General features: G+C 71.4%; 50 protein-coding genes (1 of these 50 running past the window's edge). 24 read left to right on the plus strand and 26 right to left on the minus strand.

Annotated features, from left to right (window positions below):
• From AB0B72_RS15140 to AB0B72_RS15150, 3 genes are all read right to left on the minus strand, one after another.
• The coding region (locus AB0B72_RS15140; protein ID WP_367739330.1) for a hypothetical protein at positions 1–230 on the minus strand (230 nt) is incomplete at its 3' end.
• A 771-nt stretch (positions 231–1001) separates the two neighbouring features.
• Positions 1002–1661 carry a response regulator gene (locus AB0B72_RS15145; protein ID WP_367739331.1) on the minus strand — a complete coding sequence of 220 codons (660 nt, stop codon included), beginning with the start codon at positions 1659–1661 and terminating at the stop codon, positions 1002–1004.
• The gene (locus tag AB0B72_RS15150) at positions 1658–3277 is read right to left on the minus strand and encodes a sensor histidine kinase (RefSeq protein WP_367739332.1); all 1620 of its coding nucleotides are present in this window, start codon (positions 3275–3277) and stop codon (positions 1658–1660) included. Before AB0B72_RS15150 ends, AB0B72_RS15145 begins: the two co-directional genes overlap by 4 nt.
• Positions 3278–3485: 208 nt before the next feature.
• Here AB0B72_RS15150 and AB0B72_RS15155 point away from each other — a divergent pair, with 208 nt between their 5' ends.
• The 4 genes from AB0B72_RS15155 (at position 3486) to AB0B72_RS15170 (ending at position 5954) form a co-directional block, all read left to right on the plus strand.
• Complete coding sequence (locus AB0B72_RS15155; RefSeq protein ID WP_367739333.1) at positions 3486–4505, plus strand: carboxymuconolactone decarboxylase family protein; 1020 nt, start codon at positions 3486–3488, stop codon at positions 4503–4505.
• A 136-nt stretch (positions 4506–4641) separates the two neighbouring features.
• Positions 4642–5064 carry a hypothetical protein gene (locus AB0B72_RS15160; protein WP_367739334.1) on the plus strand — a complete coding sequence of 141 codons (423 nt, stop codon included), beginning with the start codon at positions 4642–4644 and terminating at the stop codon, positions 5062–5064.
• Positions 5061–5657 (plus strand): TetR/AcrR family transcriptional regulator, encoded by a 597-nt coding sequence (locus tag AB0B72_RS15165; RefSeq protein WP_367739335.1) that lies wholly within the window; start codon positions 5061–5063, stop codon positions 5655–5657. Before AB0B72_RS15160 ends, AB0B72_RS15165 begins: the two co-directional genes overlap by 4 nt.
• Positions 5658–5753: 96 nt before the next feature.
• Complete coding sequence (locus AB0B72_RS15170; protein ID WP_367739336.1) at positions 5754–5954, plus strand: DUF6203 family protein; 201 nt, start codon at positions 5754–5756, stop codon at positions 5952–5954.
• 153 nt (positions 5955–6107) lie between these two features.
• Here AB0B72_RS15170 and AB0B72_RS15175 read toward each other — a convergent pair whose 3' ends face one another.
• Entirely contained in the window at positions 6108–7559 is a 1452-nt protein-coding gene (locus AB0B72_RS15175) for an MFS transporter (protein ID WP_367739337.1), read from the minus strand.
• Positions 7560–7561: 2 nt separating this feature from the next.
• Between AB0B72_RS15175 and AB0B72_RS15180 the strand changes: the two genes are divergently transcribed.
• Positions 7562–8131 carry a TetR/AcrR family transcriptional regulator gene (locus AB0B72_RS15180; protein ID WP_367739338.1) on the plus strand — a complete coding sequence of 190 codons (570 nt, stop codon included), beginning with the start codon at positions 7562–7564 and terminating at the stop codon, positions 8129–8131.
• Between the two features lie 31 nt (positions 8132–8162).
• Here AB0B72_RS15180 and AB0B72_RS15185 read toward each other — a convergent pair whose 3' ends face one another.
• Both AB0B72_RS15185 and AB0B72_RS15190 read right to left on the minus strand, forming a co-directional pair.
• On the minus strand, positions 8163–9302 hold the full coding sequence (locus AB0B72_RS15185; protein WP_367739339.1) for an epoxide hydrolase family protein: 1140 nt from the start codon (positions 9300–9302) through the stop codon (positions 8163–8165).
• A 233-nt stretch (positions 9303–9535) separates the two neighbouring features.
• Entirely contained in the window at positions 9536–10525 is a 990-nt protein-coding gene (locus AB0B72_RS15190) for a GlxA family transcriptional regulator (RefSeq protein WP_367739340.1), read from the minus strand.
• Positions 10526–10595: 70 nt separating this feature from the next.
• Here AB0B72_RS15190 and AB0B72_RS15195 point away from each other — a divergent pair, with 70 nt between their 5' ends.
• From AB0B72_RS15195 to AB0B72_RS15205, 3 genes are all read left to right on the plus strand, one after another.
• Positions 10596–11858, plus strand: coding sequence for an MFS transporter (locus tag AB0B72_RS15195; protein ID WP_367739341.1), 1263 nt, complete (start codon positions 10596–10598; stop codon positions 11856–11858).
• A complete protein-coding gene (locus AB0B72_RS15200; RefSeq protein ID WP_367739342.1) occupies positions 11855–12505 on the plus strand; it encodes a peptidyl-tRNA hydrolase in 651 nt (216 codons plus the stop codon). The genes AB0B72_RS15195 and AB0B72_RS15200 overlap by 4 nt, the downstream gene beginning before the upstream one ends.
• Before the next feature lie 184 nt (positions 12506–12689).
• A complete protein-coding gene (locus AB0B72_RS15205; RefSeq protein ID WP_367739343.1) occupies positions 12690–13535 on the plus strand; it encodes a hypothetical protein in 846 nt (281 codons plus the stop codon).
• Between the two features lie 13 nt (positions 13536–13548).
• Here AB0B72_RS15205 and AB0B72_RS15210 read toward each other — a convergent pair whose 3' ends face one another.
• Positions 13549–14448, minus strand: coding sequence for an LLM class flavin-dependent oxidoreductase (locus AB0B72_RS15210; protein WP_367739344.1), 900 nt, complete (start codon positions 14446–14448; stop codon positions 13549–13551).
• 123 nt (positions 14449–14571) lie between these two features.
• Here AB0B72_RS15210 and AB0B72_RS15215 point away from each other — a divergent pair, with 123 nt between their 5' ends.
• Positions 14572–14985: a MarR family winged helix-turn-helix transcriptional regulator gene (locus tag AB0B72_RS15215; RefSeq protein WP_367739345.1), complete on the plus strand. Its 414-nt coding sequence runs from the start codon at positions 14572–14574 to the stop codon at positions 14983–14985.
• A 65-nt stretch (positions 14986–15050) separates the two neighbouring features.
• Here the strand turns inward: AB0B72_RS15215 and AB0B72_RS15220 are convergent, their stop codons facing one another.
• A complete protein-coding gene (locus AB0B72_RS15220) occupies positions 15051–16916 on the minus strand; it encodes a potassium transporter TrkA (RefSeq protein WP_367739346.1) in 1866 nt (621 codons plus the stop codon).
• A 67-nt stretch (positions 16917–16983) separates the two neighbouring features.
• Between AB0B72_RS15220 and AB0B72_RS15225 the strand changes: the two genes are divergently transcribed.
• From AB0B72_RS15225 to AB0B72_RS15235, 3 genes are all read left to right on the plus strand, one after another.
• Positions 16984–17571 carry a nucleoside triphosphate pyrophosphatase gene (locus tag AB0B72_RS15225; protein WP_367739347.1) on the plus strand — a complete coding sequence of 196 codons (588 nt, stop codon included), beginning with the start codon at positions 16984–16986 and terminating at the stop codon, positions 17569–17571.
• A gap of 10 nt (positions 17572–17581) precedes the next feature.
• Positions 17582–18349 carry an EI24 domain-containing protein gene (locus tag AB0B72_RS15230; RefSeq protein WP_367739348.1) on the plus strand — a complete coding sequence of 256 codons (768 nt, stop codon included), beginning with the start codon at positions 17582–17584 and terminating at the stop codon, positions 18347–18349.
• 109 nt (positions 18350–18458) lie between these two features.
• Positions 18459–19520: a DUF4192 domain-containing protein gene (locus AB0B72_RS15235; protein WP_367739349.1), complete on the plus strand. Its 1062-nt coding sequence runs from the start codon at positions 18459–18461 to the stop codon at positions 19518–19520.
• Positions 19521–19552: 32 nt separating this feature from the next.
• Here AB0B72_RS15235 and AB0B72_RS15240 read toward each other — a convergent pair whose 3' ends face one another.
• Positions 19553–19903 (minus strand): hypothetical protein, encoded by a 351-nt coding sequence (locus AB0B72_RS15240; protein WP_367739350.1) that lies wholly within the window; start codon positions 19901–19903, stop codon positions 19553–19555.
• 505 nt (positions 19904–20408) lie between these two features.
• On the opposite strand from AB0B72_RS15240, the gene AB0B72_RS15245 reads away from it, so the two are divergent.
• Entirely contained in the window at positions 20409–20951 is a 543-nt protein-coding gene (locus AB0B72_RS15245) for a DUF1707 and DUF4870 domain-containing protein (protein ID WP_367739351.1), read from the plus strand.
• A gap of 59 nt (positions 20952–21010) precedes the next feature.
• On the opposite strand, the gene AB0B72_RS15250 is transcribed toward AB0B72_RS15245, so the two are convergent.
• The 6 genes from AB0B72_RS15250 to AB0B72_RS15275 all read right to left on the minus strand — a co-directional run bounded on the left by AB0B72_RS15250 (position 21011) and on the right by AB0B72_RS15275 (position 28465).
• Positions 21011–22537 carry an ATP-dependent DNA ligase gene (locus tag AB0B72_RS15250; protein WP_367739352.1) on the minus strand — a complete coding sequence of 509 codons (1527 nt, stop codon included), beginning with the start codon at positions 22535–22537 and terminating at the stop codon, positions 21011–21013.
• An 84-nt stretch (positions 22538–22621) separates the two neighbouring features.
• Positions 22622–23815, minus strand: coding sequence for a cellulose binding domain-containing protein (locus AB0B72_RS15255; protein ID WP_367739353.1), 1194 nt, complete (start codon positions 23813–23815; stop codon positions 22622–22624).
• A gap of 239 nt (positions 23816–24054) precedes the next feature.
• Complete coding sequence (locus AB0B72_RS15260) at positions 24055–25524, minus strand: glycosyltransferase family 39 protein (protein WP_367739354.1); 1470 nt, start codon at positions 25522–25524, stop codon at positions 24055–24057.
• Between the two features lie 58 nt (positions 25525–25582).
• The gene (locus AB0B72_RS15265; protein WP_367739355.1) at positions 25583–25957 is read right to left on the minus strand and encodes an FKBP-type peptidyl-prolyl cis-trans isomerase; all 375 of its coding nucleotides are present in this window, start codon (positions 25955–25957) and stop codon (positions 25583–25585) included.
• A gap of 216 nt (positions 25958–26173) precedes the next feature.
• The gene (locus AB0B72_RS15270) at positions 26174–26956 is read right to left on the minus strand and encodes a general stress protein (RefSeq protein WP_367739356.1); all 783 of its coding nucleotides are present in this window, start codon (positions 26954–26956) and stop codon (positions 26174–26176) included.
• A gap of 69 nt (positions 26957–27025) precedes the next feature.
• The gene (locus AB0B72_RS15275) at positions 27026–28465 is read right to left on the minus strand and encodes a GuaB1 family IMP dehydrogenase-related protein (RefSeq protein ID WP_367739357.1); all 1440 of its coding nucleotides are present in this window, start codon (positions 28463–28465) and stop codon (positions 27026–27028) included.
• A 107-nt stretch (positions 28466–28572) separates the two neighbouring features.
• Here AB0B72_RS15275 and AB0B72_RS15280 point away from each other — a divergent pair, with 107 nt between their 5' ends.
• The gene (locus tag AB0B72_RS15280) at positions 28573–29046 is read left to right on the plus strand and encodes a GyrI-like domain-containing protein (RefSeq protein WP_367739358.1); all 474 of its coding nucleotides are present in this window, start codon (positions 28573–28575) and stop codon (positions 29044–29046) included.
• Here the strand turns inward: AB0B72_RS15280 and AB0B72_RS15285 are convergent.
• Together AB0B72_RS15285 and AB0B72_RS15290 are read right to left on the minus strand one after the other, a co-directional pair.
• A complete protein-coding gene (locus AB0B72_RS15285; RefSeq protein WP_367739359.1) occupies positions 29010–29693 on the minus strand; it encodes a nitroreductase family protein in 684 nt (227 codons plus the stop codon). The genes AB0B72_RS15280 and AB0B72_RS15285 overlap by 37 nt on opposite strands.
• A complete protein-coding gene (locus AB0B72_RS15290; protein ID WP_367739360.1) occupies positions 29693–30814 on the minus strand; it encodes a CaiB/BaiF CoA transferase family protein in 1122 nt (373 codons plus the stop codon). Before AB0B72_RS15290 ends, AB0B72_RS15285 begins: the two co-directional genes overlap by 1 nt.
• Positions 30815–30889: 75 nt before the next feature.
• Here AB0B72_RS15290 and AB0B72_RS15295 point away from each other — a divergent pair, with 75 nt between their 5' ends.
• From AB0B72_RS15295 to AB0B72_RS15305, 3 genes are all read left to right on the plus strand, one after another.
• Positions 30890–31867 (plus strand): 2-hydroxyacid dehydrogenase, encoded by a 978-nt coding sequence (locus AB0B72_RS15295; RefSeq protein ID WP_367739361.1) that lies wholly within the window; start codon positions 30890–30892, stop codon positions 31865–31867.
• A 191-nt stretch (positions 31868–32058) separates the two neighbouring features.
• Positions 32059–33429, plus strand: a complete 1371-nt coding sequence (locus tag AB0B72_RS15300; RefSeq protein WP_367739362.1) for an FAD-binding protein — start codon at positions 32059–32061, stop codon at positions 33427–33429.
• Positions 33430–33455: 26 nt separating this feature from the next.
• Positions 33456–34715, plus strand: a complete 1260-nt coding sequence (locus AB0B72_RS15305; RefSeq protein ID WP_367739363.1) for a class I SAM-dependent methyltransferase — start codon at positions 33456–33458, stop codon at positions 34713–34715.
• A gap of 48 nt (positions 34716–34763) precedes the next feature.
• Here AB0B72_RS15305 and AB0B72_RS15310 read toward each other — a convergent pair whose 3' ends face one another.
• Positions 34764–36290: a long-chain fatty acid--CoA ligase gene (locus AB0B72_RS15310; protein ID WP_367739364.1), complete on the minus strand. Its 1527-nt coding sequence runs from the start codon at positions 36288–36290 to the stop codon at positions 34764–34766.
• Between the two features lie 208 nt (positions 36291–36498).
• Between AB0B72_RS15310 and AB0B72_RS15315 the strand changes: the two genes are divergently transcribed.
• Positions 36499–37773 carry a cytochrome P450 gene (locus tag AB0B72_RS15315; RefSeq protein ID WP_367739365.1) on the plus strand — a complete coding sequence of 425 codons (1275 nt, stop codon included), beginning with the start codon at positions 36499–36501 and terminating at the stop codon, positions 37771–37773.
• Positions 37774–37797: 24 nt separating this feature from the next.
• Here the strand turns inward: AB0B72_RS15315 and AB0B72_RS15320 are convergent, their stop codons facing one another.
• The 3 genes from AB0B72_RS15320 to AB0B72_RS15330 all read right to left on the minus strand — a co-directional run bounded on the left by AB0B72_RS15320 (position 37798) and on the right by AB0B72_RS15330 (position 42024).
• Positions 37798–38445: a hypothetical protein gene (locus tag AB0B72_RS15320; RefSeq protein ID WP_367739366.1), complete on the minus strand. Its 648-nt coding sequence runs from the start codon at positions 38443–38445 to the stop codon at positions 37798–37800.
• 151 nt (positions 38446–38596) lie between these two features.
• Positions 38597–39868 carry a hypothetical protein gene (locus AB0B72_RS15325; protein WP_367739367.1) on the minus strand — a complete coding sequence of 424 codons (1272 nt, stop codon included), beginning with the start codon at positions 39866–39868 and terminating at the stop codon, positions 38597–38599.
• A 677-nt stretch (positions 39869–40545) separates the two neighbouring features.
• A complete protein-coding gene (locus AB0B72_RS15330; RefSeq protein WP_367739368.1) occupies positions 40546–42024 on the minus strand; it encodes a hypothetical protein in 1479 nt (492 codons plus the stop codon).
• A gap of 443 nt (positions 42025–42467) precedes the next feature.
• Between AB0B72_RS15330 and leuS the strand changes: the two genes are divergently transcribed.
• A complete protein-coding gene (gene leuS, locus AB0B72_RS15335; RefSeq protein ID WP_367739369.1) occupies positions 42468–44930 on the plus strand; it encodes a leucine--tRNA ligase in 2463 nt (820 codons plus the stop codon).
• A gap of 180 nt (positions 44931–45110) precedes the next feature.
• Positions 45111–46784, plus strand: coding sequence for a cellulase family glycosylhydrolase (locus AB0B72_RS15340; protein ID WP_367739370.1), 1674 nt, complete (start codon positions 45111–45113; stop codon positions 46782–46784).
• Positions 46785–46882: 98 nt separating this feature from the next.
• Here AB0B72_RS15340 and AB0B72_RS15345 read toward each other — a convergent pair whose 3' ends face one another.
• From AB0B72_RS15345 to AB0B72_RS15360, 4 genes are all read right to left on the minus strand, one after another.
• Positions 46883–47998, minus strand: a complete 1116-nt coding sequence (locus AB0B72_RS15345) for a MalY/PatB family protein (RefSeq protein WP_367739371.1) — start codon at positions 47996–47998, stop codon at positions 46883–46885.
• 82 nt (positions 47999–48080) lie between these two features.
• On the minus strand, positions 48081–48794 hold the full coding sequence (lexA, locus tag AB0B72_RS15350; protein WP_367739492.1) for a transcriptional repressor LexA: 714 nt from the start codon (positions 48792–48794) through the stop codon (positions 48081–48083).
• A gap of 338 nt (positions 48795–49132) precedes the next feature.
• Positions 49133–50014, minus strand: a complete 882-nt coding sequence (locus AB0B72_RS15355; protein ID WP_367739372.1) for an SDR family oxidoreductase — start codon at positions 50012–50014, stop codon at positions 49133–49135.
• Positions 50015–50016: 2 nt separating this feature from the next.
• Positions 50017–51276: an MFS transporter gene (locus tag AB0B72_RS15360; protein ID WP_367739373.1), complete on the minus strand. Its 1260-nt coding sequence runs from the start codon at positions 51274–51276 to the stop codon at positions 50017–50019.
• Between the two features lie 79 nt (positions 51277–51355).
• On the opposite strand from AB0B72_RS15360, the gene AB0B72_RS15365 reads away from it, so the two are divergent.
• The 4 genes from AB0B72_RS15365 to AB0B72_RS15380 all read left to right on the plus strand — a co-directional run bounded on the left by AB0B72_RS15365 (position 51356) and on the right by AB0B72_RS15380 (position 56767).
• Positions 51356–52267: a LysR substrate-binding domain-containing protein gene (locus AB0B72_RS15365; protein WP_367739374.1), complete on the plus strand. Its 912-nt coding sequence runs from the start codon at positions 51356–51358 to the stop codon at positions 52265–52267.
• A gap of 278 nt (positions 52268–52545) precedes the next feature.
• Positions 52546–53034, plus strand: coding sequence for a transcriptional regulator NrdR (gene nrdR, locus AB0B72_RS15370; protein WP_367739375.1), 489 nt, complete (start codon positions 52546–52548; stop codon positions 53032–53034).
• Positions 53035–53147: 113 nt separating this feature from the next.
• Entirely contained in the window at positions 53148–56012 is a 2865-nt protein-coding gene (locus AB0B72_RS15375) for a vitamin B12-dependent ribonucleotide reductase (RefSeq protein WP_367739376.1), read from the plus strand.
• 128 nt (positions 56013–56140) lie between these two features.
• A complete protein-coding gene (locus AB0B72_RS15380) occupies positions 56141–56767 on the plus strand; it encodes an NADPH-dependent F420 reductase (RefSeq protein ID WP_367739377.1) in 627 nt (208 codons plus the stop codon).
• On the opposite strand, the gene AB0B72_RS15385 is transcribed toward AB0B72_RS15380, so the two are convergent.
• Positions 56754–57671 carry the 3' portion of a Gfo/Idh/MocA family protein gene (locus AB0B72_RS15385; protein WP_367739378.1) on the minus strand. 201 nt of this gene lie beyond the right edge of the window, so 918 of the gene's 1119 nt are visible here — the last part of the coding sequence; its start codon lies off the right edge, out of view; its stop codon occupies positions 56754–56756. The two genes, AB0B72_RS15380 and AB0B72_RS15385, sit on opposite strands and share 14 nt — an antisense overlap.

A 57671-nucleotide genomic window follows, 5' to 3' on the forward strand; every position in this document is an offset into this window, starting at 1 on the left:
TCCTCCGGCACCGCCAGCCTGCGCACCGTGCCGGCGGAGAACTGCTCGCGCAGCCCCACCTCCAGCATCACCTGCAAGAACCACGCCCGATCATGACAGGACTGCCGGTAGGCCGCCTTCAACACCTCCACCGTGTCATACCCCGACACGGTCGCCACGTTGATGCCCGCCAGCACCTGCGCCAGCTCCGCCCCCGGCGGCAACGCGGCCAGCCCCTCAGGAATCGGCACCCCCGGCCGAGACCACCCACCCCCACCACGACAAGCCACCCACCCAGCCACCGGCTCAGCCACGCGCTCAGCCCCACAGCCGGCCACCAACCCGGCCTCGGAATCGGCCACCGGTTCATCCGCAGGCCCCACCGTTGGCCCCACCACTGGCCCCACCACTGGCTCGGTCCCAGGCGGCACCATCGGCCCGGCCACCGGCTCGGTCACGAAGGCCGCTATCGGTTCGGGTGCAGGTCCTGCCACAGGCGGGGGCACCCGGTCGACCGGGGAGCCGGCCACGGCTGCACCGCTATAAGCATCGAACCCGGGCAGGGGCACCGGCTCAGCCTCGGCTGCGCCAGCAGAGGAACCGGAGCACCGATCGGCGGCCACCGCCATACCAACAAGGGCGAAAGGACGCGCCACGGCGGGACGGCCACCAGGTGCCCAGCCAGGCGACTGAACAGACGGCGACCCCGGCAGCCGAGCCGACGAAGACGACGGCGAAGATGCGGACGAAGACGACGGCGAATTTGGACACGGAGCTGACACGGCGGGCACCCCCTGACCGGCAACGAAAGCGACAGACTGCCTCCCGATCGCCCGGACCGGGACCCTCTCACGCAGACTCAGCTACTCATCACACGGCGCATGGCCCACAACGGCCCGCCAACTAAGCTCACCTGTAACGGCTACCCCAACACTATATCGAACACACAATCGATGCAAGCCGCATCCAAGCGCGTCTGAAAGCGATACTCGGTCGACGACCTATGAAGGAGCGGATGAACTTCATGGGGCGTGCGGAACGACCAAGCCGGACTGGTAGGCGAAGACCACGAGCTGAGCACGGTCACGAGCGTGGAGCTTGGTCATGGCCCGGCTGACATGGGTCTTGGCGGTGGCAGGGCTGATCACCATGTGAGCGGCTATCTCGTCGTTCGACATGCCTTGGGCGACCAGCGCGGTCACCTCACGCTCGCGGTTGGTGAGCCCGTTCAGCCCGGCAGGGGCGGCGTGGGGACGCCGTGCGACGAACTCACCGATCAGGCGGCGTGTGATGGCCGGCGCGAGCAGCGCGTCTCCTCGTGCCGCGACGCGGATCCCGTGGAGCAGGTCGGTCGGCTCGGTGTCCTTGACCAGGAATCCGGTGGCGCCCGCGCGGAGTGCGTCGAAGACGTACTCGTCCAGGCCGAAGTTGGTCAGGATCACAACATGGACGTCGGACAGGCGCTCGTCGGCGGCGATCTGCCGCGTCGCCTCGATGCCGTCCATCACCGGCATCTGCACGTCGATGAGGGCCACGTCCGGTTTGTGCTCGCGGGCCAGCGCCACCCCCTGCCTGCCGTCCGCGGCCTCGCCCACCACCTCGATGTCGTCCTCGGCCTCCAGCAGGGCGCGGAAACCGGCCCGTATGAGGGCCTGGTCGTCGACGAGGAGCACACGGATCACGAGACGTCCCGGAGGGAAAGGTTGTTCTCCGCGGGGCCGCCGACTCGCAGGGTGACGTCGGTCGCCACGGGGGACTCGGTGCTCAGGAGACGTTCGGGTTCCCCAGTGGCCTCGGCTTCCCTGGTCGCCTTGGCTTCCCCGCCAGGCTGGGCTCCTCTGCCGGTCTCGGTTACGCGGGGAAGCCTGGCTCCCAGAGCTTGCCCGGCACCCAACATCTGCCCGGCACCCAACATCTGGCCGGTACTCAGCGTCTGGCCGGTACTCAGCGTCTGGCCGGCTTCGAGTGCCTGGTCAGTTTTCAATGACTGGTCGGCCTTCAGGGGGAGTTCGGCGCGGACGGTGAAACCCCCTCCCGGACGTGCCCCGGCGCGCAGCCGGCCGCCGAGGGCGGTGACCCGCTCCCGCATGCCGGTGAGACCCACCCCCGGCCTCGCATCTCCGTCGTGCCGCGAGGCCGGACCGCCGTTGGCGGCCGCCTCGCCGTATGCCGCGCCCGTCGGCTGGCCCCCTGCCGTACTCGCCGGTCGGCCCTCCGCCGCGTCCTTCGCCGCGCCCTGCGCCCGGCCCTCCGCGGCGCACTGTGCCGGGCTCTCCACCTGGCTCTCCGGCTCGACGTACGGCTGCCGCCCGCCGTCGTCGTCGATCTGGACGACAAGCTCTGCCGGGCCGTAGCTGATGCGAACCCGCGCCGGCGCATTCCCCGCATGACGGGCGACGTTCGTGAGCGCCTCCTGGACGATGCGGTAACCGGCGCGATCGACGGCGGGGGGCAGCTCTCGGCGCTCCCCGCTGATCTCGACGGTGGCCGGCAGGCCGGCCGCGCGAGCCCGGTCCACGAGGTCGTCGAGCCGGTCCAATCCACTGCCCGGCGGTTCGCCTTCCGAGTCGCGTAGCACTTCCAGTGTGGCGCGCAGCTCGCGCATCGCCTCACCGCTGGCCTCCTGGATGGCCAGCAACGCGCTCGGCACCTCTTCTCCGCGCTTGCGTGCGAGGTGTACGGCTACCCCGGCCTGCACCTTGATGATCGAGATGGTGTGGGTCAGCGAGTCGTGCAGCTCCCTGGCGATGCGGAGACGTTCCTCGCCGGCCCGCCGGAGCGCGGCCTCCTCGCGCGTGCGCTCCGCTTCGGCGGCCCGCTGCTCGGCCTGCTCGACGTAGGCCTGCCGGTGCCTGCTGACCGTGCCCGCGACCCCGGCCGCGAGGAACCAGCCGAGAAGCAGAGTCGTGCGCTGGCTCAGTTCCTGGGTGGACTGCCCGGTGGCCGCGGCCACGCTGGCGGCGAAGGTGCCGCCCAGGAACGCGGCGCTCGCCGCCGCCGGGAGCAGCCGGTGGCCCACCCTGACGGCGACGAAGACCATGATCAGCACGGGGAAGGCGGCCGGCGGCCCGGGATCCGTACGGACCGCGTAGAACAGCATGCAGGCCGCGGTGACGACCAGGGCCGTCGCCGGAGCCCTGCGCCAGGCCACAAGCGCCATCGAGCCGGCCACGATGGCCAGGTAGTCGAGGGGGCCGGCGCCAGGGGCCGACAGCGCGCCGGCCGCCAGCAGGACGGCGACCAACGCCGCGAGCACCACGTCCAGGGCGAGCGAGCGTCTTCCGGGTAGCGACCTCATTCCAGCACAGTAGAGCGGTCCGGGCTTCCGATCATCCCCATGTCGTCGGACCTTGGCCTACTCCCGGCGTGGTATGTCCGCCGCGCGTGCGCTCCCGGGCGTAGCGCGAGAAGTCCTCTCCGGCGCGACGACTCCGGCCCGTCACCAAGGCGACGATCGAGGCGACCCCCAGGCATCCCACCCGCTCGACCCGATCGGAGATCGACAGATGGCCGGACCCTTCCGCTACGTGACACCGGTGGCCCACGAGGCGGCGACCGGGCGGATCGCCCAGGTCTACGCGCAGCTCGCCAGTGACTTCGGCATGGCTCGCATGCCGGTGTTCATGACGCTGTCACCCGCCGAGGACGTGCTCGCCGGGACATGGGCCGCGACGCGCGAATCGCTGCTGGCCGGGCAGGCCCCCAGAACCGGCAAGGAGATCGTCGCGCTCGCCGTCTCGCTCGCCAACGGATGCCCGTTCTGCGTCGACGCGCACACGACCCTGCTGCACGCCACCGGCGACCACCGGCTCGCGGAGAGCATCGTGTCCGGGCGGGTGCCCGACGACCCGGAGCACGCCGCGCTGCTCAGCTGGGCCATGGCCACCCGCGGGCCCGCGGTGGGGGCGCCGCCCGTCCCCGCCGCCCTGGCCCCGGAGTACGTCGGCACCGCACTGGTCTTCCACTTCATCAACCGGATCGCCTCGGCCCTGCTGACCGACAACCTGCTCCCGGCCAACCTCCAGAAGTCGCGCCTGGTACGCAGCCTGGGCGGCAGGGCGATGTCCCGCGTCGCGCGCAGGCGGCTGCCCGAGGGTGCGAGCCTGCCGCTGCTCGCGGATCTGCCCGCCGGGCCGGTCCCCGCCTGGGCGGCCGGCGCTCCGATCGGTACGGCGTTCGCCGTCCTGCGGGCGGCGGCCACCGCCGGCGGCGAGCTGCTCAGCGAGCGGGCGCGCGCCGCCGTGCTGGACGCGGTGGCGGCCTGGGACGGCGAGCACCCGCCGATGGGCGGGGGGCAACTCAGCGAGCCGATCGCCGGCCTGCCTGCGGGGGACCGGCCGGCGGCCCGGCTCGCCCTGCTCACCGCGCTGGCGCCGTACCGCGTCACCGACACCGACGTGTCGACCTGGCGGGGAGCCTCCGGGACGGACGCCGAACTGGTGCGGCTGGTCGCCTTCGGCGCCATCGCCGCGACGGAACGCGCCGAATCCTCAATCACCGCCGCCCTGCGGCCAGTGAGCCGGTAGCGGCCTCCGCCGGACGACCGCTCCTGGAGATGGCGATCGCGCCTGGAGAAGCAGGAATCCGGCTCGCGAAAGGGTGGCCATGAGTTTGATTACGACGTAAGCTTACGACGTAATCAAACTTCTCCGGGAGGCCCTGATGCACACCCTCGCCCTCGTCACGCCACTGGTCCTCGTCGCCTACCTCCTCGTCATCGACTGGGTGCCGCTGTTCCCCTTCAACGACCTGGAGGTCCAATCGGTCCGGGAGCGGGTGGGAGCGGGCGCGGCGAACTATCCGGTGATCCTCGCGATCTCCGTGGCGGCCGCCCTGGACGCCGGCGTCGTGGCCCTCGTCCTCGCCTGCCTGACGATGGCCGGGCACCTCGTCAACTGGTGGCTGCCCTACTTCGGAGTCAGCTTCGCGGCCCAGCGAGAGACCTACCGCCGCGAGTACGCGCGCACGTGGAAGGTCCTCCCGACCGAGGGCAGGGCCGTGGTCATCGATGTGCAGCACATGGTGGTGGGCGTGATGACCGTGGTCATGCTGGTGGCTGTGGCCGTCACTACGCTGGGCGGATGAGCGCAGCGGGACGGTCCCGGGGCGGGCGCCCCGCCATCGTGAGCAAGGAGAAGATCACCATGGCGGCCCTGGCGGTGATCGACGCCGACGGCCTGGAGAATCTGTCCATGCGGCGGGTCGGTGAACGGCTGGGCGTCGAGGCCATGGCCCTCTACCGGCACGTGCCCAACAAGAGCGCCATGCTCGCCGCCGTGGTGGATCACCTCACGGCGGGAGCCGCGATGGAGATCCCCGGCGGCACCGCCTGGACGGACGCGCTGGCCGGCTTCGGCCGCCGGTACCGTGAGGTGCTGCTCCTCCATCCGGCGGCGGTCCCGCTGCTCGCCACGCATCCCGTCAGCCCCGAAGTCGCCGAGCACCTCCTGGGCCGCATCCTGGCGGCGGTCGAGCTCGGCGGCGCCGTGACCCTTGAGCGGGTCCAGCTCGGCTTCCAGTCGGTGGCCGTCTTCGTCCTGGGACACGCCCTTGCCCAGGTGGGCACGCCGCCGGGTGGTGACGCCGCCCAGTCGGCGAGCCCTGCCTACTACGACGAATGGTTCGAGACGGGCCTGGCCGCCCTCTGCCACGGCTTCGCCGCGACGCTCCCCACCTGAGGGCTCCGGGGCGCGGCCATTCCGGGCTCGCAGGCAGGCGGGTGGCCGGATGCGCGGGGCACATGAAACGGCCCTGTGAGGGTAGTGGCGGGGACCATGAAACGGATCCTGCAGCTCTTCGTCACACGGTGGCTCGCCCGGACGCCGATCGGCATGGTCATCCTCGGCATCGGCTGGCTGGTGATGCGCAAGAAGCGCAGCGCCCAGGCCGGCAAGGCGCAGGCGCTCAGGGAGCCTGGCCGCAAGTCGGGGAACCCGTACATGTGGCGTGGTCCGGCCGCCCGTAACCGTCGCTGAGCCGCCCGGCGGCCCGGCCGCCGTCACGGCCGCCGTCACGGCCGCCCATAACCGTCACTGCCCCAGGCGGCCCGGCCATGGTCCGGCCGCCCGCGACTGTCGCCGCCCCAGGCGGCCGGTCCGGCCGCCGGAGGCGGTGACCCGGCCGGTGGGTCATGATCGGATGGTGAGGACCGCCGCGAGCGCCATAGCGGCGAAGACTGCGGCGCCGGCGAACGAGGCGGCCATCCCGTCCACGAGCGTTCCGTGGTGCATGGCGGTGCCGAAGACGCTCACCAGCACGGCCGAGCCGAGCGCGCCGCCCGCCCACACCATGGTCTGGGCCAGTCCAGACGCGGCTCCCGAGTCCTGGGGGTCCACGCCCGACAGGATGGTCATGTTCAGCGGCATGATGCTGAGCCCGGCGCCGAGGCCGAGCAGGAGCATCGGCCCGAGCACGCCCCCGAGATATCCGGTGTCCGGCGAGACCCGGGTGAGCCAGAGCATCCCGGCGAGGATCACCAGGATGCCCGTGACGACGATCTTCCTTGTCCCGAGGCGGGGCAGGAGCCGGGGCACGACGCGTACGACGGAGAACTGGGTCAGGGCCATCGGCAGGAACGCGAATCCGGCCGCCAGCGGGTCCAGCCGCAGCACGACCTGGACGTACTGCGTCATGAGGAAGAAGAACCCGAACATTCCGGCCGACAGCAGCAACTCGCCCAGGTAGGCGGCGGCGCGAGGGCGGCGCGCCAGCAGCCGGAGCGGCATGATCGGTTGCCGTGCCCGCGTCTCGATCGCGACGAAGGCCGCCAGCAGCACGGCGGCCGCCGCCAATGCGGGCGCCGCCTGCCGCCAGCCCGAGTCGCCCGCCGTGACCAGCGCGTACACCAGGCAGACCATGCCCCCGGTCACGGTCGCGGCGCCGGCGAGGTCGAACCGGCCGGGGTGGCGGTCCGGCTCGGTGACGAACCGCGGCGCGACGGCCGCGACCAGCAGCCCGATCGGCACGTTGACGAAGAACACCCACCGCCAGGAGACCGAGTTCGTGAGCAGCCCGCCGGCGATGAGGCCGATCGAGCCGCCGGCGCCGGTGACGGCCGAGTAGAGGGCGATCGCCCGGTTGCGCGCCGCCCCCTCGGTGAAGGTGGTCGCGATGAGGGCGAGGATGCTCGGCCCGGCGACCGCGGCCCCCACGCCCTGGACGGCCCGGGCCGCCAGCAGCCCCCACCCGGCCGTCGCCAGCCCGCCGTAGAACGAGCCGGCCGTGAACACGAGGACCCCCGCGACGAACACTCTGCGACGCCCGAGGATGTCGCCGGCCCGCCCGCCGAGGAGGAGAAGGCCGCCGAACGTCAGCAGGTAGGCGTTCATCACCCACGAAAGGCCGGTGGCGGAGAAGCCGATGTCCTGCTGGATCCTCGGCAGGGCGATCGTCACGATCGTCGAGTCGAGGGCGATCATGATCTGGCACGTCAGGACCACAGCGAGGGCGACGCGAGTGTGTGCCGCCGTACGAGGGGATACCGTGAGCGTCGACAAACGAGCCTCCGAGAGATGAAGTGGAGGGAGCCTCCGATTAACCGCGAATATACGGAGGTGTCCTCCGCTTTGCAAGGGTGTCAACGATGAGCAGGCCCATGCGTGCCGACGCGCGCCGGAACTACGAGCGGTTGCTGGTGGAGGCGCGGGCCCTGTTCGAGGAGCAGGGGCCGGAGGCGCCGCTCGAGGACGTCGCCCGCCGGGCGGAAGTCGGGATCGGAACCCTCTACCGGCACTTCCCCACCCGGCACGCCCTGCAGGAAGCGGTCTACCGGGAGCAGATCGAGGCGCTCGCGGAGGAGGCGTACGAGCTGGCGGAGCGGACCGACCCCGCGGACGCGCTGGTCCGCTGGATGCGCCTGATGATGACGCACGCCGTGACCAAGCGCGGGCTCAACACGGCGCTCATGGCGACGCTCGGCCGGGAGTCGGAGCTGTTCGCCACCTGCCGGAACACGATCCGCGCCGCGGCCGACGCGCTGCTCACCCGGGCCAAAGCGTCGGGGGCCGTGCGGAAGGACCTGGAGGCGGGGGATCTGCTGCACCTGGTCCACGGGATCTCGGTGGCGACGGAGCGGTCGCCGGAGGGCGCCGACCGCATGATCGCCTTCGTCATCGAGGGGCTGCGGCCCCGCGGAGACCAGGACACCCCCTGAGCCGCCCGCCCCCTCATGGCGGGGCGCGGCCTCAGCGCAGGGGACGGAAGAACGCCCGGACGTCGTCCACGAACAGGTCCGGCGCCTCCGCCGCGGCGAAATGGCCGCCCCGGTCGAACTCCGACCAGTGCACGATGGCGTGCTCGCGCTCCAGCAGCCGGCGGATGGCGGGGTCGTGGGGGAAGACCGCAACCCCCGTCGGCACGCCGGAACGTCTGCCCGGCGCCGCGGGCGCGACGCGCGTCTCGTAGTACAGGTGCGCCGAGGAGGCGCCGGTGCCGGTCAGCCAGTACAGCGTCACGTTGGTGAGCAGCAGGTCACGGTCGACCGCGTCCTCGGGCAGTTCCCTGCCCGGGTCGGTCCACTCGCGGAACTTCTCCGCGATCCACGCGAGCTGCCCGATCGGTGAGTCGTTCAGCGCGTACGCCAGCGTCTGGGGGCGGGTGCTCTGGATGTCGGCGTAACCGGTGCCGTCCCGCCGGAGCCGCTCGGCGGCGGCGAGCCGCGCGAGCTCGGCCTCGGTGAGCCCCTCGAAGTCCGACGCGTCGCCCGAGGGGAAGGCCAGCCCGCCGTTGATGTGCACGCCGATCACGTTCTCCGGCGCCAGCCGGCCCAGCTCGGGCGAGACGATCGAGCCTGTGTCGCCGCCCTGGGCGCCGTAGCGGCGGTATCCCAGCCGGCGCATCAGCTCGGCCCAGGCCCCGGCGATCCTGGCATGGTTCCACCCCGGCTCGCTGAGCGGCGTCGAGAATCCGTGCCCGGGCACCGATGGCGCCACGACGTGGAACGCGTCGGCCGGGTCTCCTCCGTGGGCGCGCGGGTCGCTGAGCGGGCCGAGGACGTGGAGGAACTCGGCGACCGAGCTGGGCCAGCCGTGGGTGAGGATCAGGGGCACGGCGCCGGGCTCGGGGGACCGCACATGCAGGAAGTGGACGCGCTGCCCGTCGATATCGGTGATGAACTGGGGAAACCGGTTCAGCCGTGCCTCCCAGGCCCTCCAGTCGTAGGAGTGCGCCCAGTGGTCGGCCAGCCGTCGCAGGTAGCCGGCCGGCACGCCGCGCTCCCATCCCGCGCCGGGGAGCTGCGAGGGCCACCGCGCGTTCTCCACTCTGGCGCGCAGGTCGTCGAGGGCTCGCTGGGGGATGTCGACGGAGAATTCGTGGACGCTCACAGACGTGCTCCTCTCTTGCGCCCGCACGCGGCTGTGCCTGGACGCCGCTGTGCCTGGACGCCGCTGTGCCTGGACGCCGCTGTGCCTGGACGCCGCTGTGCCTGGACGCCGCTATGCCTGTACGCGGCTGCCCACAGGGCCGTGGCCGGAACGCCGGGGCGTGAGCGGAAAACGAGGAGCGGTCCGTAGGCGGCCGGAACGCCGGGTGGCGACGGCAGAGCCGGGAGCGGTCGCTAGCGGAGGGCCGCGGACCGGCGGAGAGCACCCGGGCTCGGCGGGGTGCGGAACGACTGCCGGTAGGCGAGCGGCGAGACGCCCACGGTGGTGTGGAGGTGCTGCCTGAGCGACACGGCCGTGCCGAACCCTGCCGCGCGGGCGATCGCGTCGACCGGCAGATCGGTGGTCTCCAGCAGGTGGCGGGCGTGCTCGACCCGCTGGCGGGTCAGCCACCGGGCGGGGCTGAGCCCGGTCTCCTCCCGGAACCTGCGGGTGAAGGTGCGCACGCTCATCCGGGCGTGCGCGGCCAGAGCGGCCAGGTCCAGGGGCTCGCGCAGTCGTTCCAGCATCCACGCCCGGGTGGGCCCGGTGGTGGCCTCGGCCAGGTCGGGCAGCGGGCGCTCGATGAACTGAGCCTGCCCGCCCTCACGGAACGGCGGCGTGACGCAGCGCCTGGCCGTCCTGTTGGCCACCTCGCTGCCGTGGTCGCGCCGGATGACGTGCAGGCACAGGTCGATCCCGGCCGCCACGCCGGCCGAGGTCAGCAGGTCGCCGTCGTCGATGAACAGCACGTCGGGATCGACCCGCACCCGGGGGTACAGCGAGCGGAGCAACTCGGCGTTGCGCCAGTGGGTCGTGGCCGGGCGGCCGTCGAGCAGCCCGGCGGCGCCGAGGACGAAGGCGCCGGTGCAGATGGAGATGATCCGGCTCCGCGTGGCCGCCTCGCGCAGCGCGTCCCGGATCGGCGCGGCGATCGTGCCGTCCTCCATGGGGGACCCGCTGTGGATGCCCGGCACGACCACCGTGTCGGCCGTGGCCAGCACGCCGAGGTCGTGATCGGGCATGATCCGGTAGCCGGCCCGGCTCCCCACGGGACGCCCGCCGGGCGTGCAGGTCACCACCTCGTAGAGCGGCTCGTCGTCCCCCGTGGCCCAGAACACCTGACCGGGGACGCCGACGTCGAGCGTGGCGAAGTCCTCCAGAACGAGTACGGCGACGCGATGCATGGCCGGATTCTTTCACATATTGACCGTCCGGCCACTTTCGGGGGGAGTCGCCCGCCGACACCATTGCGGGATGAAATCGCTGCACCGGGCCTGGATCGTGGCCGCCGTCGCTTTCGTCGCCATCATCGGAGCCGCCGGGTTCCGCGCCACACCCGGTGTGCTGATCACGCCGCTCCAGGACGAGTTCGGCTGGAGCAGGGGCACGATCTCGCTCGCCGTCTCGGTGAACCTGATGCTGTACGGCCTGTGCGCACCGTTCGCGGCCGCGCTGATGGAGCGCTTCGGCATGCGCAGGGTCGTGTCGCTCGCTCTGCTGCTCGTGGCCGCGGGCAGCGGGCTGACGATCCTCATGACCGCGAGCTGGCAGCTCGTCGCGCTGTGGGGCGTGCTGGTCGGGCTCGGCACCGGCTCGATGGCCCTCGTCTTCGCCGCCACGCTGACCGACCGCTGGTTCGTCAGGCACCGTGGCCTGGTCACCGGAGTGCTCACCGCGGGCGGCGCGACCGGTCAGCTCGTCTTCCTGCCGGTGCTCGCCCACCTGGCCGAGATGCAGGGCTGGCGGGCGGCCGCGCTGACGGTCTCCGCGGCCGCCCTGGCCGTCGTCCCCCTCGTGTGGTTCCTGCTGCGGGACACCCCCGAGGAGCTCGGCATCACGGCGCTGGGCGCGACAGGTCCGGTGGTCCGCACCCCTGGCGGGGGAGCGGCGGCCCGGGCGCTCGGCGCCCTCCGGGGCGCGGCGCGGACGAAGTCGTTCTGGTATCTCGTGGTGGGCTTCGCCATCTGCGGCGCGAGCACGAACGGCCTCGTCGGCACCCATTTCATCCCCGCCGCCCACGATCACGGGATGCCGGAGACGGTGGCGGCCTCGCTGCTCGCCGTCATCGGGATCTTCGACATCGCCGGCACGATCGCGTCCGGATGGCTGAGCGACAAGGTGGACTCGCGGATCCTCCTCACCGCCTACTACGCGCTGCGTGGCCTGTCGCTGCTCGTCCTGCCCCAGCTCTTCGCCGCCACGGCCCACCCGAGCATGCTGATCTTCATCATCTTCTACGGCCTCGACTGGGTCGCCACGGTGCCGCCGACCGTCGCGCTGTGCCGCAAGATCTACGGTCCGAACGGCTCGGTGGTCTTCGGCTGGGTCTTCGCGTCCCACCAGATCGGCGCGGCCATCGCGGCGACCGCCGCGGGCGTCACGAGGGACCATCTCGGCAACTACGACGCCGCCTGGTACGGCGCCGGCCTGCTGTGCCTGGTGGCCGCGGTGCTGTCGTTCCGCATCGTCACGCGGGTTGTCCCCGAGCCCGGCCCGGCTGCCATCCTTGTCGGGTGACCGAACGCGTACTTCCCCTGGTCGTCCGCATCGAGCGGGCCGATCCCCCGGAACGGACCGACGCGCTGGAGGCGGCGGCCACCGCCGTGCTGCGGATCCTCGACTCCGGCGAGTGGACGGAGGCCGTCGCCGAGTGGCAGGGCGACCGCATCAGGAAGGTGGTCAGGCGGGCCCGTGGATCCGAATGGCGCCGCGTGCTCGCCCTCCCGGGGATCACGGTCACGGTGCGCTCGGCCGAGGTGCGGGTGCATCCCCCGGTCCCGCTCGACGACTGGCCCCGCGACCTCGCGCGGCTCCAGGTGTCGGGTACGGAGCTGACCGACCCGGCTCCGCCGCCGGAGCCGGGGGAGGGTGAGCCGGTGCTGTGGGTCAACCCGCACCTCGAGATGACGGCGGGCAAGGCGATGGCGCAGGCCGGCCACGGTGCTCAGCTCGCGTGGTGGGGCGCCGGCGAGGCCGCCAGGGCCGCGTGGAGGGGTCGGGGGCTGGCCGTGGCCGTGCGGACGGCGTCGCCCGGCACCTGGGCCGCCCTGGAGGGTGGCGGCCTGCCGGTGGTGCGGGACGCGGGGTTCACCGAGATCGAGCCCGGCTCCGCCACGGTGATCGCGGACGCCTCCTGGCTGCGGCAGGACGTTTTCGAAGTGTGACTGTGAACCCACCCGAAATACCCGCATATGCCGTACGCTCCCGATCGTGTCACCTGGGGACTATGGGACGAAAGCCGTTCCTACGTACATAGCAGCCGAGGCGGAGACGACACCGCTGCCGAAGATCACGGTCCCTGCGGCGGCACCGCCGCCGAGCTCGGGCAAGGGTCTCGGGGATCTGCCCATGCGGGTGGTGTACCGCATCGCGATCATCGCGGCGGTCATGGGAGTCGTCGGCGGGGGAGCCGCGGTCCTGCTGGCGGGCAGAGGGGGCGACTCCACGCCCGGCGCGGCCGGTGTGGTCTCCTCGCAAGCGCCGACCGACGTGGCGACGGGCGCTCCGGCCGGCGCGGCGTCGGCGCTTTCGACGGCGGAGCCTTCGACGCCTCCGTCCCCCGGTGTCTCAGCGGCTTCCTCCGGCGCCACCCCCGCGGCGACCGCCTCTCCGTCCCCCTCTCCGGGCACCACGGCGATGGACGCGGCGCTGTCGGACCCGCGCGTGCCGCCCCTGCCCGCGAGTGACAAGAAGCTGCGCACGCTGCCCGGCCACGTGGCGAGGACCCGCGGCCTGGTCAAGGACCGGCGGTCCGGCGTCGCCTTCACCCGGTTCGCCAAGGAGTGGAAGCTCACCAAGGCCAGCCCGTTCGCCTCCCGGCAGGTGCTGCCCAAGGTCAAGGGCTCGGCGTACCGGGGGATCCTGGTCTCCTGCCCCGTGCCGATCCCGGTGCAGGAGACGCTGCGCGACACCGCCTTCCTGGCCGCGCGGTGGACGCTCAACCACCACCCGTCGGGAGCGACGCTCACCTGGACGGCGTCCCAGTCGCTCAAGGTCGGCAAGCGGGACGCCTGGCTGCTCGGCTACGACGTGCACTACACGCTGAAGGGCAAGGACCGGACCTCCTCCGCGGCGATCGCGCTCGTCGACGTGCGCGGGAAGAAGCCGGCCCTGGTGTTCGTCTCGATCCCCGACAGCCAGAAGAAGCGATGGCACGACATCAACAAGGTGATGTCGTCCATCAAGACCCTCTGAGCCGCCTCGCGGCTCAGCGCGTCCGCGCGAGCACCGGCTCGACGATCTCCTCGGCCGCCCAGCGGGCGATGCCCACGGGGAAGGGCCTGCGCAGGTTGAGGGCGATGTGCGTGATCCCCGCGCCCATCACCGCGAGGACGGAGGCCCGGGCGGCCGCCGCGTCGCCGTACGACACGACGACCTGCGTCGAACGGACGATGTCGCGGGGGTCCCGGCCGATCGCGGCGCAGTGGCCGTCGAGGACCTTGGAGCGCTCGGCGATGTAGGCGGCGTCGTTGTGCGGCGGCCCGGGGATGTTCCAGATGTCCGCGTGCTCGGCGACCACCCGCAGGGTCCGGTCGCCCCAGCCGCCGATCATGATCGGCGGGCCCGGCCGCTGGACCGGCTTCGGCTCGCACCGGGTGCCCTTGAGGCGGTAGTGGCGTCCGTCGAAGTCGAAGACGTCCTCGGTCCACATGCGCCGCATGATCGCGCACGACTCCGCCAGCCGCTCGACGCCCTCACCCGGCGGCACCAGCGTCAGGCCGTACGCGTCGTACTCGCGCGGCGCGACGGTGTCGCCGGGCTGGAAGGTGCCGCCGACGCCGATCCCCATGACGAGCCGCCCCCGGGAGATCACGTCGACCGTGCTGGCGATCTTGGCGAGCACGGCCGGGGCCCGGGTGCGGTTGCTGGTGACCATCAGGCCGAGCCTGAGCCGCTCGGTTCGCGCGGCGAGCGCGGCGAGCAGGGTCCACCCCTCCAGGACCGGCCCGCCGGGGTCGCCGAACATGGGAAGCATGTGGTCCCACAGCCAGGCGTGCTCGATCAGCGGGATCTCGTCGGCCTCCTCCCACACGCGGAGAACGTCGTCGTACGTGGTGTGCGCGGGCACGGTCTTGAGGCCGAAGCTCACGCGGTCGCCGCCGGTCATCCCGGGCGCCTCCCGACATATCATTAGCTGGACAACGAAAGACGTTAGTCGGCTAACGAAAAGCCGTCAAGGCGCTTCCGCTGCTACCGTGCGCTCACACGTGCACAGGGGAGAGGGGGAGAGGTGGCGGAGGACTTCCACACTGCCTTCTGGAACGCCAAGCGAGCCATGGCGCAGGCGGCGGAGGTGGCCTACAACCGCCACGGCGTACGCGCCGGGCAGCAGTTCATCCTGCGCTGCCTGTGGGAGGAGGACGGGCTGACGCCGGGGGAGATCGCCCGCCGCCTGGAGCTCGCCACCCCCACGGTCACCCGGGCCGCCACACGGATGGAGGCGGCCGGCCTGCTGCGCCGCGAGCCCCACCCCACCGACGCGAGGCTCGTACGGCTGCGCCTCACCGAGCGCGGAAGGGAGCTGGAGAGCGTCATCGCCGGGGAGGTCGACCGGCTGAACGAGCGCGCGCTGACCACGCTGGACGCCGCCGATCGCGAGCGGCTCGTCCGGTTCCTCAGAGAGGTCAGGCGTAACCTCGCCTGATCAAAAGGTGGACGGCCGCCTGTGACATCGCCTGAGGTCACCCCGGTGGGGCCGGCGTCGGCGGCTCACCGCTCGGCGAGCACGATCACCGAGTCCGCCGGGCCGAGCGTCACCGTCCGGGACCTGTCGGGGTTGACGACGACGCCGAAGTGGGGCGGACGGCCGATCTCGGCCGCCAGGCGGTAGCCGATCGCCGTCTCGCCCCGGCGCCGCGCCGACTCGATGACCGTGGAGAAGGTGACCGGAGCGCCGGCCTGGACGTAGTCGGCCGCCGGCCGGGGATAGATCTCCGAGCCCTTCGAGTCGAAGAGGTAGCCGAAGACCTCCGCGAGGTGGGGGTTCTCGGCGAGCTGGGCGAGCAGCAGGCCGATGACCGTGTCGCTGATCACGATGTCGTCCGCCTCCGTGACCTCCGCCAGCGCCCGGTTGTTCTCGTCGTGCATCTCGCTGACGATCGAGTATCGCTCTCCGAGGGTCGCCTGCATGTCGCGGAGCTGGAGCAGGGTCATGAGAGTGCGGGTGTCGGCGTGGTGCGTGCCGTACCGGTCGTCGGACAGGACGATCACGTGCTGGTAGACGCCGACGCCGAGCGACTCCAGCGCGAACCTGTCGGTGGCGTCGCACTCCTTGACGTTCACGGTGAGGTTGCGCAGGCCGGCGAGGCCGTTCCCGGCGTCGGGGTGGTCGCTGGCGACGTCGAGCGCCGAGCCGGGCGCGACGTAGCCGTCGAGGTGGCGGATGATCTGGGCGGCCCGGCCGTTCCAGCCGAGCAGCAGGGTGCGTTCGGGACGGGGCGCCGGGTGCCGCGCCGTGACCACCCGGTCGTCGTCCACGGCCGGAGCGTGGGCGGCCCGGCGGATGAGCGAGTCGTCCTGGGCGATGACGACGACCTCGTCCGAGGTGCCGATCACGGTCTCCATCGGCGGGTTCAGCGCGACGCCCGCCGAGGTGCGCAGCCCGATCACGGTCGCGGTCGCGTACGCGTCGAGCGCCCGGCCGTACGACGCTCCCGCGAGCGCGGGGTCGCGGCGCAGGTAGATCTCGCCGCCGTCGAAGTCGAGCAGGTCCATGCAGACCGCCGACAGCCCTGACTGGCGCGACGACTGAACGATCAGCCGGGCGGCGACGTCGTCGCCGTCCACCAGGTGGACGCCGGGCCCTCCGGCGAGCCGGGCCGCCGCCATGTTCCGGGAGGACGCGATCGCCGCGACCACCGGCGGGTGCGCGCCCGCGCGCTTGGCCAGGGCGAGCAGCGTCTTGATGACGTGGGCGTCGGGGTCGTCCTCCTGCGGGGAGATCACCACGATCGACCGCGCGGTGTCGAGACTCATCAGGTCGAGGTCGGCCGGCTCGGTGGGCCGGCCGGTGCGGCAGACCAGCCGGGTCCCGCCGGTGCCGCCCACCCGCGCGCGGATGGCGTCCTCCATGGCGGGCTTGTCCTTGCCGGCGAGGACCGCGATCACCGAGCCGCCCTCGCTGGCGTGGGCCTTCGTGAGCTCGCCGACGATCGTGAACACCTGCTCCGACCAGCCGAGGATGACCGTGTGACCGCTCTCGATGATGCGGGAGCGGCCCTTGCGCAACTCCTCGATCTTCCCGCGGAGTCCCGTGGAGAGCACACCGACCAGCGTGCTCACGATGAAGATGCCGCCGAGGGACGCGGCGAGCATCAGCGCGAGGAACGGCGCGCTGCCCGTGTCGCTGGCGATCTTCCCGGGGCTGAGCGTGCGCATGAGCGTCATCCAGAGCACGCCGGGCCATCCCTCGTGCCCTGACGCCTCATCCGGCGTCAGCCACAGCGTCAGCCCGCTGATGACGAGGATCAACGTGAAGGAGACCAGGGCCAGCCAGCCGATCAGCGCGGCCGTCCCCTTCGCCATCGTGTTGTCGAACCAGTACCTCAGGCGCTCCTTGACCGACGGCCTCGACACAGGGGGGTCCTCCGTAGACGAATTCGATCATTGAAGGACACATATTAGGAGCGGCTAGGCTTCCGTTGTGACTGAGCTAGTGCTTGCCTCCGCCTCGCCCGCGCGCCTCGGCGTGCTGCGGGCGGCCGGGCTCGACCCCAAGGTGGTCGTCAGCGGCGTCGACGAGTCCGCCGTCCGCGCGGAGACCCCGGAACGGCTCTGCCTCACGCTCGCCGAGCTCAAGGCCGCGGCCGTCGCCCGGACGCTCACGGACGGTCTGGTCATCGGGTGCGACTCGGTCCTGGAGCTGGACGGCGTTGCGTACGGCAAGCCGTCGTCTCCGGAGGACGCCGTGGCCCGGTGGCGGTCGATGCGGGGAAGGACCGGGCGCCTGCTGACCGGGCACTGCGTGACCGACGTGGCGGCGGGCCGTACGGTGTCGGAGGTGGCCGCGACCGTGGTGCGGTTCGGCACACCGGCCGACGACGAGATCGGCTCGTACGTGGCGAGCGGGGAGCCGCTGCGGGTGGCCGGGGCCTTCACGCTCGACGGTCTCGGCGGCTGGTTCGTGGACGGCATCGACGGCGACCACGGCAACGTGCTCGGGATCTCCCTGCCGCTGCTTCGCCGCCTGTTCGCCGAATTGGGAGTGTCCGTCACGACTCTGTGGCGCTAGCCTGCCCGCCATGAGTGGCATCGGACGGCGCGGCGTCGGCGGTTTCGCCGAGGGGATCGGTTACCTCTTCAAAGGTCTCGGCTGGGTCGCCAGGAACCCGCGGTGGTGGCTGTTCGGCCTGGTCCCGGCGCTCATCGCGCTGACCCTTTACGCGGTCGCGCTGGTCTGGCTCGGCACGCACGCCACCGACGTCGCCGCCTGGGCCACGCCGTTCGCGGACGACTGGGGCTGGCGCGCCGGGTTCCGCGCCCTCGTGGGATTCATGATTTTCATCGGCGGGCTGGGGCTGGCCGTGGTGACATTCACGGCGGTCACTCTCGCCATCGGCGACCCCTTCTACGAGAAGCTGTCGGAGAAGGTGGAAGAAGACCTCGGCGGCCTTCCCGACGGCGAGGACCGGCCTTTCTGGCGGTCGCTCCTGCGGTCGGTGCGCGACAGCGTCATCACACTGCTGTACGTGCTGATGTTCACGGTCCCGCTGTTCGTGCTCGGATTCGTGCCGGTGGTGGGCCAGACGATCGTGCCCGTGCTGGGGGCGGTCGTCTCCGGGTTCTTCCTGGCGATCGAGCTCACCGCACTGCCTCTGGAGCGGCGGGGAGTGGCGCGCAGGGAGCGCTTCCGGCTGCTCCGGTCGAACCTGGCGCTGTCGCTCGGCTTCGGAGTGCCCGTCTTCCTGGCCTTCCTCGTGCCGCTCGTCAGCGTCGTGGCCATGCCGGGCGCGGTGGCCGGCGCCGCCATGCTCGTCCGCGTACGGCTGGGCGAGCCCCGGCCCTCCTGAAGCGGGCGCGCGGTGGAGTGGCACGCACGGCCGTCCACAGGAGCGCGGTTTTCCACAGGCCCAGGAGTGCGGGCGCGGGAGGGGCTCGCGCCGGGGCACGCTTGCGGGCATGACGACGCCGAAGCTCGTGCTCTCCTCGCCGGCGGACATGCTCGCCGCCGTGCCGTACCTGGTCGGATTCCACCCGGCGGACAGCCTGGTCGTGACCGGCTTCGCCGGTCCTGAGCTGCGGCTGAGCAGCCGCTGGGACCTGCCGGCGGGGGCCGGCGACCTCGACCGGCTGGTCCCGCTGCTGCGCCGTGAGGGGGTGACCGCGACGTTCGTCGTGGGATACGGCCCGGGGCCGCTCGTGACGCCAGCCGTCGACCAGGCCGTCGGGCTGCTCCGTGAGTCGGGCATCGCGGTGACCGAGGCGCTGCGGGCCGAGGGCGGCCGCTACTGGTCCTACTCCTGCACCTCGGGGAGTTGCTGCCCCGCCGAGGGCACGCCGTACGATCCGTCGACCAGCCACGTGGCGGCGGAGGCGGTCATGCACGGGCTGGTCGCGCTGCGCGACCGGCGCAGCCTGCGCCTGTCGGTCGAGCCGTGCGGCGGGGCGGCGACGCGGGAGGCCGCCGGCCGGGTCGCGGGCGCCCTGCGTGCGCGGCTCGCGGCCGCCTCGGTCAGTGCTGACGGAGGCGCCGGGGCGTTCGTGGCGGAGGGCCTGGCGCGGGTGCGGACGGCGATCGCTCTTTACGACTCGGGGGGCCGTCTCGACGACGACGGCGCCGCCCGGCTCGGCCTTGACCTCGCCGTCGTCCGCATCCGGGACGAGGCGTGGACGCTGATCGACGACGGCGACGCGCACGTCATGTTATGGCGTGACCTGACCCGGCGGCTGGAGCCCCGTCACGCCGCCCCCGCCGCCTCCCTGCTCGCCGCGGCGGCCTGGCACCGGGGCGAGTGCGCGCTCGCGGGGATGGCGCTGGAGCGGGCCCTGGCGGCGGACCCCGGCTACTCGATGGCCCTGCTGCTCCAGCAGGCGCTGGCACACCTCATGTCGCCGGCCATGCTGAGTGATCGCATGCCGACTCCCGAGGAGCTCGATGACGAGATGGGGCCGCCGCAGGCGAGTTGGCTCGCGCCCTTACACGCGCTCCTCGGCGACGAGCCGTCCGCCCTGGCCGGGTGAGCCCGGCGACCCCGTGAACTCGCGGCTCGCCTCTAGAGGGACTCGCCGCTCTGGGTCTGACGCCGCCGCTCGTTGTAGGCGCGCATCCGCCCCGGATACCCGGTGAGCTGCACGTCGTAGACGGGCAGAGCGAGATCCCTCGCGACCCTGCCGATGACCGCGGGAGACCCGACCCGGCGGCGGGTCCACTCGCCGTCGTGCGCGATGGCCACGGCGGTGGTGTCGGTCGCGAAGGTCTCCGGCTCGACGTAGAACTCCACCCCCTGGCGTGACCGGGCGAACTCGATCAGCGCCTCGATGTCGTCGTCCGTCGCCTCACGGTCGAACTTCGCCACACGTGGGCCGCGCCGCTTCCGAATCCCATAGCGATCTCGCCATCTCATAGCCTTTGTATACCGCCCCGAATATCACAATGGCGTTAAGAACGCTCCACATAGTCCGAACGATGATCAGATCGAATCCCTGAGGGGTTTCCCGTCGCCTGCTCGGCGATTCCACATCGCCGGCGCCGGCGAGGATCAGCTGGCGGGGAATGTCGGTCTTCCGCTTTCCGGGTGAATCCTCAGAAAGGCGGAAAGTGGGGAGGTGTAAGCGGGTAAGGGGACCTTATCGCCTCATGGGTCTGCTCGGCCGTACGGCAGTGGCACTGGCAACGGCACTGGCGACGGCACTGGCGACGGCACTGGCGACGGAGGCCGCAGTCGCGGCGGAGGCCGGGGGTCCTGGGGCGGTCTTCTCGGGGCCAGGTCGGGGATGTCCCCGATGGACCGACATGCGCGGGCGGCGCAGGATGGAGGCAGACTCGATATGGCCGAGCACGACCCTCTGAGAGAAGGCGAAGTTTCGATGCCCGCGACAGCGACCCCATCGTGGCAGGGACGGGCCCCGATGTCCCAGCATCCCCAGTTGCGTGTGACCGACGACGACCGGGACCAGGTGGTCGAGCACGTCAAGGCGGCCTTCGCGGAGGGCAGGCTCGACAAGCACGAGATGGACGAGCGGCTGCACCTCGCCATGACCGCCCGTACGCACGCGGACCTCACTCCGATCATGACGGACCTGTATGGTTCGCGGCCCGCGTACATCCCTCGGCCGCCCTCCTATCCCGCGTCCCCGCCGGACGGAGGGGAGCGGGTCGGTGCCGCGGCGGCGCACGCCTTGTCGCTGTGCGGGCTGTTCGTCGTCGGTCCGCTGGTGATGCTGCTCGCCGCGGGCCGGACGTCGCCCTTCATCAGAAAGCACGCGGTGGAGTCGCTGAACTTCCACCTCACCGTGGTGGGGGCGACCTTCCTGCTGCCGTTCACCGTCATCGGCGTGGTTCTGCTGCCGTTCATCTGGGTCGCCGCCATGGTCCTGACCATCGTCGGCGGCGTCGCGGCCCTGGCCGGCAACGACTTCCGCTACCCCCTGACGGTCCGCCCTGTGAAATGACCGCCCTGTAAATGACCGCCCTGTGAAATGACCGCCCCGGGAAGTGGCCGCCCGGCGCGTCACGGCATCAGCGCGCGCACGGTCTCCACGGTGTCGGCGTCCTCGGCCCGCTTGTCGGGCCGGTAGCGCAGCACGCGGGCGAAGCGCAGCGCCATCCCGCCCGGGTAGCGGCTCGACCGCTGCACCCCGTCGAAGGCGATCTCCACCACGAGCTCGGGCTTGAGCGTGACCACCCAGTCGTCCGTCGGGCCCTGCGCCAGCCCCAGGAACTGCTCGGTCTGCCAGGCGAGCAACTCGTCGGTGAGCCCCTTGAACGTCTTGCCGAGCATCACGAAGCCGCCCGTCGCGGGGTCGAACGCGCCGAGGTGCAGGTTGGACAGCCACCCCTGGCGCCGCCCGCTGCCCCATTCGGCGGCCAGCACGACCAGGTCGAGCGTGTGCCGCGGCTTGACCTTGATCCAGCCCGCTCCCCGTCTTCCCGCGGCGTACGGCGTCCCCGGCGCCTTCACCACGACGCCCTCGTGCCCGCGCCGTACCGCGTCGGCGAAGAACGTCTCCCCCTCCTCGGCGTCGGCGGTGACGATGCGAGGGGTGATCAGGGACTCGGGGACGGCGGCCGTGAGCGCGGCGTGCCGCTCCTCGTCGGGGAGATCGAGCAGGTCCACGCCGCCGGCGCGCAGCGCGTCGAAGAAGAAGACGCTGAGCGGCACCGTCTGCCGCAGTCTCGCCACATCGATCCTGCTCGCGACCCGGCCCGCGGTCACCTGGAACGGCTCCGGCCTGCCGTCCGGGCGCAGGGCGATGACCTCGCCGTCGAGCACCAGATCGGTCTCGGTGAGCGCGAGCACGGCCTCCACCAGCTCCGGCACCTGGGCCGTGATGTCGTCGAGCGTCCGGGTGAACACCCCGACCTGGTCGCCCGACCGGTGCGCCTGCACCCGCACGCCGTCGAGCTTCCACTCCAGCGCCGCCGGGCCGCCGATCTTCTCCAGCGCGGCGGTGACGCTGGGAGCGCTCTGCGCGAGCATGGGCGCGACCGGCCGGCCCACCTCCAGGTGGAACGCCCGCAACTCCTCCACCCCGCCGCGCAGCGCGGCCGCCCCCACGGCGGGGAGCCACCCGCGCAACGTCAGGGCGCGCCGGACCTCCGCCGACGGTACGCCCGACGCCTTGGCGATCGCCTCGATCATCACGCCGTCGAGCGCTCCCTGCCGGAGCTCGCCGGTCAGCAGCCGCTGCAGGAACGACTGCTCCTGACGTGTGACGGCACCGAACAGCTCTCCGAGCAGGGTCTTGCGCGCCGCCTGGGAGCCGGGGCCCGACTGGGACTTGATCCGCTCCAGCAGCGCGTCGACCTGCGCCAGGGTCGCGGTGGCGACTTGCCGGGGCTCGGGGATGTCGCGCAGGCTGCGCCAGCCCACCCCGATCTGGCGTTGCGGCAGCTCGCCCGACAGGTAGGCGATCGCGATCTCGGCCTCGTCCGGCCCCACCCTGCCCAGCAGCTCGGCGAGATGCCTGATCTTGGCCAGCCGGGCCGGGTCGGACGCCACGGCCGCGGACGTCCGGGCAAGGTCGATCAGCAACACACCGTAATCCTGCCTCACCGGACGGACATCTGCCCATGCCGGGGTGACATCCGCGCGGCGAGCCGGGGACCGCGAGCCTGTCGCTCAGGCCGTCGCGCAGGCGGCCTGGTTGAGAGCGAAGCCCGTGGGGGCCGGGCCGGCCCCGGTTGAGCTGCCGTTGAAGCCGATCTGGATCGACTGGCCCGGACGCAGCTGAGCGTTCCAGGGGAGGCTCGCCGCCGTCACGCCGGTGCCGTCCTGTGTCCAGGTGGCCGACCAGCCCTGTGTGACCTTCTGGCCCGCGTCCTGGAAACGGAAGGTCAGCTTCCAGCCGTTCACCGTCGCGTCGCCGGTGTTGGTGATCGTCACCTTGGCGCTGAACCCGTTGCCCCACGACGAGGCGTCGTACCCCACGGTGCACGCGGACGACGGCGACGGCGACGGGGAGGGCGAGGGTGAGGGCGAGGGGGAAGGTGGCCCGTAGCCCTCGTGCGCGAGGGCGGACAGCGGGTCGGACGGCCGGCTGAGGTTGCCGGCCGCGTCCTTCGCCACCACGACGTAGGTGTAGTACCGGCCGGGCATGGTGTCGCCGTCGAAGAAGTTCGGCCAGGTGGTCGTGCCGGCCCTCATCCACGCCGTCTGGGTCTGCCGGTAGACGTCGTAGCCGGTGACGCCGGCGTTGTCCGTTGAGGGGTTCCAGCAGAACGCCACGCCCTCGAAGTCGGCGATGCAGTAGTCCCGCAGCCCGGTGGGCGTGCTGGGCGGGGTGGTGTCACCCGGCTGCGGGCTCGGGCTCACCGCCACCCCCGACACCGCGATGGTCGTGCGCAGATCGGACGGCTGGCTGGTGTTCCCCGCCGAGTCCTTGGCGACGACGTAATAGGTGTAGGCGCGGCCCCATATCAGGCCGCCGGGGTAGGCGCTGGTCCCGCTCGTGGTCGCCACCTTGACGAAGCCGCCGGCGGTCAGCTGGTAGACCTCGTAGCCGGTGACGCCGACGTTGTCCGTTGAGGGGTTCCAGCACAGGACGGCCACGCCGACGGGGCTGTAGGGCAGCGGCGGGGGGACGCAGTCGTTCCGGAGCACCGGCTTGCTCGGCGGTGGGTCCACCACGGGCGGCGGGACGGTGCGCGTCGGGGTCGCGGCCACGACGGCCGCCGAGGCGCCGCCGAGGGCGGAGGAGGCGGAGCCGGCGACGGCCGCCTGGGCGCCGAGAGTCGAGGCGGCGGCGGGGACGGCCAGCAGGGCGGCGGCCGCCGCGCCCGCGATCACCATCCCGATCGGCTTACGCAGTACCATGAGCGACTCACCTCGGGTGTCGTCGGGTCAGGCCCTTTTCGCGGCGCCAGGCCGAGCTGTGCGGTGGTCCCGTGAAGGCCACGTCGAGCTGTGGCGCCGGCCGACGGTGTCGACGCGGCGACTCCGCTCTCCCGGATCATCGATCCCCCCGCCGGGGCAGTCAAAGACCGGGGCCCGTTCTCGGAGTCAGGGCAGCTCAGCGGCTGAAATTTTCAGCCGCTGAGCTCACGGGCACGGCCTCAGCTGTAGTGGCGCGCGGCCGGCCACAGCTCCTTCCAGGACGAACGGGGGTCGTGGCAGACGGTGATCGGGGCGCCCTGCTCCTCGCCCGGGAGACCGTCGACGTCGCCGGCGGCGTCGCACCGGGCGAAGACGGTGGACAGGTCGCGCCGCGGGTAGCCGACCGCCACGACGACCCGCGTCCCCTCCGGGGGCGGGCCCTGCCACCACAGCTCGTTGTGGCCGCTGTAGACGGGCGGCAGCCCGAGCGGGCCCGCCCACCGGTCGAGCGCGCCCGCCTCGCCGTAGTTGCCCGCGAGCAGGACGGCGCCGCGCCGATCCTGCTCGGGCAGCGCGCGCACCACCCCGGCGACCTGTACGGCAAGCTGCTCCATGCCCACGGACTCGGCGGACACCTCGTTGATCCCCGCCACCGGGGTGTCTCCCAGCGACGCCGCGGGGATGACCGGCAGCGCGATCACGACCGCGACGACCGCGCTGACGGCCAGCGCCGCCACGAGCACGCGGCGAAACCGCCAGCCGGCGGCGCTGACGCATCCGGCGGCGAACAGGTAGAGCAGGAACGCCCCGACGTAGTCGGGGCGGCCCCCGGAATAGAGCGTCAGCGCGCACGCCAGCGGATAGGCGATCGCGAGCGCGCGCACCCGGCGGTCCCGCCACATCCGCAGCCAGCCCGCCACGGCGACCACCGCCTGCGGCGGGCCGAGCAGCAGCACCTGAAGGGGCACGAAGGCGATCCGGTTGTCGGTCCCCTCGTCGATCTTGAGCGCCTCGGCCATCTGGAACTGCGGCCAGTCGTGCGTCACCTGGTAGACCAGGTTGGGGGAGGCGATGGCGATCGCCAGCACGGCGCCGATCCACAGCCGCCGGTCCCTGAGCACCTCCCGCGGCCCCGCCACGAGGATGCCCACCCCGATGGTGCCCAGCAGCATGGCGATCAGGTCGCGGTTGTAGGTGGCGATCCCCGACAGGATCCCGATCGCGATCCAGTACCGCCCGTCGCCCCGCAGCAGCACGCGCAGCAGGCAGAGGGTGACGGCCGTCCACAGCACCAGGTCGGGAGTGAGGGTGAGCAGCGTGTGCCCGGCGATCAGGGGCAGCACCCCGGTCGCCGTCCCCGCCGCCGCCAGGGCCTGCGCCGTACGGTTCCCCCCGAGCTCCCGGGCGACGAGGGCGATGAGCAGGATCAGCACGCCGGCCGAGAGCGCGGGGACCACCCGGAGGGCGGTCACCGAGTCGCCGAACAGGGCCGTGGAGAACCGGGCGATCATCGGGGTCATCGGAGGCGTGTCGAAGTACCCCAGCTGGGGGCGTTCACCCAGCATGCGGAAGTACAGCTCGTCGCGGTGATAGCCGTACCAGGGGCTGACCGCCAGCAGGACGGCGGTGGTCGTCAGCGCGACGGCGGCGGGGAACCGGGGGAGCCGGGGAAGCCCGGTGTCCCGGGGGGCCGCGGTGATCGTGGTCACCGGAACATCATGTCCTCATGGGCCCGCCCGGGACACCGTAAAAGCACCTATTTCGTGATCAGCTGACGCCGAGCAGGTCCACGACGAAGATCAGAGTCTCGCCCGGCTTGATGCGGTCGCCGGCGCCGCGGTTACCGTACCCGAGGTGCGGCGGGATCGTGAGGCGGCGACGGCCGCCGACCTTCATGCCCGCCACGCCGCGGTCCCATCCCGCGATGACCCGGCCCCCGCCCAGCGGGAACTGGAACGGCTGCCCGCGGTTCCACGACGCGTCGAACTCCTCGCCCGAGGAGAACGCGACGCCGACGTAGTGCACGGTGACGTTCTGCCCCGGCTTGGCCTCCGGCCCGTCCCCCTCGACGATGTCGACGATCTCAAGGTCCGCGGGCGGCTCGCCCTCGGGAAAGTCGATCTCGGGCTTGTCCTGTGCCACGTGGTTCTCCTGTTGTCCGCGCGCCGGGCGTTCCGGCCGCCGCATGACTTTACCGGGGGCCGCCGCGCGAGGACGCCCTCCTCGCCACTGTGGGGAGAAGGGCGTCGCATGACGGGCTTCACCGACCCCGGGAGCCGCATGTCCGAAGCCGCATGTACGCAGCCGTGTGTCTACGGGCCGGTGTGTCCATGGGCTGGGGTGTCTGCAGGCGGATGCCTAGAGACGGCGCCCCCGCACCGCGTCGGCGTCCTCGGCCCGTGCCTCCTCAGCCCGTACCTCCTCGGCGCGTGCTTCTTCAGCGCGCGCCTCCTCCACCTGCGCGTCCTGGGCGCGCTGTTCCTCTGCCCGCAGCTCGTCCGGCCGCAGCTCGTCCGGCCGCGCGTCACCGGCCGGCGCGTCTGCCGCCCGTACGGCCGCGTCGTCGTGCGGCGCGGTCACCGGCGTCGTCGGGAGGCCGGCCGTCGGCGTGGTCACGGGGCCGGCGGACGGCGGCCGCGGCACGACCACGGTGTCGGCGGGCTGGATCCCGCCCTGCAGGAGCGCCTGGGCCTGGTCCAGCATGGCCGACGCCACGAGAACGTCGTAGCGCCCCGCCACCAGCGAGCTCCTCGACGAGAAGTCGCGGGTCCCGCCCTGGAAGGCGTGGCTGGTGAACCCGAAGGCGGCGCCCGCGATGGCCCCCCACAGGATCGACCAGAGGACGAGCCCGACGAACGAGGTGGTCGTCGAGGTGAACAGCCCGAGGAACAGGCCGACGATGAGGCCGAACACGGCTCCGCTGATCAGGCCCATGAGGGCGGCCCTGCCGTTGGTGAGCCGCCCGGTGACGGTCTCCTCCAGGCGCAGGTCACTGCCGACGATCGCCGCGGTCTCCACGGGGAATCCGGCGTCGGACAGCGTGTCCACGGCCCGTTGCGCCGCCGCGTAGTTGTCGTAGCTCACCAGCAGCCGGCGGTCGATCACCGCCGGGCCCGGCCCTTGGGCAGGGGAATCGAACATGATCGCCTCCGCGGGTAGTCCGTTCGTTACGTGCAGGCACTACCCGCGGAGCGGCCGATATGCGTGAGATCACCAGCTCTGGTGGAGAGGCATGCCTTCCGTGTAGCCGGAGGCGCTCTGCACCCCGACGACGGCCCGCTCGTGGAACTCCTCCAGGCTGGTGGCGCCCGCGTACGTGCACGAGGAGCGCAGCCCGGCGACGATGGCGTCGATCTGGTCCTCCACGCTGGGCCTCGCGGGGTCGAGATACATCCGCGAGGTGGAGATGCCCTCCTCGAACAGCGCCTTCCTGGCCCGCTCGAAGGGCGTGTCCTCCGCGGTGCGCAGCCGTACGGCCCGCGCCGAGGCCATGCCGAAGTTCTCCTTGTACTTGCGGCCGTCGGCCGCCGTCCGGGTGTCGCCCGGCGACTCGTACGTCCCGGCGAACCAGGAGCCGATCATGACGTTCGACGCGCCGGCGGCGAGGGCGAGCGCGACGTCGCGGGGGTGACGCACCCCGCCGTCGGCCCAGACGTGCCGCCCCAGCCTGCGAGCCTCGGCCGCGCACTCCGCCACGGCGGAGAACTGCGGCCGCCCCACCCCGGTCATCATCCGCGTCGTGCACATCGCGCCGGGCCCGACGCCGACCTTGACGATGTCGGCCCCGGCCTCGACCAGGTCGCGTACGCCCTCCGCGGTCACCACGTTGCCCGCGGCGACGGGGACGGCCGGCCCGAGCGCCCGCACGGCCCGCAGCGCGCTGATCATCTTCTCCTGGTGCCCGTGCGCGGTGTCGACCACCAGCAGGTCGATCCCGGAGTCGAGCAGCTCCTTCGCCCTGGCCGCCACGTCGCCGTTCACGCCGACGGCGGCGGCCACCCGCAGCCGCCCGCGTGAGTCGACGGCGGGCTGGTACAGCGTGGACCGCAGCGCCCCCGTGCGGGTCAGGATGCCGACCAGCCGGCCGTCGGAGTCGACGACGGGGGCCAGCCGGTGGCGCCCCTCGTGCAGCGCCTCGAACGCGGCCTGGGGGTCGGAGCCGCTCGGGAGCGTCTGCGGCGAGGGGGTCATCACCTGGGAGAGCTGGGTGAACATGTCCACGCCGTGGCAGTCGGCCTCGGTGACGACGCCGACCGGCCGGTTCTCCCAGTCCACGACGATGACGGCGCCGTGGGCCCGCTTGGGCAGCAGGTTGAGCGCCTCGCCCACCGTGTCGTGGGGCGTGAGCGTGATCGGGGTGTCGTGGACGAGATCGCGGCCCTTGACCCAGTCGACGACGCCGGCGACCACGTCGATGGGGATGTCCTGGGGGATGACGGCGAGGCCGCCGCGGCGGGCGACGGTCTCCGCCATGCGACGGCCGGCGACGGCCGTCATGTTGGCGACGACAATGGGGATGGTGGTGCCGGTGCCGTCGACGGTGGACAGGTCGACGGCCAGCCGCGACCCGACGGAGGAACGCGACGGGATCATGAACACGTCGCTGTACGTGAGATCGTAGGGCGGCGTCACATCATTGAGGAATCGCACGTTTGTCCAGCCTACGTTGTGATCGGTCACTATCCGGCATTCCCGGCCACGGCCGGTCCGAGACCGGGGACGCGGGATACATTGACCTCGCCCCGAGAGGAGAAGCTGTGATCATCGTTGACCGGCCGGAGGTGCTCGTCGTCGGCTACGCCGTACGGACGACCCATGAGGCGGAGGCCGACCCGGCCCGCGCCCAGCTACCCGGTCTGTGGGCGCGCGCGGGAGCGCCCGGGGCCTTCGCGCACGTGCCCGGCCGCGCCGACGAGAACCTCTACGCGGTGCTGACCGACTACGAGAGCGCGGAGCGCGGGGCGTACACGCAGGTGGTGGGCATCGCCGTGCACACGGCGGCGCGGCTGCCCGAGGGCATGGTGGCGGTGCGGGTCCCCGGGGTCCCGGCGATGCTGTTCGAGGCGCGGGGCCCCATGCCGGGCGCCCTGGCCGAGGCGTGGCAGCAGGCAGGCAAGCACGCCGAGTCGGGCGCCGCGCCGGCTCGCGCCTTCACCACGGACCTGGAGGTCCACCATCCGGGGGGCGCCGACCTCTACGTGGCCGTCCTGCCGTCGTTCGGCGACACCTGACCGGGGCTCCACAAAGGCTCCGCGGTCGTGAACCCGGCGGGCTCGCCCCACCGGTTGCGATGAGTGGCCTCATGGGCGGGCCGGCGAGGGGCCACGCCCCAGCGGCCGGTCGGGTAGCCGAAGGTGACCGTGCAGGCGAGCTGCCAGCCCTTCCCCTCTGGCACGCCGAGGATCCGCATGGCCTCCTCGGCGTGGAAGAGCCCCAGCACGGTCGTGAGGGCGGTGCCGATCCCGAAGGCACGGGCGGCGAGCTGGGCGCTCCACACGGAAGGGAAGATCGAGCCGCCGCCGGGGTCGTTCCTGGTGAAGGCGAACAGCAGCAGCGGGTAGGCCTCGAAGTGGTCCGCCAGATGCTGCGCCGACCTCAGCACGCTCAGCGTCCCGGCGTCGCCGGCGGCCTCCGCCTTCTCCCGCATGACCTTGTAGTGCCCCTCGAACAGCACGCCCAGCGCCTGCCGGTAGAGCGGCCCGAGCGCCGCCTTCTGGCCGGGATCGTCCACGAGGAGGAACCGCCAGCCCTGCGCGTTGCCGCCGCTCGGCGCGCGCACGGCCGCGTCCATGATCTGCTCCTGGACGTTCAGGGGGATCGGGTCGGGCTTCACCCGGCGCATCGCCCGGGTGGTGTAGAGAGCCTCGAACAGGTCCATCAGGCCAGCACTCCCGCCTCGCGAAGCATCGTGGTCTCCTCATCCGGCAGTCCCCAGCCGGTCAGGTCGCGCAGCCGGGTGGCGGGGGCGAGATCGCTCCGGCCGCTGCCCAGCAGGCGCGGCGCGGGCGCCGGCTGCGGCACGCCGCCGACGTCGACGAACGTCCCGCGCGCCTGGTTGTGCGGGTGCCCGGCGGCCTCCCCGGGCTCCAGGACCGGTGCCACGCAGGCGTCGGAGCCGTCGAAGACGGCCTCCCACTCGGCCCGCGTCCTGGTGCGGAACGCCTCTGCGAGCCGCTCACGGATCAGCGGCCAGTTGGCCCGGTCATCGCGGTCCGGCAGGCCGTCCAGGCCCATCCGGGCGACCATCTCCTCCCAGAACCGGGGCTCCAGCGCGCCCACCGCCAGGTGGCCGCCGTCGGCCGTCTCGTAGGTGTCGTACATCGGCGCGCCGGTGTCCAGCAGGTTCGTGCCGCGCGGGCCCCAGAACCCGCCGGCCACCCCGCCGTAGAACATGGCGAACAGCAGCGCGGCGCCGTCCACCATGGCGGCGTCGATCACCTGGCCCCTGCCGGTGCGCTCCCGCTCGAACAGCGCGAGCACCACCCCGTACGCCAGCATGAGCCCGCCGCCGGCGAAGTCGCCGAGGATGTTGATCGGCGGAGTGGGCCTGTCGCCGGCCCGGCCCAGCATCGACAGCACGCCGGCCACGGCGATGTAGTCGATGTCGTGCCCGGCGGCATGCGCGAGCGGGCCGTCCTGCCCCCAGCCCGTCATACGGCCGTAGACGAGGCGCTCGTTGACGGCCAGCAGGTCGCCGGGCCCTATGCCCAGCCGTTCGGCGACGCCCGGCCGGAACACCTCGATCACCACGTCGGCCCGCGCCGCGAGCCTGCGGAAGGCGGCGACCCCGTCAGGCGACTTCAGGTCGAGCCCGATCGTGTGCTTGCCCCGGTCCATGACGTCGCGGCGTGGCTCGTCGGTGACGGCCGCCACCCTGTCGACCCGCAGCACGTCCGCGCCGTGGTCGGCCAGCATCATCCCCGCGAACGGCCCGGGGGCCAGGCCCGCCAGCTCCAGCACCCGTATCCCCGCGAGCGGGCCCTTCCGGGGCTCGTCCATGCGCCTCTCCTCGTGCGTCATCTCCGTACCGAGGGTCAGTAGAACATACTTCTGTCACCTGGCAGACTCTCGGGCGTGACGTGGAAGGTTCTCGCACTGCCGCCGCTCCCCGAGGACGCCCTGCGCGGCCTGCTCGCCGATCTCGCCGGCCGGGTGGAGGTGGCCGTCCCGGCCCGGCGCGATCGCGCGGCCCTGCTGGAGACCCTGCGGGACACCGAGATCGTCGTCGGCGACTGGAGCGGCGCTCTCGCGCTCGACGAGGAGGCCGTACGGCTCGCGCCGAGGCTGGCCTTCGTCCAGCAGCCGTCGGTCGGCGTGGACGGCCACGACCTGGCCGCGCTCGCCCGGGCCGGCGTGCCGCTGGCGAACACGGCAGGCGTCAACGCCGTCGCGGTGGCGGAGTGGTGCCTGGCGGCGGCGCTCGCGCTGCTGCGCCACCTGGTGGAGGGCGACAGGGAGATGCGGGCGGGCGGGTGGCCGCAGTTCGCCCATCAGCGCCGCGAGCTCGCCGGCTCCCGGGTCGGCGTCGTCGGGTTCGGCCCGATCGGGGCGGCCTGCGCCCGGATGTTCGGCGCCCTCGGCTGCCCCGTGTCCTACTGGTCGCGCTCGCCCAAGCCCGAGTCGTACGGCGCGGCGTACCTGGACCTGGACGAGCTGGTCGCCTCCAGCGACGTGCTGGTCCTGGCGGTGCCCCTGACGGAGGAGACGCGGGGCCTGCTCGGCGAGGCCCGGCTGGGACGGATGCCGCGGGGATCGGTCCTGGTCAACGCGGCCAGGGGCGGCGTCGTGGACGAGGGAGCCCTGCTGGCCGCCCTGGAGTCGGGCCACCTCGCCGGGGCCGCGCTCGACGTCTTCGACGCCGAGCCTCCGCCGGCGGGGGATCCGCTGAGGTCCTGCGCGACGGTGCTGCTGTCGCCGCACGCCGCCGGCGTCACTCCGCAGGCCACCGCCAGGCTCCTGCGGTGCGTGCTCAGCAACCTCACGGCCGCCCTCGACGGGCGCCCGGTCGCGAACGTGGTCAACGGCGCGGATCCCCTTGTACGCCGCCGTTAGCGCGATGGGGAGGGGGCGCCGGAAGTGGAGATCGGCGGCAGGATACGATCGGCGCTGCTGAAACGCGCCCACCCGGACGCAACGGGGATTCCAGATAGTTTTCGCGTGCGTAACGTGTCTACTCTGGTCTGCGAAGTTCTCCGGGGATAGCGTGCCTAGAGGCGATCTCTACGATCCATGGGGGTGGTGTCATGCCAGAGCGCACGGCCAGTATGACCGCCCATAGGAAGGCTGTCGAGCAGATCAGAGAGTCGTACGCGGCCATTCCCGAGGACGCGGCGCCTCGGCTGGGCAAGGCCACGACGAACCTGTTCCGCTTCCGCACGCCTGCCAAGACGGCCACGCTGTCCGCCCGCGACCTGGACCAGGTGATCCAGGTGGACCCGGCGACCATGACGGCCGAGGTCCAGGGCATGACCACGTACGAGAACCTGGTTGACGCGACGCTGCCGTACGGGCTCATGCCCTTCGTCGTGCCGCAGCTCAAGACGATCACCCTCGGCGGCGCCGTCACCGGTCTCGGCATCGAGTCGACCAGCTTCAAGGACGGGCTGCCGCACGAGTCGGTGGAGGAGCTGGAGATCCTCACCGGTGACGGGCGGATCGTGGTGGCGCGGGCCGACAACGAGTACGCCGACCTGTTCCACTCCTTCCCGAACTCCTACGGCACGCTGGGCTACGCGCTGCGGATCCGCATCAAGCTGGCCCGCGTCAAGCCGTTCGTCCGCCTGACCCACCTGCGGTTCACCGACGCCGACAAGTGCATGCTGGCCATGCAGGAGATCTGCGAGAGCCGCGAGCACGACGGCGAGCCCGTGGACTTCGTCGACGGCACCTACTTCGCGCCCGGCGAGATGTACGTCACCGTCGGGACGTTCGCCGACAAGGCGCCCTACGCCTCCGACTACACCGGCATGCGGATCTACTACCAGTCGATCCGCAGCCGGACCCGCGACTGGCTGAGCATCCGCGACTACCTGTGGCGCTGGGACACCGACTGGTTCTGGTGCTCGCGCGCCTTCGGCGTGCAGCAGCCGCTGGTCCGCTCGGTCCTGCCGCGCCGCTGGCTGCGCTCCGACGTCTACCGCAAGCTGGTCGGCCTCGACCAGCGGTACGGCCTGACGGCGCGCTTCGACCGGTGGCGCGACAACCCGGTGCAGGAGTCGGTGATCCAGGACGTGGAGGTGCCGGTCGAGCGGGGGGCCGAGTTCCTCGACTTCTTCCACGACCAGGTCGGGATGGCCCCGGTCTGGATGTGCCCGCTCAAGGCGAGCGGGGAGTGGTCGCTCTACCCCCTGGAGCCGGGGCGCCTCTATGTCAACTTCGGCTTCTGGGGAATGGTGCCGTTGCCGCGCGGCCAGTTCGACGGGTACCACAACCGGCTGATCGAGCGGGCGGTCCACGCGCTCGACGGCCACAAGTCGCTGTACTCCACGTCCTATTACGGACGTGAGGAGTTCTGGCGGCTTTACAACGGGGATGCCTACTGGCCGGTGAAGCGCTCGTACGACCCGGGCGGCCGGCTGCTCGACCTGTACGACAAGTGCGTCCGGGGTAGGTAGGCGTCAAGCATGTCGGGAGAGGTGCAATGACTCTTGCGGAGATCTTCGAGAAGATCGTGGGTCCTGACGCGGGCGTCCAGCTGGTCGCCTATGACGGCAGCAAGGCGGGCCCGGAAGACGCGGACATCCGGATCGAGGTGAAGACACCCATCGCGGTGGCCTACCTCGCCCAGGCGCCCGGCGAAATGGGGCTCGCGCGGGCGTACATCTCAGGACATCTCGATGTCCACGGGGACATGTACACCCTGCTCGACCGCATGTGGTCCCTGACGCTCAACGACCTGCCGCTCAGCGAGAAGATCGCCGCGATCCGCGCGCTCGGGACCAAGCCGCTGCTGATGCGGGTTCCGCCGCCGCCGCAGGAGGTCCGGCGCAGCGCGCTGGCCCGGCTGGGCAGCCGCCACGCCAAGCAGCGCGACGCCGAGGCGATCCACCACCACTACGACGTCTCCAACCGCTTCTACGAGTGGGTCCTCGGCCCCTCCATGGCCTACACCTGCGCCGTCTTCCCGTCGCAGGACGCCACGCTGGAGGAGGCGCAGTTCGCCAAGTTCGACCTGGTGGCCAAGAAGCTCGGCCTGGAGCCGGGCATGCGGCTGCTCGACGTCGGCTGCGGCTGGGGCGGCATGGTCATGCACGCCGCCCGGGAGTACGGCGTCAAGGCCCTCGGCGTGACCCTGTCGCGGCAGCAGGCCGAGTGGGCGCAGAAGGCGATCGCCGAGGCGGGCCTGTCCGAGCTCGCCGAGGTCCGCCACATGGACTACCGCGACGTTCCGGAGACCGGCTTCGACCGGATCAGCTCGATCGGCCTCACCGAGCACATCGGCAAGGACCAGCTCCCGTCGTACTTCTCGTTCCTGTACGGCAAGCTCAAGCCGGGCGGGCGGCTGCTCAACCACTGCATCACCCGCCCGACGGGCAAGGAGAAGACCTTCAACAAGGGCGGGTTCATCAACCGGTACGTCTTCCCCGACGGCGAGCTGGAGTCGGTCGGCCACCTCGTCCGCGAGATGGAGGACATCGGCTTCGAGATCCGCCATGAGGAGAACCTGCGCGAGCACTACGCGCTGACCCTCCGCGAGTGGTGCGCCAACCTCGACGCCCACTGGGACGAGGCGGTCCAGGAGGTCGGCCGCGGCACCGCCAGGGTCTGGCGGCTCTACATGGCCGGATGCGTGGTCGGCTTCGAGCGCAACAAGGTGCAGCTCCACCAGGTGCTCGGCGTGAAGCTCGACGCGCAGGCCTCGGCCCATGTGCCCCTGCGCCCCTCGCTCGACTGGCCGTGACCGGGGTCCCGCCCGTCCCCGCCGCACGGCGGGGACGGGCGGGCCGGCTCAGCGCAGCTCGCGCTTGAGGATCTTCCCGGTGGCGGTCATCGGCAGGGAGTCGCGGAACTCGACGATCCGCGGGTACTTGTGGCCCGCCATCGTCTCGCGGCACCACGCCACCAGGTCCTCCTCCGTGACGGCGGCGTCCGCGTGGCGGATGACGTACGCCTTGACCTCCTCGCCGTGCGACTCGTGGGGCACTCCGACGACCGCGGCGAGCGACACCGCCGGATGCGTCAGGAGAACCTCCTCGATCTCCCGGGGGTAGACGTTGAAGCCGCCCCGGATGATCATGTCCTTGGCGCGGTCGACGATGTAGTAGTAGCCGTCCTCGTCGCGCCTGGCGATGTCGCCGGTGCGGAACCAGCCGTCCCTCATGACCTGCGCCGTGTCCTCGGGCCTGTTGTGGTAGCCCTTCATGATGTTGTGGCCCCGGATGGCGATCTCACCGAACTCCCCGGCCGTGTTCCAGTCGTCGTCGATGAGCTTCATCTCGACGCCCCAGACGGGCGTGCCGATGGATCCGGCCTTGGCCGGCCTGCCGATCTGGTTGAACGAGGCCACCGGGGAGGTCTCCGACAGGCCGTAGCCCTCCAGGACGCCGACGCCGAACGTGGCGGAGAAGTCCTTGAGCACCTCGACCGGCAGCGCCGAGCCTCCGGCGGCGGCGGTGACCAGGCTCGCCGGCGCCGCCCCCGCCCCGTTGTGCACCGCCGTGAGCAGCGCCCAGTACATCGTCGGCACCCCGGCGAACAGCGTGACGTTCTCCCGGCCCATCAGCGTCAACGCCTCGACCGGCTCGAATCTCGGCATCAGCACCAGGGCGGCGCGGCGCCGGAACCCGGCGTTCATGATCACGGTCTGCCCGAAGGAGTGGAACAACGGCAGCGCCGCGAGGTAGACGTCCTTGTCCTGCCGGGGGAACATCTCGTCGCTGATCATGGCGTTCATCAGCATGTTCTGGTGGCTGAGCTCGGCGCCCTTCGGCCGGCCGGTCGTGCCGCTGGTGTACAGGATGACCGCGGTGTCCTCGGCCGACGTCTGCACGGTCTCGAACTCGCCGGAGACGCCGTCGAGGGCCGCCCACAGCGTCTCGCCGTACGGCGACTCGGTGGCGGACGCGGCGGCGGGCAGCACGATGAGGTGCTCAGCGCCGTCCACCTGGTCGAACCCCGCGCGGCCCCGCTCGCCCAGCGGCAGCTCCGGCGACCCTTCGAAGCAGAACAGCGCCCTGGCCTGGGAGTCCTCCAGGTGGTAGGCGATCTCGCGGGCTTGGAGGAGCACGTTGAGCGGGACGACCGTCGCCCCCGCCTTGAGGATGCCGAAGTAGACGAAGGGGAAGTACGGCAGGTTGGGGCAGGACAGGGCCACCTTGTCGCCCCTGCCGATGCCCCGCGACACCAGCAGGTTCGCCACCTGGTTGGCGACGGTGTTCACGAGTGAGTACGGCAGGCGGAGGTCGCCGAAGACGACGGCGGTGCCATCCGGGTTCTCCCTGGCGCTGTCCTCCAGCACGACGGACAGGTTGAGCATCTGCCGCTCCTCACCGGGCCCTCGGGCCACGAACATACCAACCGGTAGGTGCCTCAGCGTAATGGGTGGCCCTGCTCCGTGGAATGATCCCTTTGCCCACCTTGACGCGTCTTGGACGGCCGGTCACCGTGCTGCGAGATGACCACACTGCGGGATGCTGTGGCAGAATTTAACCGAATAAGGTTCTAATCCCTCGAGAGGACCGACCATGACGCGGCCCGCGGAGCGCAGCCCCATCGGATCGCCGGCGGACATCGACCTGTCTGACTGGGACTTCTGGGCACGGCCCCCGCAGGAGCGGGAGCACGCGTTCCGGCTCCTGCGCGCCCTCGACACCCCGGCCTTCTTCGCCGAGCCGGAGGTGCCGTTCATCGACGGACCCAAGGGCCTCGGCTATCACGCGCTCGTCCGGCACGCGGACATCCTGGAGGCCAGCCGCAACCCGGAGGTCTTCAGCTCGGGGAGCGGCGGCGCGACGAACATCGTCGACATGCCCGCCGAGTTCACCGAGTACTTCGGCTCGATGATCAACATGGACGACCCCCGCCACGCGCGCCTGCGGCGGATCGTCTCACGGGCCTTCACTCCGAAGATGATCAAGCAGTTCGAGCGCGACGTCGAGGTGGCCGCCACGCGGATCGTGGACGATCTGCTGGAGAAGGGGAGCGGCTGCGACTTCGTCACCGAGGTGGCCGCCCGGCTGCCCCTGAAGATCATCTGCGACATGATGGGCATCCCGGAGCGCGACTACGGGTTCGTCTTCGACCGATCCAACGTCATCCTCGGCGCCTCGGACACCGAGTACGTCAGCGCCGGAGAGGACATCGCCACCGCCGTGCTCACGGCCGGGATGGAGCTGCAGCAGCTCGTCCAGGACCTCGCCGCCCACCGGGTGGGCAACCCGACGGACGACCTGACCTCGTCGCTCGTCAACGCCAACATCGACGGCGAGCAGCTCACCGGGCAGGAGCTCGGCTCGTTCTTCATCCTGCTCGTCGTCGCCGGGAACGAGACCACCCGCAACGCCATCTCGTACGGCATGCGCCTGCTGACGCTCAACCCCGGCCAGAAGCGGCTGTGGCTGGAGGACGTCGACGGGCGGGCGCCCGGAGCGGTCGAGGAGATCGTGCGGCTGGCCTCACCGGTCAACTACATGCGCCGCAAGGTCACCCGCGACCACGTCATGAACGGCAACCAGTACCGCAAGGACGAGAAGGTCCTGCTGTACTACTGGTCGGCCAACCGCGACGAGAGGGTCTTCCCCGACTCCCTCCGGTTCGACATCCTCCGCGACCCCAACCCGCACGTCGGGTTCGGCGGCCCGGGGCCGCACTTCTGCCTCGGCGCCCATCTCGCCCGCCGCGAGATCACGGTCATGTTCCGTGAGCTGCTGCGCCGGGTCCCGCAGATCGAGGCCGGCGAGCCGAAGCGGCTGTTCTCCAGCTTCATCAACGGCACCAAGCACATGACCTGCGAGTTCTGACACGGCGGGCGGCATCCGGATCGGTCAGCCGTCGCCCGGGATGAGGGTCGGGCCGGCCTCCCCGACGACGCTCAGAGGCGCCGGGCCGTACCGTCCGCGCAGCGCGGACGCCGCCTTGGCGACGTCGGTCGTGCCCACCTCGACGCGGGTGCCGTCGGGGCGCACGGCGACCGAGGTGATGGTGATCCCCCGCCGCCGCCAGTGATCGACGTCACCCCGCACGTGTCCGGCCAGGGCGTTCAGCTCCCGGGCCGCGTGTGGCGCGTTCCGCACCTCCACGGGGATTGCGGCGAACGCTGTCCGGAGTGCGGCGTCGAGCGCGGCGGACGGCCGCCGGTAGACGATCAGCCCACGTCCGGACGGGTCGAACACGACGCCCGCGTAGTGGTCGGGGAAGCTCCTGCGCAGGGTGGCGTCGATCCGGTCGGCCGCCGCGGCCAGCTCCACCTGGTCGCCGCCGGAGCCGGCGCCGCCGGTGGGGGCGGGGGCGTCGCCGCCCGGACCGGGCGAGGCGCAGGCGGTCACGGCGGCGAGGAGGCATCCGAAGACCACCGCCCCCAGCAGGCCGCGGGCCCCGCGTACGGCCGCGCCGAGGACGGCGCCCATGGCGGGGCCGGGTACGCCGTCCACGGCGGCCGCCGGGCCCCCGCTCAGGTCATGAAGCCGGTCCATGTCGGCCACCTTCCTGCCGGAGCGTGCCCCGCCTGGCGGGGCCGCTCGCCTGTCGCAAGCGTAGGGTCGTGACGCGCTGAGGCGGGGCCGGTGCGTCGCACCGGCCCCGCTCGACGCCGAGCCGGGAGGCTCAGGCCTAACCGTTGATCGTTTAACCGGTGATGATGGAGATGCCCGGGAACGCCGCGGTCGCGTTGCTCCACGGCGAGTAGTACATCCGCCAGGCGCAGATCCGGCCGGTGGTCACGTAGCCGGTGCACGGGACGGAGGTGCTGGAGTCGATGGCGGTGTTGACGCCGGCGGCGTACACCTGGCTGGTGTTGGCGGAGTTGACGACCTCCACCGAGCCGCCGCTGTCGCCCTGGCCGACGGCGTTGGTGTGGGCGAGCTGCTCGGCCCGGACGACGCCGCTGATCAGGTAGCCGACGTTGATGGTCACGCCGGTCTGCTGGACCTGGATGTTGCAGTCGGTGCCGGAGTACGCGCCGGAGGTGCAGACGTACATGCCGACGTAGCTGCTGGTGGTCCCGATCACCGGGTTGCTGTACTCGGTGGCGACGCTGCCGACGGGGTTGTTGAAGACCCGGCCCGCGGCGGACGTGTTGATCAGCAGCACGTCGAGGCCGTTGTTGTCGGAGGTGATGCCGCCGATGACCTCACCGGTGGGGTCCGTGGCGGTCTGGCCCACGTCGCCGCAGTGACCCGCCGACAGGATCTTGCTGGATCCGCCGTACGACACGGCGAAGCCGGTGGAGCAGCCGCCGCCGGTGCTGGCGTTGCGCCAGGCGCCGCCTCCCCACCACGGAGGAGAGTCGTTCCAGCGGGTGGCCAGCGACGGGCTGACGCCGGCTTCCACGGTGATGGGAACGGTCTCGCTGGAGACCGCCGAGCGGGCCCTGCCCACGTCGAGACCGGTCACCGTGAGCCCCGAGCCGTCGGGACGGGCGGCGATGGAGGTGATCGCGCTGCCCGCCCTCTTGGCGATCCGCGACGTCACGGTCGCGAGCTCGCGCGCCGAGTGGCGTGCGGGCAGCAGGCTCACGGCGACGTCGCCGCGCAGCTCACTGATGAGGCCGTTGACGGACTTGGGCGCCTGGCCCTTCCAGTAGACGCGCAGCTCGCTCTTCTCGGGTGCGAGGACGATGCCGGCGTAGCCGCTGCGGGCGTCCTGCTGTGCCGTGGCGGAGATCCGGTCCGCGGCGCGGACGAGCCGCTCCTGGGTGGCGAGGAGATCCTTCCAGGACGCGAAGCCGCCGGGCACCGCGCCGCCAGGCTCGATGGCCTCCGTGCGGTTGTCCTTCCCGGGGTCCTGCGCGGCGGCGGTGCTGGTGCCGCCGAGGGCGGCGAGGAAGAGGCCGGCACCGAGCGCGGTCGCGAGGCGGGCGAAGCGGTTCACCCGTCCTGCGGTGGGGGGGAATTTCACGAAGGTTTCCTCCTTGACGTTCGCTCTGACAGATATGTGTATTTCATGAAAAAAGGGCCCGATCAACGCCTTGACGCCTTTGTGCACGATTGATATCGGGCATTTGTTAGCTGACGCATTCGAGCGTTGCGGGTGGGAGGTATCCGTTTCGCACGGCCTGTACGGCCTGGCGTGGGAGGGTGCGGCCTGGGGCGGGAGTTCGGCACGAGCCGAATCCCGTTATTACGGAGCGATTTCCCGATGGACGGGTCGTATGGAATGATCCGTGTCCCTTAATAGGGGAGACGGGAGTGTCCTGTTGATATCGGACTATGCCATTCGCCGCATATGGGGTGTCGTCAATGCGGCTCCGCGCGCCGTCAACAGCGGCGCCCTCGCGGTCTGCGGCGCCGAACGTCCGCACCGACCAGTCGGTATGTGGGTCGGACGCCGTGGTCACGGCCAGATGCCGGGACAGACGTGTCCGTCACCGTCCACACGAACGCCACCACAACCCGTGGTGAACCGCTGTGAGCTTTGCCACTGCGGGCGGGCGGCTGCGAGCCGGGCGAAGTGCTCGATGAGGCGCGCCCGGCCGCTCGTGGGACACCGAGGGCCGGGCGAAAAAGCCGCCACCCGGCCCTCGGCAGGCGTCGGCGACCCGTCGTGATGAGGCGGCCCGTGCGCTCCGGCGGGGGTCAGCCTGCGGCGGGACGGATCGAGCGGAAGACGGTGGTGATGTCGGGAAGCAGATCGTCCTTCAGCGCCGGCACCGCCATGTACACGATGGCGGGAACGTCGCCGCCGGTGTTCATCGCCGCCACGACGACCGTGGTCTCCTCCTTGTCGGCGGTGACCTTGTACGCCGCCAGCAGGCCGGTGAGCCCGTTGCGGGACAGGCGCTGCTGCGCGGTCTTGGTCACCTTGTTGCCCTTGGGGAACAGGGACTGCCGCGCCTGGTACATGACCGCGCTGATGACCGGCCCCAGCTTGTCGGGCGAGGTGTACTTCACCGCGAGCTGCTTCTGCAGCGGCCCCGACATGACCTGCGCGAACTCCGGCTTCCCCCGCGTCGTCATCCCGGCGGAGACGTACTGGCGGGTGGCGAAGCCGTACGTCGACCGGATGCTCTGGGTGTCGGTGTCGGCCTTCCACGGGCCGCCGAGCCGGGGCAGCTTGATGCCGGCGGCCTGGTCGGTCACCACGCCGTTCACGGGTGAAGGGGTGCCCTTGTACGTCGGCAGGGCCGGGAACTGCGACTGCGGCCTGGTGGTGGGGGCCGAGGAGGAGGGCGGCGTGGAGGACTCCGGGGCGGCCGAGGGGTCGGTCTTGCCGCTGGAGCTGAGCGGCCCGGCGAGGAACGCCCATACCAGGGCGCCGACGAGCGCCACGACCACCGAGACGATGAGGGCGTACAGCCAGAACGGCCTGCCGGGCTCCTCCTCGTACTCGTCGATCGCGCGGTAGTTCTCCCCGAAGACGGTGTTCCACAGCTCCTGCTGCCGGTGCGCGGGCGGCGTCTTCGGGCCGCTGATCTGCCCCGCCGTGACGAACGGCTTGAAGGGGTCGTCGGCGCGCGGCGGGGACTGCGGCTGCGCGTACCCCTGCTGTTGCGCGTATCCCTGCGGCGGGGCGTATCCCTGCGGCTGCGCGTATCCCTGCGGGCCCGGCGCTGCTTGGGGCTGCGGCGCGGGTTCCGGCATGGGCTGGGCGTGCGGCATCGGCTGGTGCGGGTGCGCGGGCGCCTGCGGCATGGCCTGTGCGGACGCCTGCGGCATGGCGTGCGTGGATGCCTGCGGCATGGGCTGGGCGTGCGGCATCGGCTGGTGCAGGTGCACGGGCGCTTGCGGCATGGCCTGTGCGTGGACGGGCTGGGGTGCCATGCCGAACGCGGCGCCCGGCGCGGCCCCGGTCATGCCAGGTCCCGTCATGGGGCCGGTCATGGGGCCGGTCATGGGGCCGGTCATGGGGCCGGTCATGGGGTTGGCCATGGGTCCCGTCATAGGGCCGGTCATGGGGTCCAGCGTGGGGCCCGTCGCGGGGTCCAGCGTGGGCGCCGCCTCCACGAAGGAGCGGACGGTGGGAGTGAAGGAGGAGGCCGTGGGGACCTCAGGCCATGCCGGCGGGACCTCCGGCCAGGAGGTCGCTCGCTGGGGTTCGCTGTGGTCCGAGGGCACGGCACCTCCCGAGTTCATGCCCGGATTGGGGGTGCCTGGCATGATCTCATGCGCCGTGGGGGGCGCCGCAGCGAAACCAGGGAATGCCCCGCGAAACTGCTCGCCCGTGGGGTCGGTGGGCGGGTCCTGCATCGGCAGGTCTGCCGGCGGGAAAGAGTTGGCCACGGCGACGACAGTAAACTAAAGGGACATTCTCGGTCACAACGGAACTATCACGCTCGCGTATCGTCGTCTGACTCGCGACGTCAGCCCCGTGATCGGTCGGCGTCCGGTTGCCACCCTGCGCTAGGCTTGACGCGCGTGCCGCCACCCTGCTTCGGGCCGGGTGTCCCTGGACACCGGCGAGCCGATCGCGGAGACGCCGGTCACCCTCGTGTGATAGCGAGGGGCTTCGTCGTGGACGGGCACCCCGATTCGTGTGATCCAGCCGCGAGGAGTAGAAAGTGGACGAGCCGGTGTACGACCCCCAGGCGCTGCAGGCCAAGTGGCTGCCGCGATGGGAGGAGCTGAACGCCTTCGCCGCCGTGGAGGACGAGGCGGACACCAGGCCGCGCAGGTACATGCTCGACATGTTCCCCTACCCCTCCGGCGACCTCCACATGGGTCACGGCGAGGTCTTCGCCATCGGCGACGTCGTCGCGCGCTACTGGTTCCAGAAGGGCTACAACGTCCTGCACCCCATCGGGTGGGACTCCTTCGGCCTGCCCGCCGAGAACGCCGCCATCAAGCGTGACGCCCACCCCGCCGAGTGGACGTACGCGAACATCGACACCCAGGCCACCTCGTTCAAGCGCTACGGCGTGTCGTTCGACTGGTCGCGACGCCTGCACACCAGCGACCCCGAGTACTACCGGTGGAACCAGTGGCTGTTCAACCGGTTCTACGAGCGGGGTCTCGCCTACCGCAAGGGCGGCCTGGTCAACTGGTGCCCGGTCGACCAGACGGTGCTCGCCAACGAGCAGGTCGTCGCCGGCCGGTGCGAGCGGTGCGGGGCCGAGGTCGTCCGGCGCGAGCTCACCCAGTGGTACTTCAAGATCACGGACTACGCCGACCGGCTGCTGGAGGACATGGCGCAGTTGGAGGGCGGCTGGCCGGAGCGCGTGCTGACGATGCAGCGCAACTGGATCGGCCGTTCCACCGGCGCAGACGTCCGGTTCCGGATCGAGGGCCGCGACGAGCCGGTCACGGTCTACACCACACGGCCCGACACGCTGTACGGCGCGACGTTCTTCGTGGTGGCCCCCGACGCGCCGCTGGCGGAGGAGCTCGTCGCCCCGGAGCAGCGCGAGGCCCTCGCCGTCTACCGGACCGAGGTCGCCAAGCTCTCCGACATCGAGCGGCTGTCGACCGAGAAGGACAAGACGGGCGTCTTCCTGGGCGCCTACGCGATCAACCCGGTCAACGGCGAGCGCCTGCCGGTGTGGGCGGCCGACTACGTGCTGTCCGACTACGGCCACGGTGCGATCATGGCGGTGCCCGCCCACGACCAGCGCGACCTCGACTTCGCGCTGAAGTTCGGCCTGCCGGTGCAGGTCGTGGTGCACACCGGCCTGGCCGACCCGGGCGAGACCGGTGTCGCCACTCCTGGCGAGGGCACGCTGGTCAACTCCGGGCCGCTGGACGGGCTGACCAAGACCGAGGCCATCGCCAAGATCGTCGAAGTCCTGCAGGAGCGGGGGACCGGCACCGCGGCCGTCAACTACCGGCTGCGCGACTGGCTGCTTTCCCGGCAGCGGTTCTGGGGCACCCCCATCCCGATCATCCACTGCCCCGACTGCGGTGAGGTGCCCGTACCGGACGACCAGCTCCCGGTCACGCTGCCCGACCTGCGCGGCGCCGACCTGAAGCCCAAGGGTGTGTCGCCGCTGGCCGCCGCCACCGACTGGGTCAACGTCAGCTGCCCCAAGTGCTCGGGCCCCGCGCAGCGGGACACCGACACCATGGACACGTTCGTCGACTCGTCGTGGTACTTCCTGCGGTACACCGACCCGTCGTACACCGACGGGCCGTTCGACGTGGAGCGGGTCCGCAAGTGGGGCCCGATCGACCAGTACGTCGGCGGGGTCGAGCACGCCGTGCTCCACCTGCTGTACTCGCGGTTCTTCACCAAGGTCCTGCACGACATGGGCATGCTCGACTTCACTGAACCGTTCATGCGCCTGCTCAACCAGGGACAGGTGATCAACCAGGGCAAGGCGATGTCCAAGTCGCTGGGCAACGGCGTCGACCTCGGCGAGCAGATCGACGCGTTCGGCGTCGACGCCGTACGGCTGACCATGGTGTTCGCCGGGCCGCCCGAGGACGACATCGACTGGGCCGACGTCTCGCCTGCGGCGTCGCAGAAGTTCCTGGCCAGGGCGTTCCGCGTGATGACCGAGGCGGGTGCCGCCTCCGCCCCGGGCGCCGACTTCTCGGCGGGCGACCTGGAGCTTCGCAAGGTCACCCACCGGACCATCGACGAGGTCACCCGCCTCGTCGAGGGCTACCGGTTCAATGTCGCGGTGGCCCGCATGATGGAGCTGACCTCCGCCGCCCGCAAGGCCATCGACACCGGCCCCGGCGCCGGCGACCCCGCCGTCCGGGAGGCCGCCGAGACGCTGGCGATCATGCTGTCGCTGGTCGCGCCGTACACGGCGGAGGAGGGCTGGGAGCGGCTGGGCCACGCGCCTTCGGTGGGACGCGCCGGTTGGCCGTCCGCCGAGGCCGCCCTGCTGGTCCAGGACTCGGTCACGGCCGTCGTCCAGGTCGCGGGCAAGGTCCGCGACCGGCTGGAGGTCTCCCCGGAGATCTCCGATGCGGACCTGGAGGCGCTGGCCCTGGCCTCCGACAAGGTCCGGCCGTACCTGGACGGCGCGCCCCGCAAGGTGATCGTGCGAGCGCCGAAGCTCGTCAACATCGTCCCGTGAGCCGACGTTGACGGCCGTCCGCTCCAGCGGACACAATGACGCCCGAGCCGAAGACTGACATATCGATGAGGCGTGCGGTCAGGGCATGCCGCGACCAACCACCGCGTGAGCGGTGGCGCTGGGGCGTGCGCCTGACCATCCGGCTCTCCGTCGGCGTGCTCCCAGCAGGGGAGGCACGTCTTGTCCAGACGTTTTCTCGGAGGGCTCACGACCGTCGCCGCGATCGCGGCCACGGCCCTCGTGGTCACCGGCTCGCCGGCGAGCGCGGCCGGCACCGGCACGGGTTACCTGCACACCAGCGGGAACAAGATCGTCGACAGTACCGGGGCGACCGTACGCCTCACCGGGATCAACTGGTTCGGCATGGAGACCGACAACAAGACCTTCCACGGTCTGTGGGCGAACAATCCCTGGCGTGCCCAACTCGACCTGATGGCGCGCCTGGGGTACAACACCATCCGGGTGCCGTGGTCGGACGACGCGGTGAAGCCCGGCGCGGTCGCCACCAGCGTCAACACCTACTCCAATCCCGATCTCGTCGGGCTGTCACCGATGCAGATCCTCGACAAGGTCGTCGACTACGCGGGCCAGAAGGGGATGCGGATCATCCTCGACCGGCACCGGCCGACCAGCGCCGGCCAGTCGGCCCTCTGGTACACCGCCGGGGTGTCCGAGGCCACCTGGATCGCCGACTGGAAGGCGATGGCCCAGCACTACGCGGGCAATCCCACGGTCATCGGCGCGGACCTGCACAACGAGCCGCACGCCGATGGCACCAACCCCCAGGCGACCGGTGCCTGCTGGGGCTGCGGCGACGTCAACCGTGACTGGCGGCTGGCCGCCGAGCGGGCCGGCAACGCGGTCCTGTCGGTCCAGCCGAACTGGCTGATCTTCGTGGAGGGCGTGAGCTGCCCGAGCGGCGGGCTGTCCAACGTCTGGGACAACGACACCAGCAACGACGAGGACTGCGGCTGGTGGGGCGGCAACCTGTCCAAGGCGAAGGACTACCCGGTCCGGCTCAACGTGGCCAACCGGCTCGTCTACTCGCCCCACGAGTACGCCACATCGGTTTACCACCAGGCCTGGTTCGACGACCCCTCCTACCCGGCGAACATGCCCGCCATCTGGGACAAGTACTTCGGGTACCTCTACAAGCAGAACATCGCCCCGATCATGATGGGCGAGTTCGGCACGACGCTGGCGAGCAACACCGACAGGATCTGGCTCACCGAGCTCATGAAGTACCTCGGGACCGGGGTCAACGGGATGTCGTTCACCTACTGGTCGTGGAATCCCAACTCGGGTGACACGGGCGGCATCCTGAAGGACGACTGGGCCACGGTCGATCAGGCCAAGCAGAGCATCCTGCAGCCGTACCTGATCCCGCCGACAGGTGGCAATCCGTCGCCGTCGCCGTCTGGATCGCCGTCGCCGTCACCGTCTCCGTCGGGGTCTCCCTCTCCCTCTCCCTCTCCCTCTCCCTCTCCGTCGCCGTCGCCGTCGCCGTCTCCCTCTCCGTCTCCCTCTCCGTCCCCGTCTCCGACCGGGAACCGGGGCTGCACCGCCACCTACAGGATCAACAGCTCCTACCAGGGTGGCTTCCAGGGCGAGGTGACGGTCAAGAACACCGGCACGGCGGCCACCACCGGCTGGACGGTCGGGTGGACGTTCGCCGACGGTCAGACCATCACCCAGCTCTGGAACGGCACGCTGTCCGCGAGCGGGGCGAACATCACGGTCAGGAACGTCAACTACAACGGCGCGCTCGCCCCGAACGCCACGACCATGTTCGGCTTCATGGGCACGCTGACCGGCGGCAACTCTGTGCCCTCGGTGACCTGCACGGCGACCTGAGCGGCGGACCTGAGGAGCGGCCTCAGCGGTCCGGCGGCCCGGCGGCAGGCCGCCGAAGTGCGGGCCTGCGACGTGCCGGCCCGTGCGATGCCGAGCGGTCAGGCGGCCGTGGGGCGTCGCTCCATCGCGGCGCCGATCCTGGTCAGGATCTCCTCCAGGATCGGCGCCGACGTGGCGAAGTTGAGCCGGACGCAGGTGTCCGCGCCCCCGTACATGGGCCCGGGGTTGAGCTTCACCCGTGCCTCCCGCAGGAGGAACCCGGCGGCGTCCGGGACTCCGACGTCCAGCCAGGCGAGATAGGTGGCCTCCGGGGTGCGGTGGCCGATCCGGGACGGCAGGCGCCCCGCCACCATCCGCCGGTTGCGGTCGAGGACCGTCAGCACCTCCTCCAGCCACGGGCCGCCGTCCCGCCACGCGGCGATCGTCGCCTCCACCCCGAGGACGCCCGGGGCGCCGTACACGTGGGGCGGCCGCCCGCCGAGGGCGTCCCTGACGGCCTTGGAGCCGAGGTGGGCCACCGCGCAGCGCAGACCGCCCATGTTGAACGCCTTGCTGGCCGAGGTGAGCGTGACCGTGCGCCCGGGCAGGATCGTGGCGAACGGGATGTGCCGCGCGTGCGCGTACGTCAGCTCGGCGTGGATCTCGTCGGCGATCACCAGGCTGCCGTGACGCTCCGCGTACCCGGCCACCGCCTCCAGCTCGGCCCGGGTGAAGCAGCGGCCGGACGGGTTGTGCGGGTTGACGAGGAGCACCACCGGGGCCGGCTCGGCGGGGAGCTGGAACGTGCCGTCGGCGGCGACCGGGATGGGCAGCAGACGCCGCCCCATGCCGGTGATCGTGGTGAGGAAGGGGTCGTAGGCGGGGACGTGCGTCGCCACGGCGTCGCCGGGGGAGGTCATGACGTCCAGCAGCACCTGGAGGGCCTGGTTGACGTCGGTGTACGGCCGGACGTGGCCGGGGTCGGCGTGCCAGCCGTACCTGGTCTCCATGCGCTCGGCGAAGGCCTCCGCGAGGGGAGGGCAGTTCGGGATGTCGAGCCAGGCGGGATAGCCGAGATCGGTCTTCAGGCGCCGCGTGACGGCGTCCACCACGGCGTCCGGCGTAGGGAAGTCCATGTCGGCGACCCACGCGGGGATCACGTCCGGAGCCGCGTGGGCCCACTTGATCCCGTCACGCGTCCGGGCGGCGTCAAGGGTGAGCGAGTCGAAATCCACCCGACTCACCCTATTGCGTCCGCAATGAGTAGCTTGGCGGCTCCGCGGCGGCGGCCGTACCGGTGGCCGCGGAGCATCGCCGCTACAGCTTGCGCAGGACGGCCGTGACCTTCCCCAGGACGGTGGCCTCGTCACCGGGGATCGGCTCGTAGTTCGGGTTGTGCGGCACCAGCCACACGTGCCCGTCCTTGCGCTTGAACGTCTTGACCGTGGCCTCGCCGTCGATCATGGCGGCGACGATGTCGCCGTTGTCGGCCACCGGCTGCTGCCGTACGACCACCCAGTCGCCGTCGGCGATGGCGGCCTCGATCATCGAGTCGCCGGTCACCTGGAGCAGGAACAGCGTGCCCTCGCCCACGAGCTGCTTGGGCAGGGCGAACACGTCCTCGATGCTCTGTTCGGCGAGGATCGGGCCGCCGGCGGCGATGCGGCCGACCAGCGGGACGTACGCCGCGGTGGGGCGGTTGAAGCCGCTGTCCTCCTCGGTGGCGTCCGGGTCGACCCACAGCACCGGCTCGCCCGGCAACCGGACCTCCAGAGCGCGCGGCCTGTGCGGGTCACGGCGGAGGTAGCCCTTGCGTTGCAGTGCGGTGAGCTGATGCGACACGCTGGAGGTGCTGGTCAGCTGGACCGCCTCCCCGATCTCCCGCATCGACGGCGGATAGCCGCGCTGCTGGACCGAGTCGCGGATCACTTCCAGGATCTTGCGCTGCCTCGGGGTGAGACCAAGCGAGTCGCGCCTGCGAACCGCGAGGTCGCCGACGGCCTCCGCCTGCTCACTTCGGTCACTCACGATGCCACCTCTCAATCCGTGTTCCTCAGGTCGCTCAGAGCGACCGTACCGCGATTAAAGATCATCATCAAACAATTGTTCGATTTCCACCGGAAATCGCAACCGCCTGTCATCCGCCCACATCGTACGTGAGTTCGATCGACATCGTGTTCGATTTCCCGATCTTCGTCAAGTGGTGTCGGCCCAGCTCAGAAATGCCGCCGAAAAGCGACAGAAAAGCGGAGAGGCGCGTTCGTGAGATCGCCGGCGCCCGATCGGCGCTCAAGTCCGTCGAGGGCGGAGCCGGTGAAGCGTCGTCGCCGAGGTGCGCCGATCCCGCGGCCGACCGGCGCATCGTGGTTTCAGCCGCCGCCCGAGGTGAACGCCGCGGCGTGGTCGCGGGCGAATTCGACGACGTCGCGCGGGGGGCGGCCGAGAAGGCCGGCGACCGTGCCGGTGGTGAAGTCTCCCCAGCCGGAGGCGTACGCCTGCGCGTACTCCTCAAGCATGTCGGCGATCCATCGTGGAGCGCCGTGGCCGAGCAGCGCCGTGCGCCTGGTGTCGTCGCCGACCGGCAGGTACGTGACCGGCCTGCCGAGGGCGAGGCCCAGTCGGCCGGCGACCTCGCCGAACGTCAGCGAGCGCGGGCCGGTGAGGGTGTACGTCGCGCCGTGGTGGCGATCCGGGCCGTCGAGGAGCACACGGGCGGCGCACTCGGCGATGTCGCGGGCGTCGATCATGCCGATCCGCGCCGAGGCCATGTTCAGCGAGAACGTGCCGGTGGCGGCGATGTCGCCCGCCTCGTTCAGCAGGTTCTGCATGAACCAGTGCGGACGCAGGATCGTCCAGCGCATGCCGCACACTTCGAGCTCCCGGTCCGACAGCGCGTGCAGCCTGCCGCTGCGGTTGGGCGCGTCGTGTGCCGCGCCGACGACGGACAGGCGCACGACGCGCTCCACGCCGGCCTGGCGTGCGGCCCACAGGGCGTTCATGGAGTTCTCCGGGGCGCGCGGGTCGTTCGGGGTGAGCAGCCACACGTCCCGCACACCCTCGAAGGCGGGAGGCAGGGACCGGGGGTCGCCGAGGTCGCCGACGAAGACCTCGGCGCCCTTTCCAGCCGGGCCGTCCGCCTTGGACTTGTCGCGGACGAGAGCGCGAAGGTCCACATCGGCCCCGCTCAGCGCGTCCATCAGCGCGGTGGACACGGTTCCGGTGGCTCCGGTGATCAGTACGGTGCGTGACACGCTCAATCTCCCGTGGTGGTGGGGATGCGGACCGGAATCGGGTCGCAGGTCTTGGCGGGCCTGCCCGCCGCCCGGTTGACGGTGACGCGTTCCATGGCCCACAGCGCGACGGTCCCCGCCGAGAAGGCGGCGCCGAGGACGCACACGCCGGCCCAGCCGCCGTGCACCCAGGCCACCGAAGTCAGCGCGGAGCCCACCGCGCCGCCGGCGAAGAAGGAGGTCATGAAGGCGGAGTTGATCCGGTTGCGGGCCTCGGGCCGGAGCGCGTAGAGGACGTTCTGGTTGCTGTTGAGCACCGCCTTGTGCGCCAGGTCCAGCACGATCACGCCGGCGAACAGCCAGACCAGCGAGTGCGCCCCGGCGGCGATCGCCGGCCACGACGCCACCAGCAGGACCGTTCCGGCGCCGGTCACGATCTGCACGCGCCCGCGGTCGGCCAGCCGCCCCGTCACCGTGCCGGTCAGCGCGCCGGCGGCGCCGACCAGGCCGAACAGGCCGATGGCCGACTCCGTCCAGCCGTACGGCGGCCGCACCAGCAGGAAGGTCAGCGCCGTCCACAGCACGTTGAACGAAGCCAGGCTCAGGGCGGCGATCCCCGCCCGCCACCGCAGCAGCGGCTCGTACCGGAACATCGCCACCGTCGAGCGCAGCAGGCCGGGGTAGGACAGGCGCCCGCCGTCGCCGCCGAGCCGGGGCAGGAAGACACGCAGCAGCACGGCCATCAGTGCCATCAGGCCGGCGTCGACCCAGTAGACGGTCCGCCATCCGCCCAGCTCGGACAGCGCTCCGGACGCGGTGCGCGCCAGCAACGCGCCGAACAACAGCCCGGTCATCACCGTGCCGACCACCCGGCCACGCTCGGCCGGCGCCGCCAGCGTCACCGCGAACGGCACCACCACTTGCGCTCCCACGGAGGTCAGCGCGGTCAGGGCCGTGCTGACCATGAGCACCGTGCCGTTGGGGGCGGTGGCCGACATCAGCAGAAACACCACGGTCGCCGCGTAGAGCGACACCGCCAGCCGCCGCCGCTCCACGAGGTCGCCGAGCGGCACCAGCAGGATCAGCCCCAGCGCGTACCCGCCCTGCGCGGCCGTCACCGTCAGGGCGGCCAGCGACGGGCCGAGCCTCAGCTCCCGGCCGATCAGGTCAAGCAACGGCTGGGTGAAGTAGTTGCCCGCGACCGCCAGCCCGGTCGCCACCGACATGAGCAGGAGCACCCCGCGCCGCATGCCGCGGGCCGGGTGAAGTGTCGTCGCTGTCATGCGTCCAGCCTCGGTGATGGACGATCAATGAGTCCAACGCATGTTTGTCATCCGAACGATCGTGCATCACGATTGATTCGTGGAGCTTCAGCAGATGCGCTATGTCGTCGCCGTCGCGGAGACGAGCAACTTCACCCGCGCGGCCGAGCAGTGCCTGGTCGTCCAGTCCGCGCTGAGCCATCAGATCGCCCGGCTGGAACGTGAGCTGGGGGCCAAGCTCTTCGAGCGCACCAGCCGCCGCGTCCGGCTGACCCCGGCCGGCGAGGCGTTTCTCCCCGCGGCCCGCCAGGCTCTCGACGCCGCGGAGCGGGCCCGCGCCGAGGTGGCCGCCACCGCCGGGGAGATCCGAGGCCGGCTCGCCGTCGGAGCCATCTCCACCGTCGCCGCGGTCGATCTCCCCGCCGTGCTCGAACAGTTCCACCTGCGCCATCGGGAGGTACGGATCAGCCTCCGGACGAGCCCCAGCGAGGAGCTGGTCGAACGGGTGCGGCAGGGCACCTTGGACGTCGCCTTCCTGGGGCTTCCACTGGGCGTGCGGCCTCAGGGCGTCCGCGGCCGCGAACTGGCGCGCGGTGACCTCGTCGCCGTGGTGGCGCTGGACCATCCGCTGGCGGGACGGGAACACGTGGACCTGCACCGGCTGGCGGAGGAGACCTTCGTCGACTTCCCGGCGGGCACGGCGGGCCGGGCCCACTCGGACGCGGCCTTCGCGGCGGCCGGAGTGCGGCGCGAGGTCGCCTTCGAGGTCACGACCGCCGACTTGCTGACCCGCCTGATCCGGCACGGCCTGGGGATCGGGATGCTCCCCGGCGCCTTCGTGTCCGGGCTCCCCGGTCTGCGCGTCCTGCGGCTTCGCGACGCCGCCGCCCGCATGGAGCACCTCATCTGGAGCCGCTTCCCTCCCTCCCCGGCCGCCGCGGCGTTCCTGTCCGTCCTCGGTGTCCCCGCGGCGGAGTCCTCGGGATCGCCGGATGACGAGCCGGGCCCCTGATCCACCGCATCTCACGGCGTCCATGCCGGGCAGGCGGCCGGGCCGTGTCACAATCGCTGGCCGGCGCTTCCCTTTCACGTCACTCCGGCCCCTTGGGCACCGCCCGTGCGGCGGCGCCGCGACACGCCGGGTGAGCAGCGACTTCCGGGGCCACCCCCCGTTCGACTTGCGTTCAAGGACGGGCACTCCTACGGTTGGACCACAACATCTAGTAGTCACATGGGTGTAAGTTCCCCACAGCTTGTGTTTACACGGTGTGCGTTCAGGGAGGCGATGGCATGCACTGTCCGTTCTGTCGTCATCCGGACACGCGTGTCGTGGACAGCCGGTCGACCGACGACGGAGGGGCGATCCGCCGCCGGCGCACCTGTCCCGCCTGCGGGCGCAGGTTCACCACGCAGGAGACCGTCCTGCTGATGGTGAGCAAGCGCAGCGGCGTCACCGAGCCGTTCTCGCGGGAGAAGGTCGTCGCCGGAGTGCGGCGCGCCTGCCAGGGGCGTCCGGTCGGCGAGGACTCCCTCGCGCAGCTCGGGCAGCGCGTGGAGGAGAGCATCCGGGGGACCGGGGCGGCGGAGATTCCCTCGCACGAGGTGGGGCTGGCCATCCTGGGCCCGCTCCGGGAGCTCGACGAGGTGGCGTACCTGCGCTTCGCGTCGGTTTACCGGGGGTTCGAGACATTGGCCGACTTCGAGGTGGAGATCGAGCAGCTGCGAGCGGCCCGCGCCGGGGCGACCGAGCAGCGGGCCGGACAGCCGGCCGAGCAGTGAAGCAGACAGCAGGGCGAGCAGGGCACCGCCGTCGCACGTGAGGGGCGGCGTGGTCATACAGAGCGTGGATCAAGGCGAAGGGGCTCCCACCGGGGGCCTGTGAGGGGGAAGTCATGACGGAGACCGTCAGCGGGACGGCGCCGGGCGCCGGAGGCCGGGGGGGCAGGCGCCCGCGCAAGGGCCTGAAGATGAAGCGGATCTTCACCACTCCGGGGGTCCACCCGTACGACGACGTCCGCTGGGAGCGGCGCGACGTCGTGATGACCAACTGGCGCGACGGCTCGGTGAACTTCGAGCAGCACGGCGTGGAGTTCCCCGAGTTCTGGTCGGTCAACGCGGCCAACATCGTGACGACCAAGTACTTCCGGGGCGCGGTCGGCACCCCTCAGCGTGAGTGGAGCCTCAAGCAGCTCGTCGACCGGGTCGTCGGCGTCTACACGACCACCGGCGTCGAGCACGGATACTTCGCCTCCGACGAGGACGCCGAGATCTTCGACCACGAGCTCAAGCACGCCCTGATCCACCAGATCTTCAGCTTCAACTCCCCGGTGTGGTTCAACGTCGGCACCCTGTCCCCCCAGCAGGTCTCCGCGTGTTTCATCCTCGCCGTCGACGACCAGATGGAGTCGATCCTCGACTGGTACAAGGAAGAGGGTGTGATCTTCAAGGGCGGCTCGGGCTCGGGGGTCAACCTCTCCCGCATCCGCTCGTCCAAGGAGCTGCTGTCCAGCGGTGGCACGGCCAGCGGCCCGGTGTCCTTCATGCGCGGCGCCGACGCGTCGGCGGGCACGATCAAGTCGGGCGGCGCGACCCGCAGGGCGGCGAAGATGGTCGTCCTGGACGTGGACCACCCCGACATCGAGGAGTTCATCGAGACGAAGGCGCGCGAGGAGGACAAGATCCGCGCGCTGCGCGACGCCGGGTTCGACATGGATCTCGGCGGCAAGGACATCGTGTCGGTGCAGTACCAGAACGCCAACAACTCGGTCCGCGTCTCCGACGAGTTCATGCGGACGGTCGAGGCGGGCGGCAGGTTCGGGCTGCGGGGCCGGCTGACCGGCGAGGTCATCGAGGAGGTCGACGCGCGGGAGCTGTTCCGCAAGATGGCCAAGGCCGCCTGGGAGTGCGCCGACCCCGGCCTGCAGTACGACGACACGATCAACAACTGGCACACCTGCCCGGAGACAGGGCGGATCACGGCCAGCAACCCGTGCTCGGAGTACCTCCACCTCGACAACTCCTCGTGCAACCTCGCCTCGATCAACCTGCTGAAGTTCCTGCGCGACGACGACACCTTCGACGTCGCGTCCTTCGTGAAGCTGACCGAGCTGATCATCACCGCGATGGACGTCTCCATCACGTTCGCCGACTTCCCGACCGAGAAGATCGCCGAGACGACCCGCGCGTACCGGCAGCTCGGCATCGGCTACGCCAACCTCGGCGCGCTGCTCATGGCGACCGGACACGCGTACGACTCCGACGGCGGCCGCGCGGTCGCCGGGGCGATCACCTCGCTGATGACCGCCGTGTCGTACCGCCGGTCGGCGGAGCTGGCCGGCATCGTCGGGCCGTACGACGGCTACCAGCGCAACGCCGAGCCGCACAAGCGGGTCATGCGCAAGCACGCGGCGGCCAACGACGACCTGCGCACCCTCGGCGAGACGGACAGGGCCCTGCACGCCGAGGCCACCCGGCAGTGGCAGGAGTGCCTGCGGCTCGGCGACAAGCACGGCTACCGCAACGCCCAGGCCTCCCTGCTCGCGCCCACCGGCACCATCGGCCTGATGATGGACTGCGACACCACCGGCATCGAGCCCGACCTGGCGCTGGTCAAGTTCAAGAAGCTGGTCGGCGGCGGCTCCATGCAGATCGTCAACCAGACGATCCCGCGGGCCCTGCGGCAGCTCGGCTACCAGGAGGAGCAGGTCGAGGCGATCGTCGAGTACATCGCCCAGCACGGGCACGTGGTCGACGCCCCCGGCCTGCGGCCCGAGCACTACGAGGTGTTCGACTGCGCGATGGGCGAGCGGGCCATCGCCCCGATGGGCCACGTCCGGATGATGGCGGCCACCCAGCCGTTCCTGTCCGGCGCGATCTCCAAGACGGTCAACCTGCCCGAGTCGGCCACCGTCGAGGAGATCGAGCAGGTCTACCTGGAGGGCTGGAAGCTCGGCCTCAAGGCGCTCGCCGTCTACCGCGACAACTGCAAGGTCGGTCAGCCGCTGTCGGCGTCCAAGAGCACTCCGGGGGAGAAGGCCGAGCCCGCCGAGCAGGCCGTCAAGGTCGTGGAGGTCGCCCGCCCGACCCGCCGCCGGATGCCGGCCCAGCGGCCCAGCCTCACCACCCGCTTCTCCGTCGGCGGGGCGAAGGGCTACATGACGGCCTCGTCGTACCCCGACGATGGCCTGGGTGAGGTCTTCCTGAAGATGTCCAAGCAGGGCTCGACCCTCGCGGGCGTCATGGACGCGTTCTCCGTGGCCATCTCGATCGGCCTGCAGTACGGCGTGCCGCTGGACACCTACGTCCAGAAGTTCGTCAACATGCGGTTCGAGCCGGCCGGCATGACCGACGACCCCGACGTCCGGATGGCGCAGTCCGTGATGGACTACATCTTCCGGCGGCTGGCGCTCGACTACCTCCCGTACGAGGACCGGGCGGCGCTGGGCATCTTCTCGGCCTCCGAGCGGTCCGCGCAGCAGCGCGGGGAGGACCCGGGCGCCCTCCAGGAGGTCGTGGACACCGCGGCGCTGGCCCAGTCGGCGCCGATCGAGGACCGGGCCACCGAGGACAGGCAGGTCGAGGACCGGTCGAAGCCGGTCGAGGTCCCCGAGCCGCGCCGCGCGGCCGGCGCGTCTCTGGAGAGCCACCAGGGCCGTACGGCGGACGCCCCGCTGTGCATGACCTGCGGCACCAAGATGCGCCCGGCGGGAAGCTGCTACGTCTGCGAAGGCTGCGGCAGCACCAGCGGCTGCAGCTGATCTACGGAGCGGGCTCCACGGCCGGACGCGTCCAGCCGTGGAGCCCGCTCCGTCGTCCACGGCCTCCACGGATACGGCGGCCGGACACGGCGGGGAATGCCCGGTGCGGCGAGCGCGTTCCCAAGGCCATGCTCATTGGATTCATCGGCAGCGGACACATCGGCGGCACCCTCGCGAAGCTGGCGGTGGACGCCGGCCACTCGGTGGTGCTCAGCAACTCCCGCGGGCCCGAGACGCTCTCCGATCTGGTCGCCGAGCTGGGCCCGGACGCCCGCGCCGCCACGGCGGGCGAGGCGGCGGCGGCTGGTGAGGTCGTGGTGGTGACGATCCCCTTCGGCCGGTACGCGGAGGTGCCGGTCGAGCCGCTGGCCGGCAAGGTGGTGATCGACACCAACAACTACTACTTCGAGCGGGACGGGCACTTCGCCGAGATCGACTCGGGGGAGACGACTCCCAGTGAGGTGCTCGCCGCCCACCTGCCGGATTCGCGGGTGGTCAAGGCGTTCAACGCCATCCACTTCCGTGAGCTGGCGACCCAGGGGCTCCCTAAGGGGGCCGAGGGCCGCCGGGCCCTGGCCATCGCGGGCGACGACGCCGAGGCCAAGAAGGTCGTCGGCGAGCTGATCGACTCCTTCGGTTTCGACGTCGTCGACGCCGGCCCCCTCTCCGAGGGGCGGCGCTTCGACCGCGACAAGCCGGCGTACGGCCCCCGGTTCACCGCCGGCGAGCTGCGCGAGGCGCTCAGCCGGGGCTGACCCGCTGCGGCGTCCCGGTCTCCGCCGAGGCGCGCACCGCGTCGAGCAGCCGGTGCAGGCGCACTCCTTCCTCGAAGCCGGGCACACTCGTGCCGCCCGTACGGAGGTCGTCGGCGAGCCGGGCGTAGAGGTGGGCGACGTTGACGGCCTCCACGCCCCCGGCGGCCTCGGGCGCCCGCAGGTACCGGCCGGGGACGGGCAGTTCCTCCCACGTCCCCGGCTCAGCCGTGCCGTACAGGCGCAGCTCGGCGATCTGCACGCCGAACGGGCCGCCCGGTCCGGTGGAGACGAGCGCGAGGTCGCCCTCGGTGCCGGCGATCTCGATCCGCGTCCTGGCGTCGGTGACCTTGGCGATGTGGAGGTGCCCCGAGGCCACCGCGCCGCCGGTCAACGTCGCCGTGACCAGGACCTGGTCGGGGCTGGTCGCCTCGATCGTCTCCCCGGCCACCATGTATCCAGACCGCTGGAGGGACAGCATCGCGCTGACCGTGTCGACGCGCCCGAGCAGGTGCTCCAGCACGTCGAGGGTGTGGCCGCCGACCACCTCCAGCGTCCCGGCGCCGTTAGCCCGATCGAGGGTGTAGGCGGTCTGCGGCGGCAGTGCGCCGCTCGCGCCCCTGCCCAGAGCGCTGTACACGGTGACCGAGGTGACCCGGCCCACCCGGCCGTCCGCCAGCAGGTCGCGGGCGTAGGCGACGGCCGGCGCGAACCTGGCCTGCAGGCCGATCCAGTGGCGCACCCCCGCCTCCTCCGCGTGCGCGAGCAGAGTCAGCGCCTCATCCGTGGTGCGGGCGAGCGGCCATTCGCACAACACGTGCTTGCCCTCTTTCAGCGCCGCCGTTACCAGCTCCGTGTGATGGGGGACCTTCACGGTGACGGCGACGAGGTCGACGTCGGGATGGGC

Origin of the sequence: Microbispora sp. NPDC049125, from assembly GCF_040802045.1 — a bacterium.
Taxonomy (GTDB): domain Bacteria; phylum Actinomycetota; class Actinomycetes; order Streptosporangiales; family Streptosporangiaceae; genus Microbispora.

Coding starts and splice junctions, on each gene's coding strand:
- AB0B72_RS15360 (WP_367739373.1), bottom strand. CDS start 51,276: ATGACAGCGACGACACTTCACCCGGCCCGCGGCATGCGGCGCGGGGTG.
- AB0B72_RS15375 (WP_367739376.1), top strand. CDS start 53,148: ATGACGGAGACCGTCAGCGGGACGGCGCCGGGCGCCGGAGGCCGGGGG.
- AB0B72_RS15310 (WP_367739364.1), bottom strand. CDS start 36,290: ATGCTCAACCTGTCCGTCGTGCTGGAGGACAGCGCCAGGGAGAACCCG.
- nrdR (WP_367739375.1), top strand. CDS start 52,546: ATGCACTGTCCGTTCTGTCGTCATCCGGACACGCGTGTCGTGGACAGC.
- AB0B72_RS15165 (WP_367739335.1), top strand. CDS start 5,061: ATGAGCGCAGCGGGACGGTCCCGGGGCGGGCGCCCCGCCATCGTGAGC.
- AB0B72_RS15255 (WP_367739353.1), bottom strand. CDS start 23,815: ATGGTACTGCGTAAGCCGATCGGGATGGTGATCGCGGGCGCGGCGGCC.
- AB0B72_RS15180 (WP_367739338.1), top strand. CDS start 7,562: ATGAGCAGGCCCATGCGTGCCGACGCGCGCCGGAACTACGAGCGGTTG.
- AB0B72_RS15160 (WP_367739334.1), top strand. CDS start 4,642: ATGCACACCCTCGCCCTCGTCACGCCACTGGTCCTCGTCGCCTACCTC.
- AB0B72_RS15380 (WP_367739377.1), top strand. CDS start 56,141: ATGCTCATTGGATTCATCGGCAGCGGACACATCGGCGGCACCCTCGCG.
- AB0B72_RS15230 (WP_367739348.1), top strand. CDS start 17,582: ATGAGTGGCATCGGACGGCGCGGCGTCGGCGGTTTCGCCGAGGGGATC.
- AB0B72_RS15270 (WP_367739356.1), bottom strand. CDS start 26,956: ATGTTCGATTCCCCTGCCCAAGGGCCGGGCCCGGCGGTGATCGACCGC.
- AB0B72_RS15205 (WP_367739343.1), top strand. CDS start 12,690: ATGCGGGTGGTGTACCGCATCGCGATCATCGCGGCGGTCATGGGAGTC.
- AB0B72_RS15245 (WP_367739351.1), top strand. CDS start 20,409: ATGTCCCAGCATCCCCAGTTGCGTGTGACCGACGACGACCGGGACCAG.
- AB0B72_RS15240 (WP_367739350.1), bottom strand. CDS start 19,903: ATGAGATGGCGAGATCGCTATGGGATTCGGAAGCGGCGCGGCCCACGT.
- AB0B72_RS15290 (WP_367739360.1), bottom strand. CDS start 30,814: ATGGACGAGCCCCGGAAGGGCCCGCTCGCGGGGATACGGGTGCTGGAG.
- AB0B72_RS15150 (WP_367739332.1), bottom strand. CDS start 3,277: ATGAGGTCGCTACCCGGAAGACGCTCGCTCGCCCTGGACGTGGTGCTC.
- AB0B72_RS15320 (WP_367739366.1), bottom strand. CDS start 38,445: ATGGACCGGCTTCATGACCTGAGCGGGGGCCCGGCGGCCGCCGTGGAC.
- AB0B72_RS15305 (WP_367739363.1), top strand. CDS start 33,456: ATGACTCTTGCGGAGATCTTCGAGAAGATCGTGGGTCCTGACGCGGGC.
- AB0B72_RS15170 (WP_367739336.1), top strand. CDS start 5,754: ATGAAACGGATCCTGCAGCTCTTCGTCACACGGTGGCTCGCCCGGACG.
- AB0B72_RS15315 (WP_367739365.1), top strand. CDS start 36,499: ATGACGCGGCCCGCGGAGCGCAGCCCCATCGGATCGCCGGCGGACATC.
- AB0B72_RS15155 (WP_367739333.1), top strand. CDS start 3,486: ATGGCCGGACCCTTCCGCTACGTGACACCGGTGGCCCACGAGGCGGCG.
- AB0B72_RS15190 (WP_367739340.1), bottom strand. CDS start 10,525: ATGCATCGCGTCGCCGTACTCGTTCTGGAGGACTTCGCCACGCTCGAC.
- AB0B72_RS15210 (WP_367739344.1), bottom strand. CDS start 14,448: ATGACCGGCGGCGACCGCGTGAGCTTCGGCCTCAAGACCGTGCCCGCG.
- AB0B72_RS15235 (WP_367739349.1), top strand. CDS start 18,459: ATGACGACGCCGAAGCTCGTGCTCTCCTCGCCGGCGGACATGCTCGCC.
- AB0B72_RS15285 (WP_367739359.1), bottom strand. CDS start 29,693: ATGGACCTGTTCGAGGCTCTCTACACCACCCGGGCGATGCGCCGGGTG.
- AB0B72_RS15300 (WP_367739362.1), top strand. CDS start 32,059: ATGCCAGAGCGCACGGCCAGTATGACCGCCCATAGGAAGGCTGTCGAG.
- AB0B72_RS15195 (WP_367739341.1), top strand. CDS start 10,596: ATGAAATCGCTGCACCGGGCCTGGATCGTGGCCGCCGTCGCTTTCGTC.